The following is a 48144-nucleotide window of genomic DNA, read 5'->3' on the forward strand; positions in this document are numbered from 1 at the left end:
GATTTTTTAGGGTGTCAAGCAAAATTTTTAAAAAATTTAAAATTTTTTGCTTTTCACTTTCCGAACCCTTTTTGTTGGCTCGGACTTGCCATTCTATTTTATTATTGCTTGAATGTCAAGCATTTTTTCATAAAATTTATGGTAAAAATGGTGGCGATGAAGAGACTTGAACTCTTGACCTTACGATTATGAGTCGTACGCTCTAACCAGCTGAGCTACATCGCCGTTACAGGGTGCGCATTATACAGATAAAATTTGCACTCGTCAATAACATTTTTGATAATTTTTTAAAATTTTTGGCAAACCGATAAGCCGGGTTCTGTCGTGGACAATCATTCATCTAGGCGTGCTGTCGCCAACACGCTCAAGCAACCTACCCGAACTCTCGGCGGGCAACCGATTGAGTTCCTATTTGGTCTTGCTACACGTGGAGTTTACCCTGCCATGAACTGTTGCCAGCCATGCGGTGCGCTCTTACCGCACCCTTTCACCCTTACTCCGCTACCTTTTAACAACTTTAATGCTTTTATAATCAGCAAATTATCAAAAGGTAGCGGAGCGGTCTGCTCTCTGTTGCACTGGTCGTAGGCTTGCGCCCCCTAGCCGTTAGCTAGCACGTCGCCCTGTGTAGCCCGGACTTTCCTCTCCCCGACCACTTAATCTAAACATCTAAAACACCGTTTGCTAAAAATCCTTAGATTAAGTGGTCGGGCAGCGATTGTCTGGCTTGCCAAGAGTTCATTATAACACTTTTTTGCACTTACGACAATTTACTCGTGCATTTATTTTGTGCGTTGATTGACTATTTCATTACCAATGCCTTTTAACCACTTCTGGCAAAACTTTTCACTTTAGCAAAATAGCAAAAAACCAGCGCATGGCTGGTTTGAAAAATTTGCGTAAATCAAACTGCTTTTATGTTTATGACTTTTATACTTATAAATAGCTGCAAAGCTATCCTTATAATAGCAATCACGCGCCGCCCGTCAGACGCTGATATTTTGCCAGTAATTCAGCTTCGCTTTCTGGGTGGTTTGGGTCTTTTGGAATGCAGTCCACAGGGCAAATTTCCACGCACTGCGGCACATCGTGATGCCCCACGCATTCGGTGCATAGCGCAGGGTCAATCACATAAATGTCATCGCCTGCTGAGATGGCTTCGTTTGGGCAAACAGGCTCGCACACATCGCAGTTGATACATTCGTCAGTGATGATTAGTGCCATGTTGCCACCTTTATAAGCTAAATTTTAAGATAAATGGATGATTAAAGATTATTTGGCGAATTTTTGGGCAAAGCCGTCCAGCACGCCTTGCGGGACAAATTTTGACACATCACCGCCCAATTTCGCCACTTCTCGCACCAAAGTGGACGACACGAACGAATATTCTTGGGCAGGCGTTAGAAAAATCGCTTCAAAATTCTCATCAAGGCTGCGGTTCATGTTCGCCAAGCCAAATTCGTACTCAAAATCCGACACCGCACGCAGCCCACGAATCACCGCACTGGCGCTCGTTTCTTTGGCGAAATCCACCAGCAGCCCTTCAAAACCCACCACCGAAATGCGTGAATCATCGGCAAAAACTTGCTTGACCATCGCCACACGCTCATCAAAGCTAAACAGCGGTTTTTTGTGGTGTGCAAACGCCACCGCGATGATGACTTCGTCAAATAATTTGAGCGCACGCTGCACCAAATCAATGTGTCCGTTGGTGATTGGGTCAAATGTGCCGGGATATAAGGCTTTTGTTGGGGTGTGGCTGCTCATGCGAGAAACTTTTGTTGTGTTTTGTTGAATATTGGTGTGCTGCCGACTTAAGTTTGGCAAAGCTTTTTACACGTCAGCAAATTCACCAACCGCCTATGCTATCAAATTTTGGCTAAATTTAAAAGAATTTTGGCAAAACTGCGCCAATTTTATACGCAATTTGATGAATTAACGGCAAATCGGTGGCAAATGGGCGGTAAAATAGTCGCAAAATGACGGTAAATTTATGGCAATTCACCAAAATTAGCGTACACTCATACACAAAACGCTTGCCAAAATTTGATGATTTGAGTATTATTGATGACCAATTAGTCATTTTTAATCAATTTGGCTCACTTCACCAACCTTACGCCTTTTGCAAACAAGGAGCGTTTATGAAATTTTCTCCCAGCGTACTTGCGCTTAGCCTTGCGATTGCCAGCACGCCTGCCTTTGCTGCCGATTTTAGCCAAACGGTGTTTTTTGGCGATAGCCTAACAGACAGCGGCACTTTTAAAGAAAGCCTGATTGTTAAAATGCTTGGTGGCGGTTCAGAAGCCAAATTCACCACCAATCCTGATGAAGTTTGGGCGCAGCATTTGGCAAAATCCTACAGCTCAAACGCTGACAGCACCGCCTTGTCAGACGCTGGCAACAACTACGCAGCAGGCGGCGCAAGAGTGAATACCGCAGTGAATAACTATGGACTAAACGCACCTTCTGTACACGCACAAATTGACAAGCACATCAGCGAACGTGGCGTGGACAGCAATGCGCTGTACAGCGTGTGGATTGGAGCAAACGACTTGCTTGCCGCCACTGAAAGCGACACCGCCAGTGCGCAAAGAACCGTACTGCAAGCCGCCAATGACACCGCTGCAGCGGTCAAAACCTTACACGAACATGGCGCAAAATACATTGTAGTGCCAAATTTGCCCGACATGGGCTTAACACCAAGAGCCATCGCAGGCGGCACGCAAGCACAAGCCACCACAGCTGCAAACACCTTTAATAATCTTGTGGCGGCGCAGCTAAAATCCAGCGGTGCAAACGTCATTGCGCTGGATACTTTTAGCCTGCTACAAGAAGTGGCGGCAAATCCAAGCGAATACGGCTTTAGTCACACCACTCGTACAGCTTGCTCCGTTGTCAATTCGCTGCTATGCACACCAAACACGCTGGTAGAGTCGAACGCCAACCAGACGTATCTTTTCGCTGACGACATTCACCCATCAGGCGCAACGCACAAAGCGCTTGCCGACTATGCACGTTCGGTGATTGAAGCACCAACGCAAATCGCCGCTGCTCGTGCCTTGACGCATCACGCTGCATTCGCTCGCCAAGACGATGTCCTGCGCCACACGGATTTGCTGGACAAGCCAAAACATGATGAAAAACGTGCTAATGTTTGGCTGCTTGGCGCGGCGCACCAGCACGAAACGCTTGGCACAGCAAGCCTTGAAAGCGATAAGCACACCGCACCAAATGCCTTGATTGGTGTGGACGTTTCAAATTTACTTAGCCAAAACAGCACCACAGGCTTTTATGCCAATCACAGCAAAATCAAGCCAGACTGGGGTAATAAAGGTCAATTTGAAAGCAAAAGCACAGGCTTTGGCGTGTACCACAACCAACACTACGGCAACGACAGCACACTCACACTCGTGCTGGGCGCAGACCGCCTACACACCGACAGCACACGCCACGCCAACATCGGTAAAGCCGTACACACGCACGAAGCTGAAGGTCGTGGCACACAGCTGAACGCCTCCGCCAAATACGCCAAACATTACCAATTTGGGCGCAGCACCGTATCGCCTTATGTGGGGCTAAATGCCGTGCGCACCAGCCTAACCAGCCTGAGCGAAAACGGCAAAGCGTCCAGCGCCATGCACTTTGAACGCCAAGAATTCAGCGATGTGAACGCAAGTCTTGGCGTGCGTGGTAAATTCGCCATCAACGACAGCGCAAACGCCTTTGCCGAAGCTGGCTACACCCACCAGCTCACCGATGACGATGACACCACCATCAGCGCACGCATTGCAGGTTTGACAAATGCAAATAGTTTCTCATTACCAGTATCATCGCCAGACACCAGCGGCGCACGCTTTGCGCTGGGCGTACAAGGCAATTTTGCTAAAATCAATGCCGCAGCTGGCGTAAATTATCGCACAGGCGATGACAAAGGCGCAGGCGCATTCGTGCAACTTGGCACGGCGTTTTGATGTGGCGCAGATAAGTTTTTAAACCCATCAAAGTTTTTAAACGCATAAAAAAGCCAGTCGTAATTTCGGCTGGCTTTTTATTTTTTCAGGTGATTTACAATATCGCTGGATTAGCGTTTTGCAAAACCTTGTGCATTCAGATATTCTAGCATGAATGGGCGCACATCACCGCCAAAAGTCGCTGCGATTTGCGCTTTCCAATCCAAATCCAAGCCACGTCCATTGTAGTATTCACGCACTTTTTCGTTATACTCTGCCAAATCGCTCTCGCTTGCCACCTTATAAGTGTCGGTAGAAACCAGCACGTCCAGCGGCAAACGTGGGCGCTGCGATTGATTGATTTTTGATGTCATGTCTGGGTGTCCAAGGCACAGACCAAACAGCGGCACAACGTGTTTTGGCAACTCAAGCAGCTCGCTGGCACGGGCAATGTCATTACGCAAGCTACCGATGTACACGCCGCCCAAACCCAAACTTTCTGCGGCTGCCAGCACGTTTTGCGCCATCAAAGCCGCATCAATCGCCCCAATCAGCGTTACTTCCGTCCAGTCTGTATTCACGTCAGCCAGCTGATGATGGCGTTTGGCGTCCATACAAAACACCAAATATTCTGCGCAGCTTTCCACATAGCCATGCCCCAAACGCTTGCCGTCCGCCTGCGCTTGAGCGTATTCGTCTGCCGTCATGTCGCAAGAAATCTGGCGAAATGCCGTGCGCTTGGCAGGGTCGCTAACACGCACGATGCTGGTCGCTTGCAAAAAACTTGACGTGGACACCGCACGTCCTGCTTCTAAGATGGCGGTAAGCATTTCTTCAGAAATCGGCTCGCCTGTGTATTTGCGAATTGAGCGGTGATTAAGCAAAGTTTCAATGGTTGGGGCGCTGTTTAGCATAAAAATTCCTTAAAATTATCCTACGTTAAATGTGGTTTAAAATACGGTTAAACTCGCAAGGCGGTTTTTTGGCTGGTAAATGACTGGCAAACAAACCCATCATCACCGCCAAGCGTCATGCAAACTTGGTGCAAACCACGCCTTGTCAATCTTTGCATATTAGCAATTCTTTGACGCAAAAGCAAACGCCACTTGCCAAACCTGCCGATTTCATGGGCGTAATCCGCCAGCAGCCAAGCCGCCGCCAGCAAAAGCGGTTTTATTCTTTGGCAAAATTGCTATATAATGGCGCAAAACACATTAGGAAACCATCATGGCAAAAAAACCCAGCAATCAAATCTGCGCCAACAAAAAAGCCCGCCACGAATATTTCATTGAAGAAACCATCGAAGCGGGGCTTGCGCTTGAAGGGTGGGAAGTAAAATCCATTCGTGCAGGCAAAATGGCAATCACGGACGCTTATGTGATTTTCAAAGGCGGCGAAGCGTTTTTATTCGGCGCGCACATTCAGCCGCTTTTGACCAGCTCCACGCACGTCAATCCTGACAACATTCGCACACGCAAACTGCTGCTCAATCGCCGTGAAATTGACAAGCTGTTTGGCATGGTGAACCAAAAAGGCTATGCGGTCGTGCCGCTGTCTTGCTACTGGAAAGGCGCGCGCGTCAAATGCGAAATCGCCCTTGCCAAGGGTAAAAAACTGCACGACAAACGTGCCACGCTTAAAGAACGTGATTGGCAAATGGACAAAAAACGTGGCTTTAAGGCAGATATGCGCTGATTTTTGCTGCAGTTGGCGAAGTTTGCTTTATCTAAGTTTCGTTTGAAAATTTCGTTTTGGCAAATGCTATAAAACCGCTGTCGTGTTGGCAGCGGTTTTTGATGGTTTTTAGTGCGTAAAATTATTTAGAATAAATTAACAATAGTTTTTGAAATTTTTGCCAAAAACGCACGCCAAATCATGCTGCTCTTGGGTCAAATCGGCGGCGACTTGCCATCACGCCTTGTATAATCAAACAGCCAATGCCCGCCCAAATCAGCCCATAACTGGCAAGCATTCCCATGCTAAACGCACCACCCAGCACCGTTACCGCAAGCACGAACAGCAGCGCAGGCTCAAGATAGCCAAGCATACCAAACAGACTGACGGGCAGCAAGCGATTGGCTTCTAAATTAGACTGCAAAGCCAGCACGCTCAGCACGCCAAGCCCCACGATTTTCGCCATCAGCGGCACATCGCCAAGCACCATCATCGCCACGTCTGCCTGCTGCCACAAAAGCCACGCCAAGCAAAATGGCGCAATGATGGAGCAATCCAAAAACAAGCCCGTCAGCGCACGAATGCCTTGCTTGCGGCGCATGATGTAATAAATCGGATAAGTGCCGCACACCCAAAACGTCGCCCAGCTGATACTGCCTGTGCGCACGATTTCCGCCAGCACGCCCATCGCTGCCAAACCCACTGCCAGCCACTGCAGTTTTGTTAATTTTTCCTTAAAAATCGCTGCGCCAAACAGCACCATCACCAAAGGAAATAAAAAATAGCCCATCGCTGCCGCCACGCCTTGTCCGTTTAATGGCGCCCACATAAATAGCCACAGCTGGCTGGCGAAAATTGGCGTAGGAATCAAAAGCCACGCCCACGATTTCACGCCACGCACGCCTTGCAAATCACGCAGCACAAGCGTAAGGCGACCTGTCAAACCCAGCACCAACGCAAGGCACAGCCACATCATCACCATGCGCCACAAAAACACAGACGTCCCCGTCAAAGGCGCAAGCCATTTGCCATAAGCGTACAGCACGCCAAACAGCACATTTGACAGCACAGCAAGTCCCACGCCCCACATCAGGCGCTGCTTGGTGGTGTTGGCTGCATGAGTTGGCGCAGGCTTTGCTGGTGTCTGCGTGCGTGCTGGCGTTTGGGCAAAAGTGGTCGTAGTCATGGTTTTACTTGTGGTCGTTGGGTGGATTTTAAAAATGGGTAGTCGCTTAAAAATAAGCATGAAATCGCTTAATGATTTGGCGTATTTTACGCAGTTTGTTTGATGAAATTTCACCAATTTTGGTAAAATTTTGAGTTTATTTTTCATATTTTGCCAATTTATGATAAAATTTCTCATAATTTGGCAACTTCCCAAACTTTGCCGTTTTCACCCATTTTGCCATCAATCATTTTACTGCCAGCCATTTTATGCACACCCTTGACGATACCGATAAACAGCTGCTCAATCTTTTGCAAGACGACGCCACCTTGCCGCTAAAAACGCTTGCCGAACGCCTAAACATCTCCACCGCCACCGCCCAAAGACGCATCAACGCCCTAACCACCCAAAAAATCATCGCACGGCAAGTCGCCATCGTTGATCCTGTGAAGGTCGGTCATCAGCTGACGGTGATTGTGATGGTGAAAATGCTGCATTCCAATACGTCTATGCAGCAGCGTTTTGAGCGGCTGATGGCAGCGCAAAATTCGGTAACCAGTTGCTATGAAATTTCTGGCGATTATGATTTTATTTTGCTGGTGAATAGCAAAAATATGCAGGATTATCATGCGTTTACACGTCAATGGCTGACGAGCGAAAATAACGTGGCGCAGTTCAACAGCCAATTTGCGATGAATTTCATCAAGTCTGGCACAAAAATCACCTTAGATTAGCTTGATTTTGCCCAATGACTTGGTAAACTAGCGGCTTGGCAAATCAAACCAGCGAACCGACAACTTGGCAAACTGACGCACAAAACATAAAAATTACCGCATCACAACCCCAAATTTAACGAGAACATCATGACAGCACGAATTTTTTATCCTTTATTGGCAATCGCTTTGCTGGCAGGCTGCAGCCAAACCACGCCAGCCCAGCCGAACGAAACCGCACAAGACACAAGCGAAGCTGCACAAGACGCAAGCGAAATTTCACAAGCGGACGTAGCAGCGGCGCACGGTACGGCAGATTTGGACGCACTGCTCACCACGCTTGACGATGGCACGCACCCAGCAGACGAAATCCAAGCCAAGCCCATCATCACAAGCGATGGCAAAGCGCAAATTGACTGGCAATACATTGACACCAGCGAACCACGCGCCGACACCGCAAACTACGACTACCCCATCGCCCTTGACAGCGAAGCGGTCGCCAATTATGCCAAAGCCTACAACATCAGCCCCAAAGCCGCCCAGCACAGCATTGTCGTGGGCATGGCAGCCCCTGAAGCACTTGGCAAAATCTTAGACCAGCTGGCGGACGGCAAATACATCGGCCACACGCTGACCGATGGCGAAAAAATGTCGCTTGTCATCACCACCACAGCTGACGTGGTGGGCGAAACGCACGAATACGTCTTTGCGGATAATTTTGGCAAGGGTTTGGTATTGCCAATCGTCATCGCACCAAAAGATACGCCGTAAAACGCACCCAAAGCTAAAAAGAGCTAAAATAAAAAACGGACAAAAATTTTCGTCCGTTTTTTTGTTTGTATGGTTTTTATAAGTATTTGAATTACTTAAGTATTCTTTGCGCTTTTCGCCTTTAACGACCCCAAATAAATCGCCACCATCACCAAAAACGCACCGCCCCATTGTAAGCCATTGATGGGTTTATGCAGCCAAAAATAATCAATCACCAATGCCGCCACAGGCTCAGACAGCAGCAAAAGCCCCGTCAAAGACAGCGCCAAACGCGGAATAGAAAACGCAATCAAGCCCCACGCCAAGCACTGCATGACCGCGCCATACACCAAAATCCAGCCCACTTCTGACAGCGTGGTCGGCATGATTTTGCCCCAATCCCATAATAGCATCATGGGTAATAGCGATGTCGCACCGCCAGCACCGACAATCGTCATCATCGGCAAAATCGGCACAGACACCGTCTCGTGCGTGCGGCGAATGAACGCCATAGACAGCGCCAAAAACGCACCAGAAGCAATGCCAGACACAAAGCCCCACAATGCCGCTTTGTTATGCGCAAATTCAGGACTGGCAATAAAAGCCACGCCCAAAGACGCCAACACAAGACTTAGCAGCTGCATTTTCGTCTGCCGCTCGCCAAACCACACAAAGCCGATGAACGCCAAAAAGAAAATCTGCAAGCTATTTAGCAGCGTGGAAATCCCCGGCCCCACCGCATAAATACTCTCATGCCACAGTGCCAAATCCAGACCCAATGCCACGCCTGACAGCAGCGCAAACAGGGTGGCTTTTTTATTCGTGGGAAATTTTTGGCGAAATAACAGCGCCAGCACCCAAAAAATCAGTGCCGAAATCAAAAGCCGCCAAAACGCCATGGCAAAACCACCCACGCTCTCAACGTGCGCCACAATCAAACTGCCCAGCCCAAACAAAATACAGCCGATAAGCAGCCCAAACATGGACATAAAATCACCGCTGCTACGCTTTGTCATCGTCATTCCTTGATTTTTACTGATGGCGTGGGTTTGTCCGCCTTGCCAAGTGGGAAATTTACCAACAAACAGTTCTCAAGCCCCAACGCCACGCCCAGCCACCAGCATTTCAATAAAAATACAAAAATTAAGTTATCAATCTTATATAAATGCCAACATAAGGGAATGATATATATTTTTCAAGGGCGTTTGGCAATTTTGCTGGATAATTTTACGCAATCATTGCACTGATAATTATCCAGCCTTGCCATCACACCATCACACGCTGATATTCTGCCAGCAGCGCCATAAACTCAGCTTCGTCCACGATTTTTACGCCAAGCGCAGTCGCCTTATCCAGCTTTGAGCCTGCCTTCTCGCCTGCCAAAAGCACGCTGGTCTTGGCGGATACGCTGCCAGACACTTTTGCGCCCAGCGCCTGCAAATGCGCCTTGGCTTCATCACGCCCCATCGCACCAAGTGTACCTGTTACCACCCACGTCTGTCCGTCCAGTGGCAAATCTTGCTCGCTTGCCACCACCGCTTGCCAATGCACGCCTGCTGCGATGAGCGCATCAATCACTTCCACATTATGCGCTGCACGGAAAAAATCGTACACATTTTGTGCGGTGATTTCGCCCACGTCTGGCACACCAAGCAAGGCTTCTAGGCTCGCCGCTTGTAAATTGGCAAGCTCACCAAACGCACTTGCTAAGTTTGCCGCGGTACTCTCGCCCACGCCACGAATGCCCAGCGCAAAAATAAAGCGTGGCAAGGTCGTGGCTTTGGATTTTTCAATGGCGGCAAGCATTTTTTCTACCGACTTTTCGCCCAAGCCTTCAAGCTCGGTCAATTTCTCACGAATTTCATGCAAGCGATAAATGTCCGCCACCGTCTTAATCAAGCCCAAATCATGAAAACTGATGAGCCACTGCTTGCCCAATCCATCAATGTCCATGGCACGGCGGCTGACAAAGTGAATCAGCGCTTCTTGGGCTTGGGCGGCACAAAACAGCCCGCCAGTGCAGCGCGCCAAAGCCTCACCTTCTGGCAGCACCACAGGCGATGCGCACACAGGGCAAGCACTCGGCAAGCTGATGGGCAAAGCGTCATCGCCACGCAGCTCCGTCATCACGCCGCCCACTTTTGGAATCACATCGCCTGCGCGGTGAATGCTGACCATGTCGCCCACCATCAGCCCCAGCCGCCCAATCTCACCAAAATTATGCAAAGTTACATTACTCACAGTAACGCCGCCCACCGCCACAGGCTCAAGTTTGCCCACAGGCGTCAGCTGCCCTGTGCGCCCCACTTGCCATTCCACCGCCACAAGTTTGGTAACGGCAGCTTCGGCAGCGAATTTATAAGCGGTCGCCCAGCGTGGCTCACGGCTTAAAAAGCCCAAATCGTCCTGCAATGCCAGCGCATTCACCTTAATCACCATGCCGTCAATCTCAAACGGCAAATCGGCACGCTCACGCCCCACTTTTTCATAATACGCCTGCACGTCTTTGGCGGTGGCAGCCGTGGCAAAAGGCGCAGTCTCAAATCCAAGCTCACCAAGCCAGCTTAGCGCGCCTGATTGCGTGGTGATGTGCGTGGGCAAACCTTGATTCACCGAATAACCAAAAAACGCCAACGGACGTGCGGCGGCGATGGCAGGGTTGAGCTGACGCAATGAGCCTGCCGCAGCGTTTCTTGGGTTAGCGAAGGTTTTTTCGCCCTTTTGCTCGCTTTCACGATTTAGGCGCACAAATCCCGCTTTGGGCATCAGCACTTCGCCACGCACTTCCAGCATGGCAATGTCCGCACAGCTTGGCAAAACCAAAGGCAGATTGCGAATGGTTTTGACATTATGCGTGATGTCTTCGCCCACACGCCCATCGCCGCGCGTTACCGCTTGCACAAATTTGCCGTGCGCATATTTTAAGGACACCGCCAAACCGTCCAGCTTAAGCTCCATCTCGTATTCTGGGTTTTGGCTCGCCAAGTCTAGGCGATCATTGACACGGCGCATAAAACTCGCCAACTCATCAAAGCTAAACACATTGCCCAAAGACAGCATGGCGATATCATGCGTTACCTGCGTGAAAGCCGGCAAAGGCTTATCGCCCACGCTGTCAGTCGGGCTGTCGTCCTGCTTGAGCGTGGGGTGTGCATTTTCCAGCGCCAGCAGACGCTTTCTAAGTTCGTCATACTCACCATCGCTGATGGTCGGATTGTCCAGCACATAGTAGGCGTGGTTGTGCTTTTTAAGTACGGCAATCAGGCGGCGCATTTCATCAATGATGGCGCTGTTTTCTAGGGTTGGTTCGGTGTGGTGCATGGGCTTGTTCATGATGTTTATAAGAGTAAAATGGTCAATGAATGAACTTTTAAATTCGGCTAAATCAGGCTAAAAAATGCGTTCAAATCATGAATTTGATGTAACTTAAAATCAGTAAAAACAGCTTTTTCGCTTTGACAAAGTGGCTGTTTAAGCGGCTATTTCAAACGGCATTCAAAGCGGCTATTTTAACCGATTTTTCGTCAATTTGAATAAAACTTGGCATAAAAAACACCGCCCTTGCCATATTTTCGCCACGATTTTTACCACATTTTAGCCAAAACAAAACCGCCACGATTGGGCGGTTTTGCAAAGCGGTGCAAAAAATTAGTCTTGCGCAACACCTTTCATGGTCAGCTTAATGCGTCCACGGTTATCGATGTCTTGTACTTGTACTTTCACACGCTGACCTTCTTGTAGGTAGTCAGTTACGCTTTCTACACGCTCATCAGCGATTTGGCTGATGTGCACCAAGCCATCAGTACCCGGCAAGATGGTTACGAACGCACCAAAGTCCACAATGCGCGCCACCGTACCTTCATAAATCGTGCCAACTTCCACTTCTGCGGTCAAGGCTTCGATTTGGGCGATTGCCGCACGAGTAGACGCACGGTCTTGACCGAAAATGCGAATCACGCCGTTGTCGTCAATGTCAATCACCGCGCCAGTCTCTTCAGTCAGCGCACGAATGGTTGCGCCGCCTTTACCGATGACATCACGGATTTTTTCTGGATTAATTTCAATGGTGGCGTAGTTTGGCGCGTGGGCGTTAATCTCAGTGCGAGAAGCAGCAATCACTTCATTCATCGCGCCTAGGATATGGATACGACCAGCGTGCGCTTGTTTTAGCGCTTGCTCCATGATGTCGGCAGTGATGCCTTCAATCTTGATGTCCATTTGTAGGGCAGTGATGCCGTTTACCGAACCTGCCACTTTAAAGTCCATATCGCCCAAGTGGTCTTCATCACCCAAGATGTCCGACAATACCGCAAAACGCTCGCCTTCTTTTACCAAGCCCATCGCAATGCCTGCCACAGGGGCTTTTAGCGGTACGCCAGCGTCCATCAAAGACAAACTTGCACCACACACAGACGCCATCGATGATGAGCCGTTTGATTCGGTGATTTCTGACACCACACGAATGGTGTATGGGAAACGCTCTGGGTTTGGTAGCATGGCTTGCACGCCACGACGTGCTAGGCGACCATGACCAATCTCACGGCGTTTTGGCCCGCCTTCACGACCAGTTTCGCCCACTGAATAATGCGGGAAATTATAATGCAGCATGAAGTGGTCTTGCTTGGTGCCAGCCAGCGTGTCCACCAAGTTCACATCACGGCTGGTGCCTAGCGTGGTAGTTACCAAAGCCTGCGTCTCACCACGAGTGAACAGCGCTGAGCCATGTGTGAATGGCAACACGCCCACTTGTACGTCCAGCGCACGCACGGTTTCTAGGTCGCGGCCGTCAATGCGTGGCTTGCCTGATAGGATATTATCACGCACGGTGCGGTATTTTAGCGTCTCAAACAGCTCTTTGATTTGCTCAACTTTTTCAGCGTATTCTTCTGCCGCTTCATCGCCAGCCAATAGCAAGGCTTCGGCTTTTAGCTCATCAAGGCGTGCATAGCGGTCTTGTTTTACGGTGATGGTGTAGGCTTCACTCACTTTGTCGGTGAACGCAGCTTTTAGCTGGCTTTCAAGCTCTTCATTCACCGCAGGGGCGATGAATTCTGCTTTTTCTACGCCGACCGCTGCGGCAAAGGCGTTGATGTTGTCAATCACGATTTGCTGCTGACCATGGCCGTACAGCACCGCACCCAGCATTTGGTCTTCTGACAGCTCTTTGGCTTCAGATTCCACCATCAGCACGGCAGATTTTGTGCCTGCCACCACCAAATCCAGTTCACTTTGCTTAAGCTCAGCAAGCGTTGGGTTTAGCACATATTCGCCATTGATAAAGCCCACGCGCGCCGCACCAATCGGGCCGTTGAACGGTGCTGGAGAAATGGCAAGTGCCGCAGACGCACCAATCATCGCTGCGATGTCCGCATCTTGGGTTTTGCCCGATGAGATGGTGGTGGCGGTGATTTGGATTTCGTTGTAGTAGCCTTCTGGGAACAGCGGACGGATTGGGCGGTCAATCAGACGGCTGGTCAGCGTTTCAAACTCGCTGGCACGGCCTTCACGCTTGCCATAGCCACCCGGGATTTTACCCGATGCGTACATTTTTTCTTGGTAGTTTACGGTCAATGGAAAGAAGTTTTGTCCAGCGACTGCTTCAGGGCGCACAACGGCAGCCACAAGCACGGTTACATCGCCCATGTGTACCAGCACAGAGTTGGCTTGACGTGCCAAGCGGCCAGTCTCTAGGACGACTTTTTGATTGCCGTATTGAAATTCTTGACGAATGGTGTTAAACATAATTTTTCCTTTTCATTCAATGAGTTATAGGGTTTTGTGTTGTTGGCGGTGTGGTTGCGTTTTGTGTTGGCAACAAAAGCCACCGTACGACAGCCGTTTAAAGCCCTAAGCGAAGTTTTCATCGTGAAAATGTTCATCGTGAACGTTAAAAACTTGGCTTAGAGTTCAAGCGTCTGTCCTTTGGTGTTTTTGGCGTTTGCCAAGTATTTGGTTTTTATTCACCAAATCTATCCGCCTTTGCCAATCTCACCAAATCGCACCAAACTGAACCAAAACAACAAAAACGGCACACCCTAAGGCATGCCGTATTCTTTAGCAAAGCATGAAGCCATGATTTGACATCGCAACTTGAGTCATCGCTGTCCAAAGCTCCATGCCAGCCAAAAATTAGCGACGCAGACCTAGCGAACCGATTAGGTCGGTGTAGCGGTTTAGGTCTTTACCTTTTAGGTAGTCAAGCAGTTTGCGGCGTTGGTTTACCATGCGAATCAAACCACGGCGGCTGTGATGGTCAGCTTTGTGCGCTTTGAAGTGGTCTTGTAGGTCGTTGATACGAGCAGTCAATAGCGCTACTTGTACTTCTGGGCTGCCTGTGTCGTTTTCGCCACGCTTGTATTTTGCGATGATTTCTTCGCGGTCTTTGTTAGTTAGCATAACTAGATTCCTAAATGAGCAATGCAAGAAAAATTCAGGCAAGCATTGCATTGCTAAAGCCTGCCTAAGCCAATCAATAAATTGGCGGTTAAATGCTGATTATACCAATTTTTTCGCCTTATGTCAGCTATTTTTGGCAAATTTCTCTCAAATCACCCAAACCAACCGCCAAAAAAATCATTGAACACATTTGAAATCCAAAAACACAAAACCCATCGGCGTGGAGAGCGACCGATGGGCAGCATTTGAGCATGGCTCAAATTTTATGGCAATGCCAGTGCTTAGAAGCTGTAGCGCAAACCAACTTTTGCACCGTATTGGTTGCCTTTCACACCATCAAACTTGCCAAGGTAGTTGTACTCTACACCAGCGTCCACCGCCAAATTTGGGTTGATGGCGTATTGCACACCAGCCAGCGCGCCTACACCAACTTTGGTTTCTTTTGCGCTGTCAAAATCAGAAAAAGTACGAGTGCCGCTTTCAGATTGATAATGGATTACGGTTGAGTCTTTGCTCTTCACTTGGTTTACACCAAGACGTGCGCCTGCATATGGTGTAAAGCCTGATACTGGCGCAAAGTCATAAATCGCTGACAAACCCAAAGAATGCGTTGTTACTTCACCCTTGTAATGCTCGGTAACGTTATTCACGCCAGTATCAATAAAGTTTTCTACACGCTCTTCGTTTTCAGATACTTTGATTTTGCCAAAGTTGGTGTAGTCCAGCGCATAACGCATATCGCCAACTTTTTTACCCACAGCCACGCCGTAGCTTGCGCCGCTGTCTTTTAGCTTAAACTCTGAATCTTTAAATTCAAGTTTAGAATAACCCACATTTCCTTGCACATAGTAGCCAGTGTTTGCTACCGCCAAAGTAGATACGCCTGCCAATGCAGCCGCCAAAACCAACTTTTTCATGATACGTCCTTAAAAGTACTGAAAGAATAAATCTTAAAGAGTAAATAAAGCTCCGCTAAGAGCAAATTCATTCTACCCCCCCCCGCAAGGCTCTGTCAAGCATTTTTGTAAGAATTGCGCAATCATGTTACAAAATTTGTCAAAGCGGATTTTGACGATAAAAATCCGCCAAGCGCTCACTTGACGGAAAAAAAATTTGACCGAAGGTGTAATTACCCTCACACCACCAATTTTTTAGGCTGCAAACGTCCGTTTGGCTCAAGCATACCCAGCCCCACAAAGGCATCATCAGCGTACAGTCGCACCGCTTGTGCGGCATCATCAAAGGTGAAATTTGCCAAGCGGTCTTTGGCGTTTAGACGCTGACCTTGACGTAGGCGCGCAGCTTCTTGGGCAGACACAGGCAAAATCGGCAAATGCGCCATCAGTACATCAATGGGTAAAAGCTGCGCCATACGCTCATGAAACTCCATCGCTTCAAACTGCGCAAGCGACACCGCCTGCGCAAGCGAAAATCCGCCCGTTTGTGTGCGCCGCAATGTCGTCAAATGCCCAAGCGTGCCAAGCTGTTTTGCCACATCTTCACCAAGCACACGCACATAAGTGCCTTTTGAGCAGCGCACCGACAGCGCAATTTCATCTGCCGACCGCTTTTTTAGCGTCAAAGTCTCAATGCGAATGGGGCGTGGCGCGCGCTCCACTTCTATGCCTGCACGCGCGTATTCGTACAGCTTTTTGCCGTCTTTTTTGAGCGCAGAATACATGGGCGGAATTTGGTTTTGCGCGCCTGTCAATTTACGCGCAACCACCGCCAAAATCTCATCGTCAAATTCTGGCACGTCTGCGGCAGCGGTGATTTGCCCGTCTTTATCGCCAGAATCGCTGGCAGCACCGAGCTTGATGATGGCTTCATAGCCCTTATCAGCGTCCAGTCCGTACTGGCTAAATTTGGTCGCTTCGCCAAAACACAGCGGCAAAAGCCCTGTCGCCATCGGGTCTAGCGTGCCTGTGTGGCCTGCTTTTTTACTGTCGGTGGTGGGCGATTTTAATAAAAACTTCGCCTTTGCCAATGCCGAATGCGAACTGATGTCGGCAGGCTTATCCAAAAGCAGCACCCCAGAAACGACGTCTTTCATCAGCGTGGCTCGTCCGCTGCGTCTGTGTCGCTGGTGTCGCTTTGGGCGGTTTTTTGCATGGCTTCGCTGACCAAGTTCATCATATAATTGCCGTGCGCAGTTACTTCATCATAATGAAAACGTAGGCGCGGCGTGGTACGAGTTTTCATGGTGCGTGATAGCTCTGTGCGCAAAAATCCTGACGCGCGGTTCAAAATCTGCACGCTTTCACGGTGGCTGTCAATATTCATGCCCGTGCCTTGATTCGGCTCAAGCACGGTAACGTACACGTCCGCATAACCCAAATCAGGGCTGACTTTCACCCCAGAAATGGTTACAAAACCCGTCAAGCGTGGGTCGTTAATCTCATCACGGATCAATGCCGACAGCGTGCGCTGAATCTGATCGGCAAGGCGTTGTAGGCGTTGGTTCATAGCGTCTCTCTTTGTTTTGATTTGTTTTGGGCTGTGGTAGATTGGCTCTAAATCCCACACCGTTTTCTTAAAAGTTTTTAGTTTTTTGTAGTGGTATGCCGTTGATGTGGTTTTGACATTATTTTTATGGATAAATTCCTTGGAATGGCTAATTCTAAAACGCTTACAATCACTGACATCAAGCGCATTGTAACCTTGATAGCGCCTGTGCAGACAATTTTATTAGGCTTGATTCTGCTCATGATGACAAACATAAGCGTGTTTTTTAACATCTTTTACAACAGTATAAACCCTGCCCCTGCGTTTTAAAAGACCAAATGCAGCAGTTTTGTCAATAAAATAAGACTGCTGCATTAGGGTAAATTTTCAGTAAGTCCGCCGCGCTGGTGGCAGAAACCTAAACAACAAAAAATCCAAGCAATTTTAGCTGAACTTTTTACTTAGCTTACAACAAGTTATTTTCATTTTTGTAACATAGCATAGTTGTTATCCGCTACAAGCCCAATTATTTTTATGCCGGCTGGACTGCTTATCGCTGGCGTAATACACCATGCAGTAAGCCAAGCTAAATTTACCACGCGATAATTTTAGTGGTTTTAAATACGGTGGCTTTACCGTAGGCGTGCTTGTTAATTAGCTGTGTGTGAATGAATGCAGACCCTGCAAATTGCAGGGTCTTTTGTTTGAATGAACAGCGCAATCACAGCTCACGCTTCACTTCATGGATTTCAAACACTTCAATCAAATCGCCAACCGCAACTTCGTAGCCTTTCACCGCAAGACCACATTCCATACCCGCCTTGACTTCGTTCACGTCGTCTTTGTAGCGGCGCAAAGATTGCAGCTGACCTGTGAAAATCACCTTGTCATCACGCAAAACACGGATTGGCTTGTTGCGGTGGATTGTGCCTTCTTGTACCATACAGCCAGCCGCCGCACCAAACTTACTTGAGCGGAACACTTCACGCACTTCAGCAATACCCAAAATCTGCTCACGGTGTTCAGGCGCAAGCATACCGCTCATCGCCGCCTTGACATCGTCAATCAAGCCATAAATCACGCTATAATAACGAATGTCGATGCTCATCTCGTCTGCTTTGCGCTTGCCTGCGGTATCGGCACGCACGTTAAAGCCAAGCAGCACCGCTTCGCTCGATTCTGCCAAAATCACGTCTGATTCGGTGATTGCGCCCACGCCAGAGCTGATGACACGCACTTTCACTTCGTCCGTTGACAGCTCGTACAAGGCGCTTAGCAAGGCTTCTAGTGAACCACGAACGTCTGTTTTTAGAATGATATTTAGCGTTGCAACTTCATTGCCCATGCTTTCAAACAGCGTATCAAGGCGCATTTTGTTTTGACGCTCAAGCACACGCTCACGCTCACGTGCCGCACGGAAATCTGCCACTTCGCGCGCTTTTTTCTCGTCTGATACCACAAGGAATTCGCTGCCTGCTGCTGGCGCTTCTGGCAAGCCCAAAATCTCCACTGGGATAGATGGGCCTGCGTGCTTGATGCGGTTGCCGTTTTCGTCCGTCATCGCACGCACTTTGCCATAATATTCGCCCGCCAAGACCAAATCGCCTTGGTTTAGCGTGCCTTTTTTCACCAAAAGACTCGCCACTGCGCCGCGCCCTTTGTCCACGCGCGATTCAATCACCACGCCTTGCGCTGCGCCGTCTACAGGGGCTTCTAGCTCCATGATTTCCGCTTGAATGCTGATGGTTTCTAGCAGCTCGTCAATGCCCATGCCAGTTTTGGCAGACACTTGTACCATCGGCACATCACCGCCCCACGCTTCTGGCACGACTTCTTTTACCGCCAGTTCGTTAATCACACGGTCAGGATCGGCAGTGTCTTTGTCCATTTTATTAATGGCAACAATCAGCGGCGTGCCTGCAGCGCGTGCATGGTCGATCGCTTCTTCGGTTTGTGGCATCATGCCATCGTCCGCTGCCACCACCAGCACCACGATGTCGGTCGCTTGTGCGCCGCGCGAACGCATGGCGGTAAAGGCGGCATGTCCCGGAGTGTCTAGGAAAGTAATCACGCCACGCTCTGTTTTCACATGGTATGCGCCAATGTGCTGGGTAATGCCGCCTGCTTCGCCTGACGCCACTTTCGTGGTGCGAATCTTATCAAGCAGCGATGTCTTACCGTGGTCAACATGACCCATGATGGTAACGACTGGCGGACGTGCTTGGACGTTGCCAGAGCGTTCGTCCACAGCTTCTTGTAGGTCATCTTCTAGTTTGGTGTCGCTCACCATCACCAGATTATGACCAAATTCTTCCACCACCAAAGCAGCGGTCATTTGGTCAATGGTGTCAGATTCACGCACCATCTCGCCCATTTTCATCAGGCTTTTGATGACTTCGCGCACTTTGACCGCCATTTTTGCCGCCAAGTCAGACACGACAATGCTTTCACCCACTTCTACGTTGTAGATGATTTTTTCAACAGGCATTTCAAACTTGTGCTTGTTGGCTTGCGATGATTTTAAGCCACGCTGTTTGGTGCGAATCTCACGCTCTTCTTGCTGCGACTTGCCACGCTTACCGCCTTTTGAACGGCTTGATGTGGTGCTTGCGCCACGCTTGATTTCACGGCGTTCTTTTTCAAAAGATTCTTCAAGTGCTGCACCCACCAAGCCTTTTGCCAAAGGCTCGTCTTTGCGCACGATGACGCTGGCTGCATCGTCTTTGTCGCTGTAGCGGCTCGCCATTTCTTTCATCTGCTCAAGCGTGCGTTTTTGGGCTTCTTCAGCGGCTTTACGGCGAGTTTCTGCTTCCATTTGGCGCAGTTTTTCTTCTTCGGCTTCACGCGCCAGACGGGCTTGTTTTTCTTCGGCAGTTTCTGCTTTGGCAGTCTTAGCTGCAGCTGGTTTGGCGGCTGATTTTTTCTTATCAGCGGCTTTTTCGGCTTTGCCTTCAGCTTTTGGCTCGTCATCTTTTTTCTTTTTCACCACCACAGCGGCTGCGGTGCGTGCTTCGCTGGTTTCAGAGGTTTGGCTGCTAGCACGCATGGCGGCAAGCGCTGCAGCTTGGCGGTCTGCCGATTCTTTTTTGGCACGTTCGGCAGCTTGTTTTTCTTCGGCGGCTTTTAGGCGTGCTTCTTCAGCAGCTTTGGCTTGCGCTGCGATTTCTTCAGCGATTTTGGCAGGATCAGGCTTTTCAAAGACTTTTTTCTTAGATTTTACCACGTTGATGGTTTTGGCTTTGCCTGAGGTGCTGGTAACTTGCGCGGTTGAGGTGGTTTTGGCTTTTAAGCTAATGCGTGATTTTTGGGTTTCGCCGTGGCTTTGTTTTAAAAATACCACTAGGCGTTCTTGTTCGCTTTCGCTGACGGTGTCGTCCGCACCGCGCGCAGGCAATCCTGCATCTACCAGCTGTTTTAAGATGGTTTCAGCGGTGGTGTTTGAGTTTTTTGCTAATTCTTTGACGCTTTTATCTGCCATTGGATTTCTTACCTACGTAGGTTGTTTGTGTTTGGTGATGCGGCTTTGGCGTGCTTTTGTGGCGTTTTTTATGCTGCAAATTTGCTGTGCTTAAAATTTACCAACTGCTTAAGTTTATTGATACTTTTTTAACGCCAAAGCGCATAAATCTTGTGTCGTCTTACCAAATCACAACCACCAAACGGCATGATTGGTAAGACTTAGCGAATCAGCGCACCCATTACGATGCGCTCTTTTGTGGCGCGCACATGGTTATTCAAACCACGATTTGCGCGCGTTCATAATCAGCTGACCTGCGCTGTCTGCATCCAAGCCTTCAATGTCTTCAATATCAAAGACGGCTTGCTCTGCCAAATCATCAAGCGTGATGATGTCGCGCTCGGCAAGTTTGTACGCCACAGCAGTGGTCATGCCTTCAAGCGCAAGCAATTCAGCTGACGGCTCTTTGACGTTTTGCTGCTTGGCAAGCTCATCGGCAATCACCGCTTCTTTGGCACGCTCTTGAATCATGGCGATGGCATCATCGTCCAGCCCGTCAATGTCATAGAAGGTCTCGGCAGGCACATACGCCACTTCTTCAATGCTCTCAAAGCCAATCTCTGCCAAGGCTTGCGCCAAATCACGATCCACTTCCAGACGCTCATAAAACAGCTCAATCACCGCTTCTAGCTGCGATTGCTGGCGCTCTTGATATTCGCTTTCTAACATCATGTTTAGCTTATAGCCTGTCAAATCAGACGCTAAGCGCACGTTTTGCCCTTGTGAACCGATGGCGCGCGCCAGCTGGTCGTTGGTGGCAAAGATGATGTCGGCAGTTTTGGTGTCTTCGTCCAGCACCAAACTTGATACGTCTGCAGGCTCTAGGGCGCTGATGATGTACTGCGCTGGGTCATCGCTCCACACCACCACGTCAATGCGCTCGCCATCAAGCTCTTGCTGTACCGCTTGGATACGCGTGCCACGCATACCGATACACGCACCCACAGGGTCAATGCGGTGATCGTTGGTCTTCACAGAAATCTTAGCACGCAAGCCCGGCAAACGTGCCACATCACGAATCTCAATGATGCCTTCGCTGATTTCTGGCACTTCTTTGGTCATCAGCGCCACCAGCATATCTTTGTTGGTGCGTGATAACAAAAGCTGCGAACCACGACCATCACGGTTCACTTGATACAAAATAGAAGTTACGCGGCTTTTTGGGCGCAGCATTTCTCTTGGCAAGGTCTGATCTTTTGCCAAATAACCTTCGGCATTATCGCCAAGGTCAATGATGTAACCATCACGGCTTTGCTTTTTCACTTCGCCAGTGATCAGCTCGCCCACGCGTGCTTCAAAAGCGTCCGCCACCAAGGCACGCTCAGCTTCACGGATTTTTTGGATAATCACTTGCTTGGCTTGCGTGGCAGCGATACGACCAAATTCGATCGATTCGATCTGCTCTTCTTTGATGTCGCCAATTTTCCACTCGTTTTCGTCCAAATCGCTGATGGCAAGCTGGCAAGCTGGCATTTCGTGGTCTTCGTCCGCCACCACCGTCCAGTAGCGGTAAGTGTCGTAATCGCCCGTCTTGCGGTCAATCGCCACACGAATGGCAACTTCTGGCTGCTCGGTGTAGACTTTTTTCTTGGTAGAAACCACAAGCGCCTGCTCAATGGCTTCAAAGATGTCTTCAGGATTTAGCCCTTTTTCGTTACTGACGGTCTCAACAACGGTCAAAATCTCACGACTCATTTGCGTATCCTTTGGGTTGATGGCGGATTTAACAAGCGCAATTTGGCTTGGATTTATCCGCCTGACAAGGTGTTAAAAATTTTAAATCTTGATAAAAATGATGAATGCAGCATTCAATGATGAACATTTTACCGATTTGAATGAACAAATCAGCCAAACGATGGGCAAATTAATCAGTATAAACCAAATTTGCCTTGTCCACATTATTAAATTCAATGTCAAACACTTGTGCATCGTCTGTGGTAACGCTCATCGTGGTGTCAGTGGCAGCACTCAAGCGTCCCGTTACCTTGCGGCGCTTGGCATCACCTGTGCCGATGGCGTGAATCAGGCGCAAACTCACCACTTCACCAATAAACTGCGCCACCTGCTCTGGGCTGAATAATGGACGATCAAAGCCCGGCGATGACACTTCTAAAATGTACTCGCCTGCAATCGGATCATGCACGTCCAGCACGCCAGAAACCTGATGATTCACCGCAGTGCAATCTTCAATGGTGATATGCTCGCCTGCCGCTTTGGCGTCTGGCAGCACTTCAATATAAATGCGCAGCAACGATTTGCGACCTTGCGGCATAAACTCAATGCCCCACAGCTCAACGCCACACGCGCGCACCGCAGGCGCAATCAATTCGGTGAGTTCTGCAATTTTGCTTGATGGTTTCATGTCAGTTATAAACTTCCTAACTTTCTTCCTAAACTTAGCGAGCGTATCGCTTTGCTGATTGCTTCATTGTATCACATCGCCACGCCAAATCGGTAAACGACAAATACAAAAAAGCCCACAAAAAATAGCGGGCTTTATGTCAAAATCAGCCTGTATTCATCACTGGCATTAGCCAATCATGAAACCTTACAACCCAAGCCATCATACGACAACTAAGCATGGTAAGGATTTTAAAAAGTGGTAGCGGGGGCTGGATTTGAACCAACGACCTTCGGGTTATGAGCCCGACGAGCTACCAGACTGCTCCACCCCGCATCAATTTAGGCGCTCATTATAGCAAAAATTGCCGCATTGTCAAGTGAAATTTTAAAAAATTTGGTAAACTTCATCAAATCAGACAATGCACGCCACTGCCATAATGACTGCAATGCTAAAATTTGGTGCGATCGGAGGGACTTGAACCCTCACGCCGTGAAGCACTACCCCCTCAAGATAGCGTGTCTACCAATTCCACCACGATCGCAAATTAGGCGGCTATTCTAGCAATAAAGCGTGTAAATAGCAAGCCTTTATTACTCAGCAGGTGCTGGCGCTGGTGCGCTGGCAGCAGCCGGCACATCAAGGCGCAGCTGATCGGCGGCTTGGCGCTGAGCATACCAACCAAGCGCAAGACTGGTGATAAAAAAGATGGTTGCCAAGATGGCGGTGGCGCGTGTCAAGAAGTTGGCTGAACCTGCCGCACCAAATACCGTACCAGCTGCGCCAGAACCAAAAGAAGCACCTGCATCTGCGCCCTTGCCATGCTGGATTAAAATCAAACCCACCATCGCAATCGCCGCAATGATATGAATCGCCAAAACAAAAGTAAACATAGTTAAAATCTCACTAAAATCAAGCAAACGCCGCCGCAATGCGTGCAAAACTGTCTGCTTTCAAGGACGCACCGCCCACCAGCACGCCATCAATCAAAGGCGATTTGACAAAGGTTTCGGCATTGGTGTCGTTCACGCTGCCACCGTACAAAATCGGTGAAAATACTTGCATGGCAGCCAGCGTCTCGCTGATAAAGCGATGCACCGCTTCCACTTCTGCAAATGTCGGGGTTAGACCCGTGCCAATCGCCCACACAGGTTCATAAGCAATCAAAAGTTTTGGCAATGCGCCATCAGTATCCGCTGTGATTTGACTGGCAAAATCCGCCACCACTTGTAGCTGCGCTGCCAGCACATCTAGGGTTTTGCCTGCTTGATATTCGTCTTTGGTCTCGCCAATGCAAAACACCACCGACAAGCCACTGGCAAAGGCGTGCGTGATTTTTTGTGCCAGCACTGCATCGCTTTCGCCATGATACGCACGGCGCTCTGAATGTCCCACAATCACAAATTGTGCGCCTGCATCAGCAAGCTGTGCGCCTGACACATCGCCAGTGAATGCGCCTGTCTGTGTGCTTTTGTGGGCGATGTCCTGCGCACCCAGCCAAATGCCAGCACTCAAGGCGGCTTTTGCGGCACTTAAATGCACAAAACTTGGTGCAACGCCCACTTGACAACGCCCCGTACCAGCCGTCAACGCACTTGCCAAAGCCTGCACATCGCCAAGCGTGGCGGGGTTTAATTTCCAGTTGCCAATGACATAAGAAGCCTTCATCGCCAAATTCCTTGAGTTTGCCAATAAATGAATACCGTGCCAAGTCAAGCGTCAAGCACAGCAAAATAAGTCTTATCAAAAAATCATAAACGCTCCATTATAGCAAATTTTTAGCGTCTCGCCAAATTCTTTCAATCTTTGACGAAGGCGTTTTAAAAATTTTAAGCGCACATAAATGCGTAAAAATTCGCCTACCGCTTGGCTTGCGACTTTACCGATAATTTCGCCAACAGCTTTGCCGATGATTTTACCAACAAAAATCCTTTGCAATTTGCCAAAAAATTTGTGATGATAAAACACGATTTTATAAGCATTTCAAGTTAAAAACGCTTAACCTTAAAAAGTTAGGGATAATTTATGTCTGTCAAAGGATTTGAACACACCGCTCACCCTACGCACTTGGGCGCAGCGCAGTTTGACAAACTTGCCACGCTGCTGCACGCCGCCAATCTTTTGGACGAAAGCACGCTCACCCAAGCTGTCGCCACTGCCGCTATGCACGACGTGCCGCTTATTGCTTATGTGGTGGCAAAAAACCTTGTGCCGTCAGCCACCATCACCGCTTTACTTGCCAAGACTTTGGGCGAATCGGTGGTGGATTTGGACGAAATCAGCCTTACCAGCCTGCCAAAAACCGCCATTGAGCCACGCCTGCTTGCCAAACATCATGTGCTGGTGCTGGCGGACAAAGGCACGCACCTTGTCATCGCCACCAGCGACCCCACGCGCCAAGAAATGCTCAAAGAACTGCGCTTTCATGCAGGCAAGCACATCACGCCTGCGCTCGTTGATGAAAGTCAGCTCGCCAAGGCACTGGGCAAGCTGTTTTTGGGTGCGCAGTACGACCTTGCCGCCTTGCCAGACAGTCAGCACACCGATGCGCCAGACGATGACATCACACTGGATGCACCCACGGTGAAATTTGTCAATCAAATTTTGCTGGACGCTTTGGGGCTTGGTGCGTCCGACATTCACGTTGAGCCATTTGAAGAGCGGCTGCGCATTCGGGTGCGCATTGATGGCGTCATGCGTCCGCTTGCCACGCCGCCCAAGCACTCAGGCGCCGCCATCGCCACACGCCTAAAAGTGATGGCGCAGCTGGACACTGCCGAACGCAGAAAACCCCAAGACGGCAGACTCAGCTTCACCTTGCCCACTGGCAAAATCATGCACTTTCGTGTCAGCACCACGCCCACGGTTTTTGGTGAGAAAATCGTGCTGCGCGCGCTGGACGGTACGCAGTCTTTGATGGGCGTGGAAATGCTTGGCATGAGTAAATCGCAGCAAGAAATGTTTGTATCCGCCCTACAAAAACCCCAAGGCATGATTCTTATCACAGGCCCGACAGGCTCTGGCAAGACGGTGTCGCTTTACACGGCTTTATCCTTGCTAAACCATGACGCCATCAACATTCAGACGGTGGAAGACCCTGTGGAAGTGCATTTGGACGGCATCAATCAAGTGAACATCAATCCGAAAATTGGGCTGGATTTTGCCGATGTGCTGCGCAGTTTTTTGCGCCAAGACCCTGATGTCATCATGGTGGGCGAAATCCGTGACACCACGACTGCCGACATCGCCATCAAAGCTGCACAAACGGGGCATTTGGTACTGTCCACGCTGCACACCAACCGTGCCTGCGATGCCATCACACGCCTGCAAAACATGGGCATAGCAACGTTTAACATCGCAAGCTCACTAAGCCTTGTCATCGCCCAAAGACTGCTTAGAAAACTCTGTAATCACTGCAAAACACCCATCAGCGTACCTGATGCACGCCTAAATGAGCTGGGCTTTAGCGCTGATGACATTCGCCGTGCCACCATCTTTGCGCCTACTGGCTGCCACCGCTGCCACCGCTGCCAAGACGGCTATCAAGGGCGTGTGGGCGTGTACGAATTTTTACCGATTGATGCACCGATGAGCGAGCGAATTTTGGCAGGCGCAAGCGGCAACGAACTCCACCAAGCCATGCAAAATCAAGGGCTAATGTCGCTGCACGCTGCCGCCATTGATAAAGTTTGCCAAGGCATGACCAGCCTGCAAGAGCTGCACCGTGTCAGTACATTGTGATGGCAAAATTGATGAGATAAACGAATTAAGATGTGGTTTTCTTGTCACAAAAGATTTTTAATTTGGCGCACTTTTTTAAATAGCAATCTAAATAACCAAACCTTCGCTCCACCAAAACCATGAAAGCACCAAACCCCACGTCTAAGACCTTTCGTTATCAGGCGATTGACCGCACAGGCAAGCTCGTCAAAGGCGAAATTGACGCAGCGACGCTTGAGCTTGCTCGCCTAAACTTGCAAAAACAAGGGCTCAGCAGGCTCATCGTGCGCCAAAAACGCACAAAACTAGCGCGGCTTGTACGCAGCAAACACAGCCAAGAAACCACACTGTTTTTTCGTAAACTCACCACGCTTTTGGGCGCAGGCATCACGCTCACGCACGCCCTTGGCATCATTCGCCAAACCACGGACGACACACGCTTTCAAGCCGTCATTGACGCCATCAAAGCCGACATCGAATCAGGGCAAACCTTTGCCGACAGCTTAGCTCGCCACCCTGCCAAATTCTCCAAACTCACCATAGCGCTCGTCAACGCAGGCGAAACGTCTGGCACGCTGGACGAAATGCTTGCACGCATCAGCGACTATGGCGAAAAAAGCGCGCGCCTGACCCAAAAAATCCGCCAAGCCGTGCGCTATCCTGCCATCGTGCTATTTACCGCTGTGGTGGTTACGGTAATTTTGCTTGCCAAAGTCGTGCCGATTTTTAGTGAAATGTTTGCCACCATGGGCGAAAGTTTACCGCTGCCCACGCGTCTTGTGATGGCGCTTTCAGAATTTGTCATCGCTTATGGGGCGTGGCTTTTGGCGGTGGTGATTGGCGGTTTTGCGCTGTGGACGGCGGGCAGGCGGCACGCAGAATTTCGCACACGCCAAGACGGCTGGCTTTTGCGTGCGCCCATCATCGGCAAGCTGGTTTTACACGCCATCAACGCACGTTTTGCTCGCACTTTGGCAACCACTTTTGGCGCAGGCATCACGCTCGTACCCGCCATCATCAGCGCAGGCAAAAGCGCGGACAATGCCGTCTTTGAGCGTGCCGCAAGCCAAATCGCCACCGACATTCAAGCAGGCAGCCGCCTACACACCGCCATGCAAAAAGCCAACGACAGCCTAGGCAGGACGGTGTTTTTGCCGATGACCATGCACATGGTACACGTTGGCGAAGAATCTGGCAGACTGCAAGAAATGCTAGAAAAAGCCGCCGAATACCAAGAACAGCAAGTGGACGATGCCAGCGAACATTTGACAAGTTTGATTGAACCTGTGATGATTGTCGTGCTGGGTCTACTGGTGGGCGGTTTGGTGGTGGCGATGTATTTGCCGATTTTTAGCTTGGGGCAAGCGGTGTAAGACCTAAACTTAATGCAAAATTCTTGCGGTATTTGGCTTGGTTTATGATGAATTTATGATGGCGATAAATTTTTATGATGATAATCAATCACTTACAAATGCTTGATACGCACTGGCAACTGTGCGCCACAACACTGCTTGGGCTGTGGGTTGGCAGGTTTTTAACTCGGCTGATTTATCGCACACCGCTCATCATGCAGCACGAATGGCAACAAGACGTGGCTGAATTTCTCGCCCACAGCACAGATTCGCACGCCCAAAATCATACGCAGCCTGCGTTTGCGCCATTGACGCTGGCTCGCCATAATCACTGCACGCATTGCCACGCCAAACTTCGCTTTATCCAAACCTTGCCCATCATCAGTTTTTTATGCCAACGTGGACGCTGTCGGCAATGTCATGCGCCCATCGGCTTGATTTATCCCACCACTGAGCTTGCCACAGCTTTACTAAGCGTGCTTGTCATTTGGCATTTTGGTGTCAGCGTGCAGGGCGTGGCTGGGCTTGTGTTTGTGTGGTTTTTGGTGCTGCTGTCTGGGATTGATTGGCGTGTGCAGCTTTTGCCCGACCGCTACGTTGCGCCGCTTGGCATGATGGGGCTTTTGCTGAATGCCGAAGGGGTTTTTACCACGCCTGCACTTGCCATTTTTGGGGCGGTGGCAGGATTTGTTAGCCTGTGGGCGATTGCTTTTATGTATCGTGTGCTGCGCCACCAAGACGGCATGGGGCTTGGCGATGCCAAACTTTTGGCGGCGCTGGGTGCGTGGCTTGGCGTGCAGTCGCTGCCGCTGATTGTGCTGATTGCGGCAATGGGCGGTGTGGCGGCTGGGCTGATGCAGCGGCGAATGAAAAGCGCTTTTGCTTTTGGGCCTTATTTGGCGGCAGGTGGTGTGGCGGTGCTGCTGTGGGGCGATGTAGTGTGGCGTTGGTATTTGGGTGTGTAAAAAGATTACCGTGCGGTGAAGCTTGAAAGCTTTCCAACCTGATTTTTGGTCAAATTCCCAGTCCAATTCTCAACCAAGCCGCGCCTTTGCCAACGCCAAATAGCGCTCGTGCAAAGGCTGTAAAGCAGCGTACAACTGCGCCAAGCTGCCTTCATTATCCACCACATCGTCCGCCACCGCCAAGCGTTCTTGGGGCGTGGCTTGCTTATCAATGATGGCGCAAATCGCCTGCACGCTTTGCCCATCACGGCGGCTGGCACGCTCAATTTGCGTTTGGCGGCTGACGTTCACCACCAAAATTCTATCGCACAGCTCGGCAAGATTGGGCGATTTTGCCATACCTTCCACCAAAAGCGGCACGGATAAAATCCGATACACGGACGTAGAAGCGGCAAGCTGCGCCATGATTTCATCACGGATTGCAGGGTGCGTCAGTGCGTTTAGGCGCGCGATGGCGTGCGGATTGGCAACGATGTGCGCGCGCATGGCGGCACGGTCGTACTCGCCTTGCGCTGTCAGCACCCAATCGCCAAATTCAGCACGAATGCTGGCTAATAGCGCACTGCCTTTTTTGATGATGGTGCGTGAGATGACATCAGCGTCAATCACGTCAATGCCTTGGCTGGCAAACCAATCGGTTACGGCGGTTTTGCCGCTGCCGATTCCGCCTGTTACGCCAATGGTGAGTGGGTGTGTCATATCAAGTTTTGCCTAAATTTCGCTCAATTTCGCCAAGTTTTGTTCAAATTGCCGCTCAAGTTTCGCTCAAAGTTTAGCGCAAATCAACGTACGCTTGGCAAATCAAAACGCAGAATTTGGCTGCTGCAAAAAGGCGATTTCTTCTGCGGTGGATTCACGCCCCAAAATCGCATTGCGGTGCGGATAACACCCAAAGCGGTCAATGATTGCCTTATGGCGCACTTTAAACCCACAAGTGGGCGCATCGCCAATTTTATCAAAAATTACTGCCGCCTGCTCATGAATGATGGCAGATTCTGAGTGTATGAACGGCATAGCGGTGAAAATTTGCGCCTGCGTGGGCAAATTGGCAAATTCTGGCGCTTTGATGGCTTCTTGCACCAAAACCAAAGCAATGCCATCATGGGCAAATGCCGCTGGCGAATCACGGTACGCATTGCGTGTGAACTGACCCAAAAGCAAAATTTGCGCCAATCCGCCAAAGCTGCACGACTACCACGCCCACAGCTCGCCTGTCGCCGCCTGCGCAATCAATGGCGCAAAACGCTCACGGATTGTGCCGTCAAATTCATCAGATTTGGCAAACCAATTTGGCTTTATGCTGCCCACAAACCAAAATTGTAAAATCTCATCGGCTTTTTCGTGGTGAGTGTAGGTCATGTTGTTTTCTTTTTTGGGTGTGTGGGCGATTTTATAATCAAAATCTGCTGATGGCAAGCTCAATCACGCAGCGGCAAAACGATACACGGCGATACACTTGGGCTAAGCATTCACATACTCTTTCGCATCAGGCAGCCAAGTGCTGACGATTTGGTGCGCCAAATCTTGGCGTGCGCTGTCTTCTATCAACTGATGAGCAATGCGCTCTGCCGCCACCAAAAGCGTCTCATCACGCACAATGTCCGCCAGATAATAGCCCATATCGCCCGTTTGCCGCTTGCCCAAAAGCTCGCCTGCACCACGCAGCTCCAAATCTTTTTGGGCAATGACAAAGCCGTCCGTGCTATCACGCAGCACATTGAGCCGCTCGATGCCCGTGGGCGATAATGGCGTTTGGTATAAAAGCACACAAAACGACTTTGCCGAACCACGCCCCACACGCCCACGCAGCTGATGCAGCTGTGATAATCCCAGCCGCTCAGCGTTTTCAATCACCATCAAAGACGCATTCGGCACGTCCACGCCCACTTCAATAACGGTCGTCGCCACCAAAAGGTCAATCTCGCCTGCTTTAAATTGCGCCATCGTTTCTTGTTTTTGCGCAGCTTTCATTTTGCCATGCACAAGCCCAATGCGAATGTCCAGCCGCTCGCACAAATCTTCATACAAAAGCTCAGCCGACTGCGCATCCAGCACGCTGGATTCTTCCACCAAAGGACACACCCAGTAGGCTTGCTTGCCCGCTTTACAATTTGCCGAAATGCGCTCAATGACTTCATCACGGCGATCACGATTGATGGTAACTGTGGTGATGGGCGTGCGATTGGGCGGCAGCTCGTCAATCACTGACACGTCCATATCGCCATACATACTCATCGCCAGCGTGCGTGGAATGGGCGTGGCGGTCATGGCAAGCTGGTGCGGCGTAGAATTTGCCACGCCTTTATTGGTCAAGGCAAGCCGCTGCTCCACACCAAAGCGGTGCTGCTCATCAATAATCACCAGTCCCAGCTTGGCAAACGCCACTTCATCTTGAAATAAAGCGTGCGTCCCCACGACAATCTGCACGTCATTATTGGCAATGGCAGCCAGCATTTCTCGGCGCTCTTTGCTGCCTTGCTTGCCAAGCAGCCTGCCAATGCCCACACCCAAAGGCGCAAACCATTTCTCAAAATTCGCACCGTGCTGCTCTGCCAAAATCTCGGTCGGCGCCATGATTGCCACTTGCCAGCCGCTGTCAATCGCACGGCAAGCGGTCAGTGCCGCCACCAGCGTCTTGCCTGCGCCCACATCGCCTTGAATCAGCCGCAGCATGGGGCGAGATGTCGCCATGTCCGCCACCGCTTCGTCAATCACTCGTTTTTGGGCATTCGTCAGCCCAAATGGCAAGCCTGCTATGAGCTTATCGGCAAGTTCACTGTCCGTCTGGCAGCGTGGCGCTTTGTATTGATAGACGTTTTTACGGCGGTATAAAAAACTCAGCTGATGCGCCACCAGCTCTTCAATGATGATGCGCTGACACGCAGGGTGCGTGCGCTCTTTTAAGCCTTGCAGCAGTGCGGTTTGGGTGAAAATATCCGCCTGACTATCAGGCAAATGAATCTGAATGAGCGCACCCAACAAATCTGCGCCTGTATCCGCCACGCCTGCCGCTTGTAAATCGGCTGGGCTTAGGCAGTACAAGCCCTTTGGCTTGATGGCGGCGATGGCAAGGCGCACCAGTTGGCGCAGCTTATTTTGGTGTAAGCCCTTGGTCGCAGGATAAATCGGCAACAAACCAGACTCAAATTGCTTGGTGCCTGTGATGTGAAATTCTGGGTGCGCCATTTGCACGCCGTAGCGGCTGATTTTAATCTCGCCAAAAGCCGTGATGTTCGCACCGATTTGCATGGTGTTTTTTAGCCCTGCATACGCCTTAAAAAAGCGCAAAACCAGCGTGCCTGTGTCGTCTTCCAGCGCCACGCTTAGCCCAGTGCGATTATTCTCAACGTGCGTTACCACGCCAGACACCAGCACGCTTGCGCCATGGCTGACATCACGAATATCCACACGGCGGCTGCGGTCTTCGTAATCACGTGGTAAGTGCATGAGCAAATCAAACACCCGATGAATGCCAATATCCGCAAGCCTGCCAGCCAGCGCACCGCCCACGCCAGACAGCGCAGTGATGGGGAGATTGGCAGGGTGAATGAATCGAGAAGCGGTCTTGGTCATGGCGTTTGGGTTTTTAAATTTTAGCTTTAAAATTTGGGCTTTCAAATGAGTTTGCTGGCTTTTGTCAGCTTGGCGGCGGGTTTAATTTTGACAAGTCTAAACAAATCCTGCGAAAAACGGCACTTGGTTACAATTTGTGGTGGTTTATACACAAAATTTTCTTTACAATGGTGTGATTTTACAACCATTTCCCCCAATTTTAAAGAAAAGATTGCCATGAATACCGCCTTTTTTGTCAATGCACGCCCCATCACCGCCAAAGTTTATTACGCTTTGATGGGCGTTTTTGCACTCATCGCCACGCTATTTATCAGCGGCTGCGCCAGTACGCCTGCTGCGCCTGCCGCCAGCGTTTCTGCCGACAAACCCACCGTTGCGCTCGTGCTGGGCGGTGGTGGCGCGCGCGGTTTTGCGCACATTGGCGTGATTGACGCATTAGAAAGCAGCGGCATTCGCCCTGATATGGTTGTTGGCACCAGCGCGGGGGCGATGGTCGGTGCGCTGTATGCGTCTGGCAAATCACCCAAAGAACTTAGCAAACTGGCGCAGTCTTTCAACCAAAACGACGTCATCGTCATCAAACCCAGCCAAGACGGCTTGCTTGATGGCGATAAAATCCGTGAATTTATCAATGCCAACGTGAACAATCAGCCGATTGAAAAACTGCCCATGCGCTTTGTCGCTGTGGCAACCGACAGCCGCACCAAAACCGCCGCCACTTTCCGCCAAGGCGACACAGGCTTTGCAGTGCAGGCGTCATCAAGCCTGCCAAAGCTGTTTGCGCCTGTCAGCATCAATGGCGTGCGCTATGTGGACGGCGGTCAAAGCGCCCTTGTGCCAGCGCGTGTTGCTCGCTCGCTTGGTGCGGATGTCGTGATTTCGGTGGATTTGATGGGATATGCGCCTGCCAAAAATGCGTCCACACCCAGCGTGGAAATTGAGCGCAACGATAAAGGCGTGAAATTGGCGTGGGGCAAGGATACGCTTGAGCTGCCGATTAACCTTGATGGGCTGAACAAGCAAATGAAAGATTTGCCCATCAGTATCAATGTGGAAAAATTGCTGTCTTTCATTCCTAAAAAGGCAAGCATTCCGCTGCCGCAAGGCGCACCAGAAAATCTGCCAACCAGCAAGCAAGACATCGCCAAATTCATCAATCTTGCCAATATCGGTACCAACGCCAAAACCAATCCTGCCGACCTTGCCGCAAGTGATGTGGTGATTGCGCCTGATTTGTCGGCATTTTTGGTGTTTGACACAGGCGAGCGCACCGCTTTGATGGACGCAGGTCGCAATGCTGCCAATGCTGCCCTACCGCAAATCAAATCCGCCATCAAAGAACACCGCAAATAATGCACACCATGTTCCACATGAAACCTAAAACGCACCGATGATGGTGCGTTTTTTATGGGTTTGGCAAAACAAAAACCCAACATGATTTTAATCTCACTTTAAAATGTTGGGTTATGCTTTCGCTAACCCAACTTACAGCCATTCCATCAATTTATCCACACATTAAATTAAAGAACGATTTGTAAGCTGGGTTGATTGGAACGAAAACCCAATAAATTCAAGAGGTTATTTTAAAAAATGTTGGGTTGCACTTTGCTAACCTACGAATGCCGCCACCGACCAACCACAATCTAACCCACGTTCCACATGAAACCCACCAAATCCACCCAAGATAAAACCCCAAAACTTATCGTCTTGGGGTTTGTTATCGCCTTACATCCAATCACGCTCAACTTCATCGTCAGGCTTGACGCTCTTATCAACGCTTGGCGCATCAAGGCGGGTAACGAGTAATTGGTCAATTTTATAATGGTCAATGTCCACCACTTCAAATTTATACCCTTCATGTTCCACCCAGTCGGCAGGACGCGGAATCTTACGCAAGCGATACATAATAAAGCCCGCCAGCGTTTCATAATTGTCCCAATCAGGAAAATCTTGAATGTCCAGCGCGTGCTTCACATCGTCAATCGGCGTGATACCATCAATCAGCCAAGAACGCTCATCACGGCGGATAATTTGCAAATCTTCGGCTTCTGGCACAACCCAATCGCCCATCACCGTCATCATAATATCCGACAGCGTAATCAGCCCCACCACGAGCGCATATTCGTTAATCACCACCGCAATTTTTTCTTTGCTGGCACGAAAACGGTCAAGCAGCTCAGACAAAGTCAGCGTGTCAGGGATAATCAGCACGTTGCGAATGCTGGATTCATTAAGCTGAATGAACGACTGATTATTCATCACACGCACCAAAATATCCTTGGTGTCCACATAGCCGATGACTTGGTCAATATGCTCATCGCACACCAAAAACTTAGAATACGGATAATCGGCAATCTTTTGACGAATGGATTCTTCGGATTCTTGCAAGGTGAAAAACACCACATCATCACGCGTGGTCATGGACGATGGCACGGTGCGCTCTTCTAGCTCAAACACATTTTCAATGAAATGATGCTCTTGCTGCTGCAGCACGCCCGCTTGTGCGCCTGCATCCACGATGGCAGAAATGTCATCAAAAGTGATGCTGTCTTCACGCACGGTGTTGATTTTAAAAATGCGAAAGGTGAGATTGGCAATGGCATTGATAAACCACGCCAAAGGCTTGACGAGCTTAATCACCAGCAGCATCGGATTGATGACCGCCAGCGCCACTTTTTCAGGGTTAATCATCGCCACACGCTTAGGAATCAAGTCAGCGTATAAGATGAACAGCAGCGTTACCACCACAAATGACGTGAAAAAGGCGATGTTATCAAGCCATGCACCCTGATAAAACTGCCCAACAAATGCCGCCACATAAGGACGAATCGCCCCTTCACCGACCGAGCCGCCCAAGATGGCAACGGCATTAAGCCCGATTTGTGATGTGGCAAAAAAATCCGCCGAATGTTCTTGTAAATGCAGGATTTTATCTGCACGCGCATCGCCAGATTCGGATAAAAGTTTGAGTTTGATTTTGCGCGCGCCTGCCAAGGCGATTTCGGAAATCGAGAAAAAACTGGATACCAAAATCAAAATCAGGATTAAAAAAAGATGTTGAGCAAGTTCCACGGTAAGTATTTGGTTGTCAAAGATGTGGCTAGTTTAGCAAGGTGTGCGCCCAAAATTCAAGATGACGAATGTAAAAACTGTCTACAAAACGTTAAAAAGCGCCCAAAATCCAGCCAAAAAGGCGATTTTAAGCGCATAGCGTATCCGCTTAAATTGCTTTGGTTTATTATTTCAATTTTTATTTCGGCTGGCAAGCAATCACCTGCCCTTTTACGCCGCTGGCAGCGTCCGTCATCAAATACACATACGCCGCCATGATGTCTTCAGGTGTCTTTAAAGTATTTGGGTCTTCGCCGGGGAAAGCGTGCGCGCGCATATTGGTGCGTGTCGCTCCGGGGTTGATGGCGTTAAAGCGCAGGGCGGTGTGATTTTGGGTTTCTTGGGTGAACAGCTCGCACATACCTTCGGTGGCTTGCTTGGACAGCGCATACGCACCCCAAAATGCGCGCGGCTTGGCAACGCCACTGCTGGTAAACACCACCGAACCGCTAGGCGCAGCCATCAGCAGCGGAAACAGCGCCTGTGTCAGCATAAAAACGGACGTGGTGTTAATACGCATCACCTGCTCAAAGGTAATGGGATCGTACATCTCAAGCGGTGTCAATGCGCCTAGAATACTGGCATTGTGTAGCACGCCATCCAGTCGCCCAAATTCACGCTCAATCAGGCGCGCGGTCTCGTTCATCTGCGCAAACGTTACTTTTTCCAAATCCATCGGTAAAATCGCAGGCGTTGGCAAGCCTTGCGCTTCAATCTCATCGTACACTTCTTCTAGTTTGCTTTGCGTGCGCCCAAGCAAAAGTACCGTTGCGCCAAGTTTGGCATAAGTCAGCGCCGCCACACGCCCAATGCCTGCGCCTGCGCCCGTTACCAAGATAATCTTATCTTTTAGGCAGTCAGCGGCAGGCGAAAAAGCGCGAATCTGCTCATGCAAAGCGTGGTCTTGAGAGGTGGTCATGGTGCGTCCTGTGTTATAAAAATTATGGCTTTTGTTTAATAAGTAATTGAAAATTAAGCAGTTTTTACGAAAGCTGCGTCAAAACAAACTGCGCAAGCTCATCTGGCGTATCTATCACCACATCCGCTTGCCAGCCATCAAGCGTGGCGTGATCGTCTTTGGAAAGATAGCCAAATTTTGCCACCACAGTCGTCATGCCTGCTGCGTTGCCCGCTTGAATGTCGCGAATGTGGTCGCCCACATAAATGGCGGTTTGCGGCGCAATGCCAAGCTGCTGGCACGCCAAAAACAGCGGCTCTGGGTCTGGCTTGGTATTTGCCACATCATCAGGGCATACCAGCACCGCACAGTGCTCGGCAAGTGGCTTGCCGCCCAAGGAAATCTTGGCAAGCAGCTGCTCGGCAAGATAGCGTGGCTTATTGGTTACAATGCCCCACGCCACGCCCTTTTTCTCAAGCGCAAGCAACAGCGAATCCAACCCTGCAAACACACGGCTGTCCACGCAAATGTCCGCTTCGTACAAGTCTAAAAATTCTTGGCGATAAGCAAGCAATTTTTCATCATTAAAATCGCTGTCCGCACCAAACATCAAGCGCACCATCGCCCGCGCGCCTGCCGACACCTGCTCACGAATGGCGGCATCGCTTGGGCAAGCATGGTCGTAATTTTGGCACATTTGCTTGATGATACGAATAAAATCAGGCGCTGTGTCAATCAGCGTACCGTCCAAATCAAACAGCACGGCTTTTGTTGTGGTTGTTGTCATATTTCTTTCATTTGCGTTTATTTATGTTTTGGCTTACACTTAATTCAAGCCCAATCACTTCATCTACATTCAACTCAAACTGTGCGCAAACCTACAATCCTACTCACTCTCAAGCAGCCAAGTGTTTAGACCTAATCGTTCAAGTTTTTGACAGGCTTTTTTATCAAAACTTACAAAAACTTGACCGCCCGCCAAATTGCCCGCATAGGCATTGATCATATCTGCAAAATCACCGCCAATTTTCAACATTTGCAAGCCTTTTGCAATTTCATCTTGCTGAATTACCAAATTATCAACACCAAAAATAAAATCCGACAAAAGGTCATATAAGTCCTGTTTGGCAATTTTATAAGCGTATGATAACACCCATACCGTTTCTACAAAAACAGATGTTGGTATGATGATTTTATCAGCATTTTGCAAAACTTGTACAGCGAGCTGTTGTTGTCCTTACCCATCGTCATCAACAAACAAACGCACCAAAACGTTCGTATCAACCGTCACACTTGTCATGAACGCCCCTTCACAATCCCTGCTTACTACCTTGTTCTGCCGATTGCGTAATTGCCAAATTTAATTCTTGTATGGTTAAACGAACATCGGTTTTTGTGCGCAATGCACCCGCAAAATCACCAATGCGTTTTTTCTTTTTTGCGCCATCTGGCTTATTTTGCGCCAAATCTCGCTCTTTTTGCCATGCCAAGAAATCTGCAAATACCGCTTGATCCACACAATAAAATAGCGACTTACTGTCATTGGTAATGAGTACAGGTGATTTTTTCACCGCTTCAGCAATCATCATCGGACTGGCATTTAGGGCTTGTATGGCGGTCGGATTGGTGATAGATAGCATAACCTTCTCCTTGTTATTGGTTGCGGCTTGCAAATTTACCGTCAATGATTAAACTTGGCTTGACTTAAAACTCACTCAGGCTTTACAAACGCCATCATGTAGTTTACGTCCACGTTGCGATTGGATAGCCAAAAACGCTTGGTGATTGGCTGATAATGCAGTCCTGTCATGTCAAAGCGGCTAAATCCTGCGCCCACCGCCATGCTGTCAAGCTCCGCTGGCGTGATGAATTTGTGCCAATCGTGCGTGCCTTTATCCACCAAACGCAGCACATATTCTGCGCCCACGATGGCAAAAAGATACGATTTTGGGTTGCGGTTGATGGTAGAAAGCACGCACACGCCGCCGGGCTTAAGCAAATCAAAGCACGCCTGCACAATCGGCGCAGGGTCAGGAACGTGCTCAAGCATTTCCATGCACGTTACCACATCGTATTGTCCTTTTTGCTCGGCAGCCAGCGTCTCCACAGGCACGCAGCGAAATTTGAGCGTGTCTGCCATGCCTGTTTTGGCGGCGTGAATGCTTGCCGCTTGCAAGTTTTCTTCGCCCAAATCCACGCCCAGCACATCCGCGCCACGCACCGCCATAGAATGCGCCAAAATACCGCCGCCGCAGCCCACATCAAGCACACGCTTACCCATCAAAGGCGTGCCAAGGTGCGCCACCACTTGATCTTCAATCCAATTTAAACGCAAAGGATTGATGTCATGCAGCGATTTAAATGCGCCATTTTTATCCCACCATTCGTCTGCCAAGCGGGTAAATTTGCCAATTTCGTCATAGTCGGCATTGGTTGGGGGCGTGTAAGTTTGGGTTTGCATATCAATCTCGCTGGGCGATTTGCCCGTGTTTTGTCAAGTTTTAACAACGATGAAAAAATTAGAATAACAATTAGTTTTTAAAATGCGCCTAAAACACACCTTTTGGTTTTACTTTTAGTTTTAAAAGACGCACGCCGTTCATTTGCTGAACTTTTAAAAATCAGCGTCCATCTTATCATTTTTTAAGAGTTTTCGCCACGTTTCGCCCATGATTTTGGCGTGTTTTGAGCAAGTTTTTGCACCGCTGAAATTGTAAATCCGCTTTGGCTTTGGCTTGGTTTAAAATTTGGCAAATTTCACTTTACAATTTTATCCACAATCTGCCCAAACGCCAAAACGCACCAAAAGGCGAATTTTGCCCAATTTTTAAGCATCAGCAGGGCAAATCTTGCACCATTTTTAGCAATCAGCAAGAAAAGCAACCGTTTTACAACGGAAATTTAAGAATAATTTGCCACAATCGCCCAAAAATGCGCTAAACTATACACATTTACATCTTGCGCACAAAACTTATGCACAAATTTTGTGTATAACTTTGTGCATAACAAGAACAAACCACTCAACCGAAACATTCACCCTCAGGCGTACGCCAAAGGCTGCGCACATTCAAAGGATATCCGCATGAAATACGCACTGAAAATCACCGCTCTTGCTGCCGCTGTCGGCTTGGCAACTTTGGCAAACGCTGCCGATTTCGTTGAAGGCAAAGACTACACCGTCTCGCCAAACCCTGAAAATATCGCAGGCGATGTCATTGTGGTGCGTGAATTTTTTTGGTACGGCTGCCCGCACTGCTACGCGCTAGAGCCGCACATGCAAAAATGGGCGAAAACGCGCGCCAAAGACGTGGCATTTTTCCAAACGCCTGCCGCCATGAACCCAATGTGGGAAGTGGGCGCGCGCGGTTTTTATGCCGCACAGCAGCTTGGCGCACAGCACAAAACCCACCAAGCCCTATTTGACACCATTCACAAAGAGCGCAACCGCGTAGAACAATCACAAACCACGCTGGCGGATTGGTACGCCACCCAAGGCATGGACAAGGCGAAATTCAACAACTTCTACAACTCATTCGCCGTTTCTACCAAGATTGAACGCTCAAAACAAAACGCCATTCGCCATCGCTTAACTGGCGTGCCTGCAGTGGTGGTACACGGCAAATACATCGTAACTGGTGAAGATGAAAAAGTGCCACAAGTGGTTGATTTTCTTGTAAATAAAGTTCGTGATGAGAAAAAATAATCTCACCACAGCACTCATCAAAAGACCGCTCATCGTAGCGGTCTTTTTTTGGCTTAATTTATCGCTTTTGTGTTTTTTATTTTGGGCTTTTTGCTTTAGATTTTTAGCGGCATTTAAGACAAATGCTCAGCTCAATATTTTAGAAAAACTTATCAATCAGCCAAGCGTTTGCCGTACAGTTTTCACACCTGTGATAAAATCGCCACTTCTTTGACATAGCTTTCAAAATCCGCCACGCTCTCTGCCAACAGCTCATCATCGTTTTGGAATTTGGCGTATTCAATCCACAAAAGCAGCTGATAAATACTGTTAAATTCGCTGGCTTTAAATTGCTTGACGAATTGCTTGAGCGTGCTTTCGTCCTGCAAGCTAAGACGTGTGCGCCATGCGTCAATCTTGGCGATTTGCTCAGGCGTGAAAGTACATTCAAACAGTGCCTGCGTCAAAGTATGACGATCTTCTTCTACGATTAACTTGCCGATACGCTTGATTTGGCGGTTCTTTGCGGCGGCAGCGTTAATCTCGGATAAATGTTTTAATTCGTCCAAAAAAAACTCACTCACAGGCAGATTGGCGAGCTTTTTTTTGGATAAATTTGCCAATGGCGTGGCAAGCGCCTGCAAACGTTCGTGGGCTTTTTTAATCTCGGTACGCGACACGCGCATATCCATTTTTGACCAATCAATATTCATGGTTGTGCTTTCTTATGTTTAGGTTTTATTAGGTTTTGGGTTGAAATTTTACACGAGTTTGGAGCGTGTTTTTTACGTTTATAAAATCTGATTTGGCAAATTTACACCCGATAATCTTGCCAATCATCACTACTGTCATCATTTTTGCAAATGTCATTTTTACAATAAATTATTTAGAAAATCTATATAATATATCGTAAAACACACCGCAATGGCGTCATCACCAATAGCGTTTTTCACGGTGCTTGACGACAATCGGCATATTGGCAGGCAAATCAAGCAATTTGGCGACTTTTTCTGTTACATAGACTGAGCGGTGCTTGCCGCCTGTGCAGCCGATGGTTACGGTGATGGAGTAGCGGTTGTTGTACAAAAAGTTTGGCAGCCAGTCGTTCAAAAAGCGTGCGATGTCTTCTGCCATGGCGTCCACTTCAGGATATTGGGCGAAAAATTCTCGTACCGCTGCGTCATTGCCCGTCTGCGCGCGCAAATCTTCACGCCAATGCGGATTGGGCAAAATGCGCACGTCAAACACAAAATCTGCGTCAATCGGCGTGCCATATTTAAAGCCGAACGACAGCAAATTCACCCGAACCATGCCGTCTACGCCCAGATGGTCAGCGACTTTTTCTTTGAGTTCATGGATATTTAAAGTGCTGGTGTCAATCTTGATGTCAGCACGCGTGGCAATCGGCTCAAGCAGCGCAATCTCGCTGTGAATGGCGTTCGGCAAGTTGTTTTTGGTCGCCATCAACGGATGAACACGTCTGGTCGCCCCAAAGCGTGCCACCAGAACGCCTTCTTGGGCGGTAACGTACAAAATCTTGATGGCATCTGCGCCATAAGTCGCCACGAGACTGTCGTAAATGACAGGAAAATTCGTCAAGTCCGCCTTGGGCGCACGCGCATCCACGCCCAACGCAATTTTATGGATATTTTCTGCCGTCAATTTCGCCACTGCGTCCACCACCAGCGACAACGGCAAATTATCAATCGCATAATAAGCAAAATCTTCTAGGATATTCAGCACGGACGTTTTGCCCGAGCCAGAACGCCCTGAAACGATGATGATTTGCGGTGTGGTTTGCGTATCTGTCATAAACGCCCTTTTATTGATATTATGAAATTGATGTCTAAAATGGATAAATTTTACCGTAAAATCAAAGACTTATAGAAAAACTTCCACATTATCCAAAAGTCTTGCCTTGCCCAAAAAACTTGCCGTCAAAATCACCAAATGCTTATCTTCTGGCGCAGGGTTTTCCAGATTATTATTTAAAATTTCTAAATAATCCACTTGAAAACCTGATTCGTTGATTTGTGTGATGGCGGCTTGTTTTAATGCTGCTAAACGCTCGGCGGATAACGCTTTGCCAGTAAATTCTGCCGCCACATCTTTTGCCAGCGCATTCAGCACACGGTTTAGCACAGGGGCGATTTTACGCTCATCAGCGCTCAAATAGCCATTGCGAGACGACAGCGCCAAGCCATCATCGGCACGCACAATCTCACCGCCAATGATGTCAATACCAAAGTTTAGCTCATCATTGAGCCTGCGAATAATGGCAAGCTGCTGATAGTCTTTTTTACCAAACACCGCCACATCAGGGCGCACGATGTTAAACAGTTTACTCACCACCAAACCCACGCCATCAAAGTGCGTGGGGCGGGTTTTGGCGCACAAAATCTTGGCAATATCGCCAGACAGCACCTGCACCGAAGTCGGCAATTTTGGATACATTTCACTCACCGATGGCGCAAAAACGATGTCCGCCACACCGTCCAAAGCCGCCACGTCTGCATCCAGCGTGCGCGGATAACTTTCAAAATCTTCGCCCACACCAAACTGGGTCGGATTGACAAAAATGCTCACCACCACGACATCGCTGTTTTGTTTTGCCAAGTGCGCCAGCGACAAATGCCCTGCGTGCAAATTGCCCATGGTCGGCACAAGTCCGATGCACGCACCGTTTTGACGCTTGGCGTTTAAAGCGGTTTGTAACTCATGAATGGTGGTAAAAATTTGCATAAACTACTTTTTTCCTTTTAAGTTTTTCTTAATAATTTACCAAAAACTTTATCCCAAATGCTTAAAATTTCTATCCGTATTTTGCACATTATTTATGACAATTTCACGAACACTTATTAGAAACTATGCGCTTCGCTTGGGAAAGTTTTGTCTTTTACCGCTCTGTGATACGCAGCGAATGTCCCTATGATGTCGTGCGTTTCGTTGGCAGTGTCGGTAAGAAAATTATGCACAAATTTGGCAGGTTTTCTGGTGTAAACGCCCAGCATGTCGTGCATGACCAGCACTTGACCGTCCGTGTCCACGCCTGCGCCAATGCCGATGACAGGCACAGGCACGCTGGCGGTGATTTTCTTGGCAAGCGTGGCTGGCACACACTCCAAAAGCAGCATTGCCGCACCTGCCGCCACCAGCGTCTGACAATCGGCAAAAAGTTTTTCGGCAGCTTCTGCGGTTTTGCCCTGCACTTTATAGCCGCCAAACACATTGACCAGCTGCGGCGTCAGCCCCAAATGCGCACAGACTGGCACGCCTGCCTTGCCCAGCACGCCAATCAGCTCGGCAAGCTCACTACCGCCCTCCACCTTCACCACGTTCGCCCCTGCCTGCATGAGTGTGCGTGCGCCATCAATGCCGTCTTGGACGCTGGCGTAGCTCAAAAACGGCATATCCGCCAAAATCAGCGCATTAGGATTGCTGCGTTTGATGGCGGCGGTGTGATAAGCGATGTCGGCAACCGTTACAGGCAATGTGCTGTCGTGTCCTTGCACCACCATGCCTAGGCTGTCGCCCACCAAAATACTCTCAATGCCCGCCTGCTTCATGGCGTGCGCAAAACTTGCGTCATAGCACGTCAAGCACGAAAATTTCTCGCCTGCCGCTTTGTATTTGGCAAGCGTGGCAAGTGTGATGGGCGGGTTGTCAGCGTTGGTGGCGTAGGTCATGGCGATTCCTTATGGCACGACTTAGGTTGGTTTTGGGTGGTTCAATCAAAATGGTTAAACCAAGCTCATTTCAGTTTGATTTTGGCTTGATTTTGGGTAATATTATTAAGTTTTTCTTTATAATTAGATTTTGAAATTTATTTTGGCTTATCAGCGAAAACTTGCGCTTATCAAGCCGTTTTATCGTCAATCAGCAGTGTTTGGCAGCTTGATAAGTCCTGTCATGTCTTTGGCAAGTGACACATCTTTTAATGCCAAATCATCAACAATCAAATGCTCATCAAGCTCAAAAAGCGGCACCAGCACGAAATTACGCTGCCACATAAAAGCGTGCGGCACAACCAAGCGCTCGCTGTCAATCGTCTGATTGCCATACAGCAAAATATCCACGTCCAGACTGCGCTCGCCCCAATGTCTTAGGCGCACACGCCCTGCGTTTTGCTCAAGCGACTGACAAAAATCCAGCAATGCCAGCGGTGCCAAATTCGTCTGCGCTGCCAGCACCGCATTCACAAAATCCGGCTGGTCAGTTACGCCAAAGGGCTTGGACGAATACAAAGACGACAGGCGCACTTGGCGAAAATTCTCGTGCTGCGCCAAAGCGTTTGCCGCCGCCAAGATATGGCTTTTTGGATCGCCCAGCTCATTGGCGATGTTGCCGCCCAGTCCCAAATAAATCTGCACCCAATCCGCCATCATTCACCTTCGTCTGCTTTTGGTTTGGCGTTGGATTTGCGGCTGCGGCGTTTTTTGGGCTTGGCAGGCTCACTTTCTGGAGCAGCTTCGTTTACATTCGCCTGCGCAGATTGCTTGGCAGTCTTAGTACGGCGTGGTTTTTGGGTGGTTTTGGCTTTAGTTGTCAAAGCATCATCAAGCCCAACATCGCTCATCACATCGGCTGGCTTATCGGTTTTATCAGCCGCTTTGCCAGCCAAATCATCAACCAAATTATCAGCCGATTTCACGGGCTTTTTACGGCGGCGTGGTTTTTTTGGCGCACTTTCAAGTGTATCGCCAGACGTATTTTTAGGTGCATTACCAAGCACGCCTTGCTCGCCTGCCACACTTTGCTCATCGGCAATGCCTTGCGCGGCTAAAAGTTCACGCTCTTTGATGGACAGCGCAGATGATGGCGCGCGCTTACGATAACGCTGGCTTGGAATGTACGGCTCATCATTATTAAGCAAAGCTAAAAAATCATCTTCGGTATAAGCCACTGGCTCAAACACTGGCACAGGCACGGCACGCTTTCTTGGTGTGAGTGCATCGTCTTTTTTGTGGCGTTTTTTAGGCGCAGCAGCGTCGCTTTCGCTCATTTGTGGCAGCAGCTCGTCCACGCCTTCCACCACAAATAGCGGTTTTGGCGTATTGTCAGGCACGTCAGGGCGCATGGAAAGCTGCTGCAGCTGGTGCAGCTCATCGCTCGCATTCATACCACGCTTGCGGCGGCGCTTCATGCCCACCACGCCTTCACCGCTGGCAAAATCTTCGATCATCTGCGCACGCTGAGCGCTGCTGGCGTCTTGATAAGCCTGCCACCATGCCGCCATTTGATTGGTCGGCTCGGCAAGCGCGCAGTCATCATAACGCTCACGCAACGCCAAAAAGTCAAACGCCGCGCGGAATTTCGGGCTTTTTTCCAGATTGGCGATGTCTCGCACGCGTGGGTTGGCAAGTTTTGGTTGCATGAGCCAAATTTGCGCAATGAAATCTTCAGTAAACTTAGGAATGGCGGTCTTGGCACGCTGCGCTTCCACGACTTTTGCCGCCGCCTTGGCTTGCGCTTCGTGAAATGGCAAGCCACGCTTTTTAAACTTGGCAAGCTGGTGCAGATAATTTTCCCACAAAAGCACCGCATAAAAAAACGCAGGATTGACCGTCTTGCCGTCATTGATGCGCTTGTCTGAATTGATGGCAACTTGCGTCATCAAGGCGGTTGGTGCTTTTGGCGGATACGCCATCAAACTTGTCATCGCCCCATAATCAAACAACAGCGACAATAAAGGCGCAAGATAGCCGCCAGAGAACATTTTTTGTGTCTCATCGTAAAGACGGTGTGCAGACACCTGCTCCAAAAGCGCCCAATTTTGCGCATGAAATTGCTTATGCAATGCCTTATCAAAATCAAAGCCCAATTTCGCCTTAAAACGCAGCGCACGCAAAAGGCGCACAGGGTCTTCTTCGATGCGCACCGCCGCATTGCCCAACAGGCGCAAACGCCGCTGCTGCACATCGTCAAGCGCCCCACAAAAATCCAGCACTTCGCCCGTCAAAGGCTGATAATACAAGGCATTGATGGAAAAATCACGACGTGCAAAGTCTTCTTCAATCGTCCCCCACACGTTGTCGCGCGTAATCATGCCTTCGTCTGTGGTGTGCGTGTCGTCCTTAGGCGGCGCGCGAAATGTCGCCACTTCAATCATCTCACGCCCAGAATAGACGTGCGCCAACTGAAAACGTCGTCCGATGATGCGACAACGCCCGCCAAACACCGCCTTGACTTCGTGCGGACGTGCTGCCGTTACCGCGTCAAAATCCTTTGGCGCAAGTCCAAGCAAGCTATCACGCACGCCACCGCCCACGATGTATGCTTCAAATCGTGCCTTTTGTAGCGTGCCAATCACTTCCACAATGCTGTGCGGCAATGCCGATTTGACAAGTCCCAGCGCACGCGCGTCATGCACCACAGGCGTGATGGTTTGTTTTTTTGATTTCGCTGGCTTACGAGCCATGCCGATCTCCGATTATTGACAAACGCTTGCCAAGTCTTACCCGGCAGTTTGCCTTAAAACTGTCTACATTTTTACGGTTTCACACTTTGCTAAAACAAGCAAAAGCCAGACCGTTTTATGTGAAAATCTGTCAGGTCTTGGTTGTTGGCAGGTTGGTTTTAATTACCCAACTTTAAATCGCTCCGCTGCTAATCGCTTGGTTTTTCATTATCTGGCTTTAACCACTCACCTTTTCACGGCGATTTAATGCAATCACTTACCAAGCACAGACCTTTAAATTAAACTTACTATTTTAACCGCTATTGCCCAAAAAAGCGACATCACACCAAGGTTTTCTGGGCAATTTTTCATAAATTTGTGTCATCTGGGCAAAATTTACGCAAACTTTGTGCAAGTTTTGCGCCAAATTCACCAAATTTTTCACCCATTGACAGCCGATTGACGCCAAGCAAGCACCAAATCGGCACACAACATCAATCCAGCACCGCAAGTCTGGCACGATTTTTCTCAAGTGTCGCCTTGCCCACGCCACGCACTTTCATCAAATCTTCAATGCGTGCAAACTCGCCAAACATCTCACGATACAGCACGATTTCTTCGGCGGTTTTTACGCCCACGCCTTGCAGGGTGGCAAATTGCGCAGCGGTGGCGGTGTTGATGTTAATGCGTGCCGCCACTTTTTGCGCCTGCACACGCTCAGCAATCATCGCTTCGTACGCCAGCACAGGGTCGGCATAGCACTGCGCCGCTTGCGCTGTCATCGCCACACCGCCCAAACTCAGCGCAAAACCAGCCACCAAAACTCTGCGCACCAAATCATTCGCCACGCCAAAACTTTGCGTCCGCCTTGTGGCAGCACGGCACATTTGCCAATCCATCGTCCTTGATATGCGCATGACATTCTCACAAAACTACGGCTAAAAACACAGCTAAAAAACACGCCAAATTGATTATAATTTCTTAAATATAAAAATAATTTCTTCGCCAAAAATGCACAAGAAATTTAATTGCTTTTTGGCAAATTTTTTCTCAATAATTTTGGGGCTGTACTAGAATAACAACCATGTTATACTAGTTTTATGAAGATAACCCATTGTAAACTAAGTAAAAAAGTTCAAAAAAGACTACTTGAATTTTTTGTACTTGAAGTTACTGCCAGAAGTGCAGCTGATTTACTGGGCATTCACCCTAATTCAGCAGCCCTTTTCTACCACAAAATCCGCCTTGTGATAGAATATCACTTAGCTCTTGAAGCCAACACTGTTTTTGACGGTGAAGTAGAGCTTGATGAAAGTTACTTCGGCGGTATTCGTAAAGGCAAACGTGGTCGTGGTGCAGCTGGCAAGACTACTGTATTTGGTTTATTAAAACGCAATGATAAAGTTTACACTGTTGTTGTTAAAGATACTAAGACAAATACACTAATGCCAATTATCACAAGTAAAATCAAGCCTGATAGCATTGTCTACACAGA

The 48144-nt window shown here is 49.2% G+C and carries 42 protein-coding genes, 3 tRNA genes, 1 other RNA gene and 2 pseudogenes; 10 read left to right on the top strand and 38 right to left on the bottom strand.

Annotation, left to right across the window (positions count from 1 at the left end):
• Window positions 1-148 precede the first annotated feature (148 nt).
• The 4 genes from B0181_RS01690 to coaD all read right to left on the bottom strand — a co-directional run bounded on the left by B0181_RS01690 (window position 149) and on the right by coaD (window position 1767).
• Window positions 149-225 (bottom strand) — tRNA-Met (locus B0181_RS01690).
• A 67-nt stretch (window positions 226-292) separates the two neighbouring features.
• Window positions 293-734, bottom strand: an RNA gene (gene rnpB / locus B0181_RS01695) — RNase P RNA component class A.
• Between the two features lie 238 nt (window positions 735-972).
• Complete coding sequence (locus B0181_RS01700) at window positions 973-1224, bottom strand: YfhL family 4Fe-4S dicluster ferredoxin (protein WP_078275770.1); 252 nt, start codon at window positions 1222-1224, stop codon at window positions 973-975.
• Between the two features lie 48 nt (window positions 1225-1272).
• A complete protein-coding gene (gene coaD, locus B0181_RS01705) occupies window positions 1273-1767 on the bottom strand; it encodes a pantetheine-phosphate adenylyltransferase (RefSeq protein WP_078275771.1) in 495 nt (164 codons plus the stop codon).
• 374 nt (window positions 1768-2141) lie between these two features.
• Here coaD and B0181_RS01710 point away from each other — a divergent pair, with 374 nt between their 5' ends.
• Window positions 2142-3971 carry an autotransporter domain-containing protein gene (locus B0181_RS01710; RefSeq protein ID WP_158078918.1) on the top strand — a complete coding sequence of 610 codons (1830 nt, stop codon included), beginning with the start codon at window positions 2142-2144 and terminating at the stop codon, window positions 3969-3971.
• 110 nt (window positions 3972-4081) lie between these two features.
• Here B0181_RS01710 and nfsA read toward each other — a convergent pair whose 3' ends face one another.
• Window positions 4082-4864, bottom strand: a complete 783-nt coding sequence (nfsA, locus tag B0181_RS01715; protein WP_078275773.1) for an oxygen-insensitive NADPH nitroreductase — start codon at window positions 4862-4864, stop codon at window positions 4082-4084.
• Window positions 4865-5177: 313 nt separating this feature from the next.
• On the opposite strand from nfsA, the gene smpB reads away from it, so the two are divergent.
• Window positions 5178-5645, top strand: a complete 468-nt coding sequence (smpB, locus tag B0181_RS01725; RefSeq protein WP_078275775.1) for an SsrA-binding protein SmpB — start codon at window positions 5178-5180, stop codon at window positions 5643-5645.
• A 178-nt stretch (window positions 5646-5823) separates the two neighbouring features.
• Here the strand turns inward: smpB and rarD are convergent, their stop codons facing one another.
• A complete protein-coding gene (gene rarD, locus B0181_RS01730) occupies window positions 5824-6810 on the bottom strand; it encodes an EamA family transporter RarD (protein WP_245953242.1) in 987 nt (328 codons plus the stop codon).
• 248 nt (window positions 6811-7058) lie between these two features.
• Here rarD and B0181_RS01735 point away from each other — a divergent pair, with 248 nt between their 5' ends.
• Window positions 7059-7523: an Lrp/AsnC family transcriptional regulator gene (locus B0181_RS01735; protein ID WP_078275776.1), complete on the top strand. Its 465-nt coding sequence runs from the start codon at window positions 7059-7061 to the stop codon at window positions 7521-7523.
• 129 nt (window positions 7524-7652) lie between these two features.
• Complete coding sequence (locus B0181_RS01740) at window positions 7653-8273, top strand: hypothetical protein (RefSeq protein ID WP_078275777.1); 621 nt, start codon at window positions 7653-7655, stop codon at window positions 8271-8273.
• A 95-nt stretch (window positions 8274-8368) separates the two neighbouring features.
• Here B0181_RS01740 and B0181_RS01745 read toward each other — a convergent pair whose 3' ends face one another.
• The 16 genes and pseudogenes from B0181_RS01745 to B0181_RS01815 form a co-directional block, all read right to left on the bottom strand.
• Window positions 8369-9268, bottom strand: a complete 900-nt coding sequence (locus B0181_RS01745) for a DMT family transporter (protein WP_078275778.1) — start codon at window positions 9266-9268, stop codon at window positions 8369-8371.
• A gap of 250 nt (window positions 9269-9518) precedes the next feature.
• Window positions 9519-11573, bottom strand: coding sequence for an NAD-dependent DNA ligase LigA (ligA, locus tag B0181_RS01750; protein ID WP_245953239.1), 2055 nt, complete (start codon window positions 11571-11573; stop codon window positions 9519-9521).
• A gap of 327 nt (window positions 11574-11900) precedes the next feature.
• Window positions 11901-13994 (bottom strand): polyribonucleotide nucleotidyltransferase, encoded by a 2094-nt coding sequence (gene pnp, locus B0181_RS01755; RefSeq protein ID WP_078275780.1) that lies wholly within the window; start codon window positions 13992-13994, stop codon window positions 11901-11903.
• A 387-nt stretch (window positions 13995-14381) separates the two neighbouring features.
• Window positions 14382-14648: a 30S ribosomal protein S15 gene (rpsO, locus tag B0181_RS01760; RefSeq protein ID WP_078275781.1), complete on the bottom strand. Its 267-nt coding sequence runs from the start codon at window positions 14646-14648 to the stop codon at window positions 14382-14384.
• A gap of 281 nt (window positions 14649-14929) precedes the next feature.
• Entirely contained in the window at window positions 14930-15565 is a 636-nt protein-coding gene (locus B0181_RS01765; protein ID WP_078275782.1) for an opacity family porin, read from the bottom strand.
• 218 nt (window positions 15566-15783) lie between these two features.
• Window positions 15784-16701 carry a tRNA pseudouridine(55) synthase TruB gene (gene truB, locus B0181_RS01770; protein WP_078275783.1) on the bottom strand — a complete coding sequence of 306 codons (918 nt, stop codon included), beginning with the start codon at window positions 16699-16701 and terminating at the stop codon, window positions 15784-15786.
• Window positions 16701-17114 (bottom strand): ribosome-binding factor A, encoded by a 414-nt coding sequence (locus tag B0181_RS01775; RefSeq protein ID WP_078275784.1) that lies wholly within the window; start codon window positions 17112-17114, stop codon window positions 16701-16703. The genes truB and B0181_RS01775 overlap by 1 nt, the downstream gene beginning before the upstream one ends.
• A gap of 94 nt (window positions 17115-17208) precedes the next feature.
• A pseudogene (locus B0181_RS12340) lies at window positions 17209-17579 on the bottom strand (transposase); the annotation flags it as partial.
• A 235-nt stretch (window positions 17580-17814) separates the two neighbouring features.
• Entirely contained in the window at window positions 17815-20571 is a 2757-nt protein-coding gene (gene infB / locus B0181_RS01780) for a translation initiation factor IF-2 (RefSeq protein WP_078275785.1), read from the bottom strand.
• 252 nt (window positions 20572-20823) lie between these two features.
• Window positions 20824-22305 (bottom strand): transcription termination factor NusA, encoded by a 1482-nt coding sequence (nusA, locus tag B0181_RS01785; protein WP_078275786.1) that lies wholly within the window; start codon window positions 22303-22305, stop codon window positions 20824-20826.
• 169 nt (window positions 22306-22474) lie between these two features.
• Window positions 22475-22972 carry a ribosome maturation factor RimP gene (gene rimP, locus B0181_RS01790; protein WP_078275787.1) on the bottom strand — a complete coding sequence of 166 codons (498 nt, stop codon included), beginning with the start codon at window positions 22970-22972 and terminating at the stop codon, window positions 22475-22477.
• 238 nt (window positions 22973-23210) lie between these two features.
• Window positions 23211-23287 (bottom strand) — tRNA-Met (locus B0181_RS01795).
• Window positions 23288-23410: 123 nt separating this feature from the next.
• Window positions 23411-23495: transfer RNA gene (locus tag B0181_RS01800), tRNA-Leu, on the bottom strand.
• 49 nt (window positions 23496-23544) lie between these two features.
• Window positions 23545-23844, bottom strand: coding sequence for a preprotein translocase subunit SecG (gene secG / locus B0181_RS01805; protein ID WP_078275808.1), 300 nt, complete (start codon window positions 23842-23844; stop codon window positions 23545-23547).
• Between the two features lie 19 nt (window positions 23845-23863).
• Window positions 23864-24619, bottom strand: a complete 756-nt coding sequence (gene tpiA, locus B0181_RS01810) for a triose-phosphate isomerase (RefSeq protein ID WP_078275788.1) — start codon at window positions 24617-24619, stop codon at window positions 23864-23866.
• A 75-nt stretch (window positions 24620-24694) separates the two neighbouring features.
• Entirely contained in the window at window positions 24695-24919 is a 225-nt protein-coding gene (locus B0181_RS01815; protein ID WP_078275789.1) for a hypothetical protein, read from the bottom strand.
• A gap of 57 nt (window positions 24920-24976) precedes the next feature.
• Here B0181_RS01815 and B0181_RS01820 point away from each other — a divergent pair, with 57 nt between their 5' ends.
• From B0181_RS01820 to B0181_RS01830, 3 genes are all read left to right on the top strand, one after another.
• Window positions 24977-26692, top strand: a complete 1716-nt coding sequence (locus tag B0181_RS01820) for a GspE/PulE family protein (RefSeq protein WP_078275790.1) — start codon at window positions 24977-24979, stop codon at window positions 26690-26692.
• A 119-nt stretch (window positions 26693-26811) separates the two neighbouring features.
• Window positions 26812-28044, top strand: a complete 1233-nt coding sequence (locus B0181_RS01825) for a type II secretion system F family protein (protein ID WP_078275791.1) — start codon at window positions 26812-26814, stop codon at window positions 28042-28044.
• Between the two features lie 74 nt (window positions 28045-28118).
• The gene (locus B0181_RS01830) at window positions 28119-28988 is read left to right on the top strand and encodes an A24 family peptidase (protein ID WP_078275792.1); all 870 of its coding nucleotides are present in this window, start codon (window positions 28119-28121) and stop codon (window positions 28986-28988) included.
• A 69-nt stretch (window positions 28989-29057) separates the two neighbouring features.
• On the opposite strand, the gene coaE is transcribed toward B0181_RS01830, so the two are convergent.
• The 3 genes and pseudogenes from coaE to recG form a co-directional block, all read right to left on the bottom strand.
• A complete protein-coding gene (gene coaE / locus B0181_RS01835) occupies window positions 29058-29687 on the bottom strand; it encodes a dephospho-CoA kinase (protein ID WP_078275793.1) in 630 nt (209 codons plus the stop codon).
• 102 nt (window positions 29688-29789) lie between these two features.
• Window positions 29790-30347 (bottom strand): annotated as a pseudogene (locus tag B0181_RS01840) (DUF924 family protein).
• Between the two features lie 102 nt (window positions 30348-30449).
• Window positions 30450-32561, bottom strand: coding sequence for an ATP-dependent DNA helicase RecG (recG, locus tag B0181_RS01845; protein ID WP_078275809.1), 2112 nt, complete (start codon window positions 32559-32561; stop codon window positions 30450-30452).
• A gap of 216 nt (window positions 32562-32777) precedes the next feature.
• On the opposite strand from recG, the gene B0181_RS01850 reads away from it, so the two are divergent.
• Window positions 32778-33914: a patatin-like phospholipase family protein gene (locus B0181_RS01850; RefSeq protein WP_245953237.1), complete on the top strand. Its 1137-nt coding sequence runs from the start codon at window positions 32778-32780 to the stop codon at window positions 33912-33914.
• A gap of 372 nt (window positions 33915-34286) precedes the next feature.
• Here the strand turns inward: B0181_RS01850 and paeA are convergent, their stop codons facing one another.
• The 6 genes from paeA to ubiG form a co-directional block, all read right to left on the bottom strand.
• The gene (paeA, locus tag B0181_RS01855) at window positions 34287-35633 is read right to left on the bottom strand and encodes a polyamine export protein PaeA (protein ID WP_078275794.1); all 1347 of its coding nucleotides are present in this window, start codon (window positions 35631-35633) and stop codon (window positions 34287-34289) included.
• Window positions 35634-35811: 178 nt separating this feature from the next.
• Window positions 35812-36591, bottom strand: coding sequence for a YciK family oxidoreductase (locus tag B0181_RS01860; protein ID WP_078275795.1), 780 nt, complete (start codon window positions 36589-36591; stop codon window positions 35812-35814).
• 64 nt (window positions 36592-36655) lie between these two features.
• Window positions 36656-37357: an HAD family hydrolase gene (locus B0181_RS01865; protein WP_078275796.1), complete on the bottom strand. Its 702-nt coding sequence runs from the start codon at window positions 37355-37357 to the stop codon at window positions 36656-36658.
• Window positions 37358-37456: 99 nt separating this feature from the next.
• Window positions 37457-37780 carry a PIN domain-containing protein gene (locus B0181_RS01870; protein WP_078275797.1) on the bottom strand — a complete coding sequence of 108 codons (324 nt, stop codon included), beginning with the start codon at window positions 37778-37780 and terminating at the stop codon, window positions 37457-37459.
• 100 nt (window positions 37781-37880) lie between these two features.
• Window positions 37881-38210, bottom strand: coding sequence for a hypothetical protein (locus tag B0181_RS01875; protein ID WP_078275798.1), 330 nt, complete (start codon window positions 38208-38210; stop codon window positions 37881-37883).
• Between the two features lie 71 nt (window positions 38211-38281).
• Window positions 38282-39031, bottom strand: coding sequence for a bifunctional 2-polyprenyl-6-hydroxyphenol methylase/3-demethylubiquinol 3-O-methyltransferase UbiG (gene ubiG / locus B0181_RS01880; protein ID WP_078275799.1), 750 nt, complete (start codon window positions 39029-39031; stop codon window positions 38282-38284).
• A 621-nt stretch (window positions 39032-39652) separates the two neighbouring features.
• Between ubiG and B0181_RS01890 the strand changes: the two genes are divergently transcribed.
• A complete protein-coding gene (locus B0181_RS01890) occupies window positions 39653-40273 on the top strand; it encodes a thiol:disulfide interchange protein DsbA/DsbL (protein ID WP_078275801.1) in 621 nt (206 codons plus the stop codon).
• A 182-nt stretch (window positions 40274-40455) separates the two neighbouring features.
• Here B0181_RS01890 and yjgA read toward each other — a convergent pair whose 3' ends face one another.
• From yjgA to B0181_RS01925, 7 genes are all read right to left on the bottom strand, one after another.
• A complete protein-coding gene (gene yjgA, locus B0181_RS01895; RefSeq protein ID WP_078275802.1) occupies window positions 40456-40965 on the bottom strand; it encodes a ribosome biogenesis factor YjgA in 510 nt (169 codons plus the stop codon).
• A 220-nt stretch (window positions 40966-41185) separates the two neighbouring features.
• A complete protein-coding gene (gene rapZ / locus B0181_RS01900) occupies window positions 41186-42064 on the bottom strand; it encodes an RNase adapter RapZ (protein WP_078275803.1) in 879 nt (292 codons plus the stop codon).
• 69 nt (window positions 42065-42133) lie between these two features.
• Entirely contained in the window at window positions 42134-42994 is an 861-nt protein-coding gene (gene panC / locus B0181_RS01905) for a pantoate--beta-alanine ligase (RefSeq protein WP_078275804.1), read from the bottom strand.
• A gap of 116 nt (window positions 42995-43110) precedes the next feature.
• The gene (panB, locus tag B0181_RS01910) at window positions 43111-43938 is read right to left on the bottom strand and encodes a 3-methyl-2-oxobutanoate hydroxymethyltransferase (RefSeq protein ID WP_078275805.1); all 828 of its coding nucleotides are present in this window, start codon (window positions 43936-43938) and stop codon (window positions 43111-43113) included.
• Between the two features lie 186 nt (window positions 43939-44124).
• Entirely contained in the window at window positions 44125-44637 is a 513-nt protein-coding gene (gene folK, locus B0181_RS01915; RefSeq protein WP_242620148.1) for a 2-amino-4-hydroxy-6-hydroxymethyldihydropteridine diphosphokinase, read from the bottom strand.
• Complete coding sequence (pcnB, locus tag B0181_RS01920; RefSeq protein ID WP_371829207.1) at window positions 44634-46670, bottom strand: polynucleotide adenylyltransferase PcnB; 2037 nt, start codon at window positions 46668-46670, stop codon at window positions 44634-44636. The genes folK and pcnB overlap by 4 nt, the downstream gene beginning before the upstream one ends.
• Window positions 46671-47143: 473 nt before the next feature.
• The gene (locus B0181_RS01925; RefSeq protein ID WP_207384376.1) at window positions 47144-47566 is read right to left on the bottom strand and encodes a ComEA family DNA-binding protein; all 423 of its coding nucleotides are present in this window, start codon (window positions 47564-47566) and stop codon (window positions 47144-47146) included.
• A gap of 183 nt (window positions 47567-47749) precedes the next feature.
• On the opposite strand from B0181_RS01925, the gene B0181_RS01930 reads away from it, so the two are divergent.
• A partial coding sequence (locus B0181_RS01930) for an IS1595 family transposase (protein ID WP_143821563.1) occupies window positions 47750-48144 on the top strand: 395 nt, incomplete at its 3' end.

The sequence above is a fragment of the Moraxella caviae genome (genome assembly GCF_002014985.1).
GTDB lineage: Bacteria > Pseudomonadota > Gammaproteobacteria > Pseudomonadales > Moraxellaceae > Moraxella > Moraxella caviae.

Bases quoted from the DNA above. Each gene is read 5' to 3' on its own strand.
- B0181_RS01700 (WP_078275770.1), bottom strand. From the start codon at position 1,224: ATGGCACTAATCATCACTGACGAATGTATCAACTGCGATGTGTGCGAG.
- coaD (WP_078275771.1), bottom strand. From the start codon at position 1,767: ATGAGCAGCCACACCCCAACAAAAGCCTTATATCCCGGCACATTTGAC.
- B0181_RS01710 (WP_158078918.1), top strand. From the start codon at position 2,142: ATGAAATTTTCTCCCAGCGTACTTGCGCTTAGCCTTGCGATTGCCAGC.
- nfsA (WP_078275773.1), bottom strand. From the start codon at position 4,864: ATGCTAAACAGCGCCCCAACCATTGAAACTTTGCTTAATCACCGCTCA.
- smpB (WP_078275775.1), top strand. From the start codon at position 5,178: ATGGCAAAAAAACCCAGCAATCAAATCTGCGCCAACAAAAAAGCCCGC.
- rarD (WP_245953242.1), bottom strand. From the start codon at position 6,810: ATGACTACGACCACTTTTGCCCAAACGCCAGCACGCACGCAGACACCA.
- B0181_RS01735 (WP_078275776.1), top strand. From the start codon at position 7,059: ATGCACACCCTTGACGATACCGATAAACAGCTGCTCAATCTTTTGCAA.
- B0181_RS01740 (WP_078275777.1), top strand. From the start codon at position 7,653: ATGACAGCACGAATTTTTTATCCTTTATTGGCAATCGCTTTGCTGGCA.
- B0181_RS01745 (WP_078275778.1), bottom strand. From the start codon at position 9,268: ATGACAAAGCGTAGCAGCGGTGATTTTATGTCCATGTTTGGGCTGCTT.
- ligA (WP_245953239.1), bottom strand. From the start codon at position 11,573: ATGCACCACACCGAACCAACCCTAGAAAACAGCGCCATCATTGATGAA.
- pnp (WP_078275780.1), bottom strand. From the start codon at position 13,994: ATGTTTAACACCATTCGTCAAGAATTTCAATACGGCAATCAAAAAGTC.
- rpsO (WP_078275781.1), bottom strand. From the start codon at position 14,648: ATGCTAACTAACAAAGACCGCGAAGAAATCATCGCAAAATACAAGCGT.
- B0181_RS01765 (WP_078275782.1), bottom strand. From the start codon at position 15,565: ATGAAAAAGTTGGTTTTGGCGGCTGCATTGGCAGGCGTATCTACTTTG.
- truB (WP_078275783.1), bottom strand. From the start codon at position 16,701: ATGAAAGACGTCGTTTCTGGGGTGCTGCTTTTGGATAAGCCTGCCGAC.
- B0181_RS01775 (WP_078275784.1), bottom strand. From the start codon at position 17,114: ATGAACCAACGCCTACAACGCCTTGCCGATCAGATTCAGCGCACGCTG.
- infB (WP_078275785.1), bottom strand. From the start codon at position 20,571: ATGGCAGATAAAAGCGTCAAAGAATTAGCAAAAAACTCAAACACCACC.
- nusA (WP_078275786.1), bottom strand. From the start codon at position 22,305: ATGAGTCGTGAGATTTTGACCGTTGTTGAGACCGTCAGTAACGAAAAA.
- rimP (WP_078275787.1), bottom strand. From the start codon at position 22,972: ATGAAACCATCAAGCAAAATTGCAGAACTCACCGAATTGATTGCGCCT.
- secG (WP_078275808.1), bottom strand. From the start codon at position 23,844: ATGTTTACTTTTGTTTTGGCGATTCATATCATTGCGGCGATTGCGATG.
- tpiA (WP_078275788.1), bottom strand. From the start codon at position 24,619: ATGAAGGCTTCTTATGTCATTGGCAACTGGAAATTAAACCCCGCCACG.
- B0181_RS01820 (WP_078275790.1), top strand. From the start codon at position 24,977: ATGTCTGTCAAAGGATTTGAACACACCGCTCACCCTACGCACTTGGGC.
- B0181_RS01825 (WP_078275791.1), top strand. From the start codon at position 26,812: ATGAAAGCACCAAACCCCACGTCTAAGACCTTTCGTTATCAGGCGATT.
- B0181_RS01830 (WP_078275792.1), top strand. From the start codon at position 28,119: ATGATGATAATCAATCACTTACAAATGCTTGATACGCACTGGCAACTG.
- coaE (WP_078275793.1), bottom strand. From the start codon at position 29,687: ATGACACACCCACTCACCATTGGCGTAACAGGCGGAATCGGCAGCGGC.
- recG (WP_078275809.1), bottom strand. From the start codon at position 32,561: ATGACCAAGACCGCTTCTCGATTCATTCACCCTGCCAATCTCCCCATC.
- B0181_RS01850 (WP_245953237.1), top strand. From the start codon at position 32,778: ATGAATACCGCCTTTTTTGTCAATGCACGCCCCATCACCGCCAAAGTT.
- B0181_RS01860 (WP_078275795.1), bottom strand. From the start codon at position 36,591: ATGACCACCTCTCAAGACCACGCTTTGCATGAGCAGATTCGCGCTTTT.
- B0181_RS01865 (WP_078275796.1), bottom strand. From the start codon at position 37,357: ATGACAACAACCACAACAAAAGCCGTGCTGTTTGATTTGGACGGTACG.
- B0181_RS01875 (WP_078275798.1), bottom strand. From the start codon at position 38,210: ATGCTATCTATCACCAATCCGACCGCCATACAAGCCCTAAATGCCAGT.
- ubiG (WP_078275799.1), bottom strand. From the start codon at position 39,031: ATGCAAACCCAAACTTACACGCCCCCAACCAATGCCGACTATGACGAA.
- B0181_RS01890 (WP_078275801.1), top strand. From the start codon at position 39,653: ATGAAATACGCACTGAAAATCACCGCTCTTGCTGCCGCTGTCGGCTTG.
- yjgA (WP_078275802.1), bottom strand. From the start codon at position 40,965: ATGAATATTGATTGGTCAAAAATGGATATGCGCGTGTCGCGTACCGAG.
- rapZ (WP_078275803.1), bottom strand. From the start codon at position 42,064: ATGACAGATACGCAAACCACACCGCAAATCATCATCGTTTCAGGGCGT.
- panC (WP_078275804.1), bottom strand. From the start codon at position 42,994: ATGCAAATTTTTACCACCATTCATGAGTTACAAACCGCTTTAAACGCC.
- panB (WP_078275805.1), bottom strand. From the start codon at position 43,938: ATGACCTACGCCACCAACGCTGACAACCCGCCCATCACACTTGCCACG.
- folK (WP_242620148.1), bottom strand. From the start codon at position 44,637: ATGATGGCGGATTGGGTGCAGATTTATTTGGGACTGGGCGGCAACATC.
- pcnB (WP_371829207.1), bottom strand. From the start codon at position 46,670: ATGGCTCGTAAGCCAGCGAAATCAAAAAAACAAACCATCACGCCTGTG.
- B0181_RS01925 (WP_207384376.1), bottom strand. From the start codon at position 47,566: ATGCGCATATCAAGGACGATGGATTGGCAAATGTGCCGTGCTGCCACA.